At 60.7% G+C, this 54,373-nt stretch carries 61 protein-coding genes, 1 tRNA gene and 1 pseudogene (2 of these 63 only partly in view); 28 read left to right on the forward strand and 35 right to left on the reverse strand.

All coding sequences use genetic code 11. The annotated features are described in order from the left end of the window. Nucleotides 1-1,480 carry the 3' portion of a TonB-dependent receptor domain-containing protein gene (locus LDL32_RS05665; RefSeq protein WP_233065063.1) on the forward strand. It extends 680 nt beyond the left edge of the window, so only the last 1,480 of its 2,160 coding nucleotides appear in the window; its start codon lies beyond the left edge, outside the window; its stop codon occupies nt 1,478-1,480. A 246-nt stretch (nt 1,481-1,726) separates the two neighbouring features. Here LDL32_RS05665 and LDL32_RS05670 read toward each other — a convergent pair whose 3' ends face one another. Beyond that, nucleotides 1,727-3,100, reverse strand: coding sequence for a lipopolysaccharide biosynthesis protein (locus LDL32_RS05670; protein WP_233065065.1), 1,374 nt, complete (start codon nt 3,098-3,100; stop codon nt 1,727-1,729). Nucleotides 3,101-3,297: 197 nt separating this feature from the next. Further along, entirely contained in the window at nt 3,298-4,671 is a 1,374-nt protein-coding gene (locus tag LDL32_RS05675; RefSeq protein WP_233068725.1) for an O-antigen ligase, read from the reverse strand. Between the two features lie 154 nt (nt 4,672-4,825). Between LDL32_RS05675 and LDL32_RS05680 the strand changes: the two genes are divergently transcribed. The 5 genes from LDL32_RS05680 (at nt 4,826) to LDL32_RS05700 (ending at nt 8,377) form a co-directional block, all read left to right on the forward strand. After that, the gene (locus LDL32_RS05680) at nt 4,826-5,983 is read left to right on the forward strand and encodes a lytic transglycosylase domain-containing protein (RefSeq protein ID WP_233065067.1); all 1,158 of its coding nucleotides are present in this window, start codon (nt 4,826-4,828) and stop codon (nt 5,981-5,983) included. Nucleotides 5,984-6,159: 176 nt separating this feature from the next. Beyond that, nucleotides 6,160-6,600, forward strand: a complete 441-nt coding sequence (locus tag LDL32_RS05685; protein ID WP_233065069.1) for a hypothetical protein — start codon at nt 6,160-6,162, stop codon at nt 6,598-6,600. Nucleotides 6,601-6,891: 291 nt separating this feature from the next. Further along, entirely contained in the window at nt 6,892-7,077 is a 186-nt protein-coding gene (locus tag LDL32_RS05690) for a hypothetical protein (protein ID WP_233065071.1), read from the forward strand. Between the two features lie 759 nt (nt 7,078-7,836). Next, entirely contained in the window at nt 7,837-7,998 is a 162-nt protein-coding gene (locus tag LDL32_RS05695) for a hypothetical protein (protein ID WP_233065073.1), read from the forward strand. A 139-nt stretch (nt 7,999-8,137) separates the two neighbouring features. After that, on the forward strand, nt 8,138-8,377 hold the full coding sequence (locus tag LDL32_RS05700) for a hypothetical protein (protein WP_233065075.1): 240 nt from the start codon (nt 8,138-8,140) through the stop codon (nt 8,375-8,377). A gap of 599 nt (nt 8,378-8,976) precedes the next feature. Here LDL32_RS05700 and LDL32_RS05705 read toward each other — a convergent pair. Continuing rightward, on the reverse strand, nt 8,977-9,354 hold the full coding sequence (locus tag LDL32_RS05705; protein WP_233065076.1) for a hypothetical protein: 378 nt from the start codon (nt 9,352-9,354) through the stop codon (nt 8,977-8,979). A 532-nt stretch (nt 9,355-9,886) separates the two neighbouring features. Between LDL32_RS05705 and LDL32_RS05710 the strand changes: the two genes are divergently transcribed. Together LDL32_RS05710 and LDL32_RS05715 are read left to right on the forward strand one after the other, a co-directional pair. Further along, nucleotides 9,887-10,141, forward strand: coding sequence for a type II toxin-antitoxin system HicA family toxin (locus LDL32_RS05710; RefSeq protein ID WP_193732309.1), 255 nt, complete (start codon nt 9,887-9,889; stop codon nt 10,139-10,141). Next, nucleotides 10,138-10,470 (forward strand): type II toxin-antitoxin system HicB family antitoxin, encoded by a 333-nt coding sequence (locus LDL32_RS05715; RefSeq protein ID WP_233065078.1) that lies wholly within the window; start codon nt 10,138-10,140, stop codon nt 10,468-10,470. Before LDL32_RS05710 ends, LDL32_RS05715 begins: the two co-directional genes overlap by 4 nt. 482 nt (nt 10,471-10,952) lie before the next feature. Here the strand turns inward: LDL32_RS05715 and LDL32_RS05720 are convergent, their stop codons facing one another. The 8 genes from LDL32_RS05720 to LDL32_RS05755 all read right to left on the reverse strand — a co-directional run bounded on the left by LDL32_RS05720 (nt 10,953) and on the right by LDL32_RS05755 (nt 13,767). Next, nucleotides 10,953-11,228, reverse strand: a complete 276-nt coding sequence (locus tag LDL32_RS05720) for a hypothetical protein (RefSeq protein ID WP_233065080.1) — start codon at nt 11,226-11,228, stop codon at nt 10,953-10,955. A gap of 278 nt (nt 11,229-11,506) precedes the next feature. Then, complete coding sequence (locus tag LDL32_RS05725; RefSeq protein ID WP_233065082.1) at nt 11,507-11,707, reverse strand: hypothetical protein; 201 nt, start codon at nt 11,705-11,707, stop codon at nt 11,507-11,509. 1 nt (nt 11,708) lies between these two features. Then, nucleotides 11,709-12,071 carry a hypothetical protein gene (locus LDL32_RS05730; RefSeq protein ID WP_233065083.1) on the reverse strand — a complete coding sequence of 121 codons (363 nt, stop codon included), beginning with the start codon at nt 12,069-12,071 and terminating at the stop codon, nt 11,709-11,711. 9 nt (nt 12,072-12,080) lie between these two features. Further along, complete coding sequence (locus LDL32_RS05735; RefSeq protein ID WP_233065085.1) at nt 12,081-12,344, reverse strand: hypothetical protein; 264 nt, start codon at nt 12,342-12,344, stop codon at nt 12,081-12,083. After that, entirely contained in the window at nt 12,331-12,681 is a 351-nt protein-coding gene (locus tag LDL32_RS05740) for a hypothetical protein (protein WP_233065087.1), read from the reverse strand. Before LDL32_RS05740 ends, LDL32_RS05735 begins: the two co-directional genes overlap by 14 nt. Beyond that, on the reverse strand, nt 12,678-13,100 hold the full coding sequence (locus tag LDL32_RS05745) for a cell wall hydrolase (protein ID WP_233065089.1): 423 nt from the start codon (nt 13,098-13,100) through the stop codon (nt 12,678-12,680). Before LDL32_RS05745 ends, LDL32_RS05740 begins: the two co-directional genes overlap by 4 nt. After that, nucleotides 13,100-13,474, reverse strand: a complete 375-nt coding sequence (locus LDL32_RS05750; protein ID WP_233065090.1) for an MICOS complex subunit MIC60 — start codon at nt 13,472-13,474, stop codon at nt 13,100-13,102. The genes LDL32_RS05745 and LDL32_RS05750 overlap by 1 nt, the downstream gene beginning before the upstream one ends. Next, the gene (locus LDL32_RS05755) at nt 13,474-13,767 is read right to left on the reverse strand and encodes a hypothetical protein (RefSeq protein WP_233065092.1); all 294 of its coding nucleotides are present in this window, start codon (nt 13,765-13,767) and stop codon (nt 13,474-13,476) included. Before LDL32_RS05755 ends, LDL32_RS05750 begins: the two co-directional genes overlap by 1 nt. Before the next feature lie 79 nt (nt 13,768-13,846). Here LDL32_RS05755 and LDL32_RS05760 point away from each other — a divergent pair, with 79 nt between their 5' ends. Next, nucleotides 13,847-14,146, forward strand: a complete 300-nt coding sequence (locus tag LDL32_RS05760) for a HigA family addiction module antitoxin (RefSeq protein WP_370636644.1) — start codon at nt 13,847-13,849, stop codon at nt 14,144-14,146. Nucleotides 14,147-14,195: 49 nt separating this feature from the next. Here LDL32_RS05760 and LDL32_RS05765 read toward each other — a convergent pair whose 3' ends face one another. The 3 genes from LDL32_RS05765 to LDL32_RS18000 are packed head-to-tail and all read right to left on the reverse strand — an operon-like array spanning nt 14,196 to nt 15,685. Further along, entirely contained in the window at nt 14,196-14,696 is a 501-nt protein-coding gene (locus LDL32_RS05765; protein ID WP_233065094.1) for a hypothetical protein, read from the reverse strand. Continuing rightward, nucleotides 14,693-15,481: a Rha family transcriptional regulator gene (locus LDL32_RS05770; protein ID WP_233065096.1), complete on the reverse strand. Its 789-nt coding sequence runs from the start codon at nt 15,479-15,481 to the stop codon at nt 14,693-14,695. Before LDL32_RS05770 ends, LDL32_RS05765 begins: the two co-directional genes overlap by 4 nt. A gap of 24 nt (nt 15,482-15,505) precedes the next feature. Continuing rightward, nucleotides 15,506-15,685, reverse strand: a complete 180-nt coding sequence (locus tag LDL32_RS18000; protein ID WP_370636646.1) for an Arc family DNA-binding protein — start codon at nt 15,683-15,685, stop codon at nt 15,506-15,508. 99 nt (nt 15,686-15,784) lie between these two features. On the opposite strand from LDL32_RS18000, the gene LDL32_RS05775 reads away from it, so the two are divergent. Both LDL32_RS05775 and LDL32_RS05780 read left to right on the forward strand, forming a co-directional pair. After that, nucleotides 15,785-16,090 (forward strand): Arc family DNA-binding protein, encoded by a 306-nt coding sequence (locus tag LDL32_RS05775; RefSeq protein WP_193732323.1) that lies wholly within the window; start codon nt 15,785-15,787, stop codon nt 16,088-16,090. A gap of 514 nt (nt 16,091-16,604) precedes the next feature. Then, entirely contained in the window at nt 16,605-17,036 is a 432-nt protein-coding gene (locus tag LDL32_RS05780; protein WP_233065098.1) for an ImmA/IrrE family metallo-endopeptidase, read from the forward strand. On the opposite strand, the gene LDL32_RS05785 is transcribed toward LDL32_RS05780, so the two are convergent. Next, on the reverse strand, nt 17,002-17,838 hold the full coding sequence (locus LDL32_RS05785) for an IS5 family transposase (RefSeq protein ID WP_233065100.1): 837 nt from the start codon (nt 17,836-17,838) through the stop codon (nt 17,002-17,004). The two genes, LDL32_RS05780 and LDL32_RS05785, sit on opposite strands and share 35 nt — an antisense overlap. A gap of 96 nt (nt 17,839-17,934) precedes the next feature. Further along, nucleotides 17,935-18,771 carry an IS5 family transposase gene (locus tag LDL32_RS05790; protein WP_233064459.1) on the reverse strand — a complete coding sequence of 279 codons (837 nt, stop codon included), beginning with the start codon at nt 18,769-18,771 and terminating at the stop codon, nt 17,935-17,937. Nucleotides 18,772-18,800: 29 nt separating this feature from the next. On the opposite strand from LDL32_RS05790, the gene LDL32_RS18005 reads away from it, so the two are divergent. Further along, entirely contained in the window at nt 18,801-19,019 is a 219-nt protein-coding gene (locus LDL32_RS18005; RefSeq protein ID WP_370636753.1) for an ImmA/IrrE family metallo-endopeptidase, read from the forward strand. Between the two features lies 1 nt (nt 19,020). Continuing rightward, the gene (locus LDL32_RS05795; protein WP_233065101.1) at nt 19,021-19,329 is read left to right on the forward strand and encodes a hypothetical protein; all 309 of its coding nucleotides are present in this window, start codon (nt 19,021-19,023) and stop codon (nt 19,327-19,329) included. Here the strand turns inward: LDL32_RS05795 and LDL32_RS05800 are convergent. After that, nucleotides 19,320-20,156 carry an IS5 family transposase gene (locus LDL32_RS05800; protein WP_048856220.1) on the reverse strand — a complete coding sequence of 279 codons (837 nt, stop codon included), beginning with the start codon at nt 20,154-20,156 and terminating at the stop codon, nt 19,320-19,322. The genes LDL32_RS05795 and LDL32_RS05800 overlap by 10 nt on opposite strands. Before the next feature lie 25 nt (nt 20,157-20,181). On the opposite strand from LDL32_RS05800, the gene LDL32_RS05805 reads away from it, so the two are divergent. From LDL32_RS05805 to LDL32_RS05830, 6 genes are all read left to right on the forward strand, one after another. After that, nucleotides 20,182-21,045 carry a hypothetical protein gene (locus LDL32_RS05805; RefSeq protein WP_233065103.1) on the forward strand — a complete coding sequence of 288 codons (864 nt, stop codon included), beginning with the start codon at nt 20,182-20,184 and terminating at the stop codon, nt 21,043-21,045. 71 nt (nt 21,046-21,116) lie between these two features. Continuing rightward, nucleotides 21,117-21,512, forward strand: coding sequence for a type II toxin-antitoxin system HicB family antitoxin (locus LDL32_RS05810; RefSeq protein WP_233065105.1), 396 nt, complete (start codon nt 21,117-21,119; stop codon nt 21,510-21,512). A 15-nt stretch (nt 21,513-21,527) separates the two neighbouring features. Next, entirely contained in the window at nt 21,528-21,911 is a 384-nt protein-coding gene (locus LDL32_RS05815; protein WP_233065107.1) for a type II toxin-antitoxin system HigA family antitoxin, read from the forward strand. Between the two features lie 27 nt (nt 21,912-21,938). Further along, on the forward strand, nt 21,939-22,109 hold the full coding sequence (locus LDL32_RS05820; protein ID WP_233065109.1) for a hypothetical protein: 171 nt from the start codon (nt 21,939-21,941) through the stop codon (nt 22,107-22,109). A gap of 97 nt (nt 22,110-22,206) precedes the next feature. Further along, nucleotides 22,207-22,461 carry a hypothetical protein gene (locus LDL32_RS05825; protein WP_233065111.1) on the forward strand — a complete coding sequence of 85 codons (255 nt, stop codon included), beginning with the start codon at nt 22,207-22,209 and terminating at the stop codon, nt 22,459-22,461. A 358-nt stretch (nt 22,462-22,819) separates the two neighbouring features. Continuing rightward, entirely contained in the window at nt 22,820-23,107 is a 288-nt protein-coding gene (locus LDL32_RS05830; RefSeq protein WP_233065113.1) for a hypothetical protein, read from the forward strand. A 4-nt stretch (nt 23,108-23,111) separates the two neighbouring features. Here the strand turns inward: LDL32_RS05830 and LDL32_RS05835 are convergent, their stop codons facing one another. The 5 genes from LDL32_RS05835 to istA form a co-directional block, all read right to left on the reverse strand. Next, the gene (locus LDL32_RS05835) at nt 23,112-23,333 is read right to left on the reverse strand and encodes a hypothetical protein (RefSeq protein ID WP_233065114.1); all 222 of its coding nucleotides are present in this window, start codon (nt 23,331-23,333) and stop codon (nt 23,112-23,114) included. A gap of 53 nt (nt 23,334-23,386) precedes the next feature. After that, complete coding sequence (locus LDL32_RS05840) at nt 23,387-25,918, reverse strand: hypothetical protein (RefSeq protein ID WP_233065117.1); 2,532 nt, start codon at nt 25,916-25,918, stop codon at nt 23,387-23,389. Beyond that, complete coding sequence (locus tag LDL32_RS05845; RefSeq protein ID WP_233065119.1) at nt 25,911-27,521, reverse strand: hypothetical protein; 1,611 nt, start codon at nt 27,519-27,521, stop codon at nt 25,911-25,913. The genes LDL32_RS05840 and LDL32_RS05845 overlap by 8 nt, the downstream gene beginning before the upstream one ends. 99 nt (nt 27,522-27,620) lie before the next feature. Beyond that, nucleotides 27,621-28,400: an IS21-like element helper ATPase IstB gene (gene istB / locus LDL32_RS05850; RefSeq protein WP_007396536.1), complete on the reverse strand. Its 780-nt coding sequence runs from the start codon at nt 28,398-28,400 to the stop codon at nt 27,621-27,623. Then, the gene (istA, locus tag LDL32_RS05855) at nt 28,390-29,913 is read right to left on the reverse strand and encodes an IS21 family transposase (RefSeq protein WP_233064639.1); all 1,524 of its coding nucleotides are present in this window, start codon (nt 29,911-29,913) and stop codon (nt 28,390-28,392) included. Before istA ends, istB begins: the two co-directional genes overlap by 11 nt. Before the next feature lie 99 nt (nt 29,914-30,012). On the opposite strand from istA, the gene LDL32_RS05860 reads away from it, so the two are divergent. The 6 genes from LDL32_RS05860 (at nt 30,013) to LDL32_RS05885 (ending at nt 33,492) form a co-directional block, all read left to right on the forward strand. After that, nucleotides 30,013-30,396 (forward strand): hypothetical protein, encoded by a 384-nt coding sequence (locus LDL32_RS05860; RefSeq protein WP_233065121.1) that lies wholly within the window; start codon nt 30,013-30,015, stop codon nt 30,394-30,396. Beyond that, complete coding sequence (locus LDL32_RS05865; RefSeq protein WP_233065123.1) at nt 30,393-31,010, forward strand: ORF6N domain-containing protein; 618 nt, start codon at nt 30,393-30,395, stop codon at nt 31,008-31,010. Before LDL32_RS05860 ends, LDL32_RS05865 begins: the two co-directional genes overlap by 4 nt. Before the next feature lie 79 nt (nt 31,011-31,089). Next, entirely contained in the window at nt 31,090-32,535 is a 1,446-nt protein-coding gene (locus LDL32_RS05870; protein ID WP_233065124.1) for a hypothetical protein, read from the forward strand. Then, nucleotides 32,532-32,795, forward strand: coding sequence for a hypothetical protein (locus LDL32_RS05875; RefSeq protein WP_233065127.1), 264 nt, complete (start codon nt 32,532-32,534; stop codon nt 32,793-32,795). The genes LDL32_RS05870 and LDL32_RS05875 overlap by 4 nt, the downstream gene beginning before the upstream one ends. Beyond that, nucleotides 32,795-33,271 carry a hypothetical protein gene (locus tag LDL32_RS05880; RefSeq protein WP_233065129.1) on the forward strand — a complete coding sequence of 159 codons (477 nt, stop codon included), beginning with the start codon at nt 32,795-32,797 and terminating at the stop codon, nt 33,269-33,271. Before LDL32_RS05875 ends, LDL32_RS05880 begins: the two co-directional genes overlap by 1 nt. Then, nucleotides 33,268-33,492 carry a hypothetical protein gene (locus LDL32_RS05885; RefSeq protein WP_233065131.1) on the forward strand — a complete coding sequence of 75 codons (225 nt, stop codon included), beginning with the start codon at nt 33,268-33,270 and terminating at the stop codon, nt 33,490-33,492. The genes LDL32_RS05880 and LDL32_RS05885 overlap by 4 nt, the downstream gene beginning before the upstream one ends. On the opposite strand, the gene LDL32_RS05890 is transcribed toward LDL32_RS05885, so the two are convergent. Next, a complete protein-coding gene (locus LDL32_RS05890; RefSeq protein WP_233065132.1) occupies nt 33,470-33,658 on the reverse strand; it encodes a hypothetical protein in 189 nt (62 codons plus the stop codon). The genes LDL32_RS05885 and LDL32_RS05890 overlap by 23 nt on opposite strands. 29 nt (nt 33,659-33,687) lie before the next feature. On the opposite strand from LDL32_RS05890, the gene LDL32_RS05895 reads away from it, so the two are divergent. Next, nucleotides 33,688-34,746, forward strand: a complete 1,059-nt coding sequence (locus tag LDL32_RS05895) for a tyrosine-type recombinase/integrase (protein WP_233065134.1) — start codon at nt 33,688-33,690, stop codon at nt 34,744-34,746. A gap of 66 nt (nt 34,747-34,812) precedes the next feature. Beyond that, nucleotides 34,813-34,902, forward strand: a tRNA-Ser gene (locus tag LDL32_RS05900). A gap of 396 nt (nt 34,903-35,298) precedes the next feature. Here the strand turns inward: LDL32_RS05900 and bcsA are convergent. Then, nucleotides 35,299-39,522: pseudogene (gene bcsA / locus LDL32_RS05905) on the reverse strand (UDP-forming cellulose synthase catalytic subunit); the annotation flags it as partial. A gap of 57 nt (nt 39,523-39,579) precedes the next feature. Between bcsA and LDL32_RS05910 the strand changes: the two are divergent. Continuing rightward, nucleotides 39,580-40,416 carry an IS5 family transposase gene (locus LDL32_RS05910; protein ID WP_048856220.1) on the forward strand — a complete coding sequence of 279 codons (837 nt, stop codon included), beginning with the start codon at nt 39,580-39,582 and terminating at the stop codon, nt 40,414-40,416. Here LDL32_RS05910 and LDL32_RS05915 read toward each other — a convergent pair. The 11 genes from LDL32_RS05915 to LDL32_RS05965 all read right to left on the reverse strand — a co-directional run. Continuing rightward, nucleotides 40,369-40,803 (reverse strand): hypothetical protein, encoded by a 435-nt coding sequence (locus LDL32_RS05915; protein ID WP_233065137.1) that lies wholly within the window; start codon nt 40,801-40,803, stop codon nt 40,369-40,371. The genes LDL32_RS05910 and LDL32_RS05915 overlap by 48 nt on opposite strands. A 232-nt stretch (nt 40,804-41,035) precedes the next feature. Then, the gene (locus LDL32_RS05920) at nt 41,036-41,263 is read right to left on the reverse strand and encodes a hypothetical protein (RefSeq protein WP_233065139.1); all 228 of its coding nucleotides are present in this window, start codon (nt 41,261-41,263) and stop codon (nt 41,036-41,038) included. A gap of 63 nt (nt 41,264-41,326) precedes the next feature. Beyond that, nucleotides 41,327-42,658 carry a DEAD/DEAH box helicase gene (locus LDL32_RS05925; RefSeq protein ID WP_233065141.1) on the reverse strand — a complete coding sequence of 444 codons (1,332 nt, stop codon included), beginning with the start codon at nt 42,656-42,658 and terminating at the stop codon, nt 41,327-41,329. A 288-nt stretch (nt 42,659-42,946) separates the two neighbouring features. After that, entirely contained in the window at nt 42,947-43,591 is a 645-nt protein-coding gene (metW, locus tag LDL32_RS05930; protein WP_233065143.1) for a methionine biosynthesis protein MetW, read from the reverse strand. A 2-nt stretch (nt 43,592-43,593) separates the two neighbouring features. Next, a complete protein-coding gene (locus tag LDL32_RS05935; protein ID WP_233065145.1) occupies nt 43,594-44,763 on the reverse strand; it encodes a homoserine O-acetyltransferase in 1,170 nt (389 codons plus the stop codon). Nucleotides 44,764-44,876: 113 nt separating this feature from the next. Next, a complete protein-coding gene (gene dnaE, locus LDL32_RS05940) occupies nt 44,877-48,308 on the reverse strand; it encodes a DNA polymerase III subunit alpha (RefSeq protein WP_233065147.1) in 3,432 nt (1,143 codons plus the stop codon). A gap of 159 nt (nt 48,309-48,467) precedes the next feature. Next, nucleotides 48,468-49,172 carry an ABC transporter ATP-binding protein gene (locus tag LDL32_RS05945; protein ID WP_233065149.1) on the reverse strand — a complete coding sequence of 235 codons (705 nt, stop codon included), beginning with the start codon at nt 49,170-49,172 and terminating at the stop codon, nt 48,468-48,470. Next, the gene (locus LDL32_RS05950; RefSeq protein WP_233065151.1) at nt 49,165-50,409 is read right to left on the reverse strand and encodes a lipoprotein-releasing ABC transporter permease subunit; all 1,245 of its coding nucleotides are present in this window, start codon (nt 50,407-50,409) and stop codon (nt 49,165-49,167) included. The genes LDL32_RS05945 and LDL32_RS05950 overlap by 8 nt, the downstream gene beginning before the upstream one ends. After that, complete coding sequence (gene proS, locus LDL32_RS05955) at nt 50,409-51,731, reverse strand: proline--tRNA ligase (protein ID WP_233065154.1); 1,323 nt, start codon at nt 51,729-51,731, stop codon at nt 50,409-50,411. Before proS ends, LDL32_RS05950 begins: the two co-directional genes overlap by 1 nt. Before the next feature lie 311 nt (nt 51,732-52,042). Next, nucleotides 52,043-53,686, reverse strand: a complete 1,644-nt coding sequence (locus tag LDL32_RS05960; RefSeq protein WP_233065157.1) for a ribonuclease J — start codon at nt 53,684-53,686, stop codon at nt 52,043-52,045. Between the two features lie 319 nt (nt 53,687-54,005). After that, nucleotides 54,006-54,373, reverse strand: the 3' portion of a protein-coding gene (locus tag LDL32_RS05965) for a biotin--[acetyl-CoA-carboxylase] ligase (RefSeq protein WP_233065158.1). It continues 430 nt past the right edge of the window; 368 of the gene's 798 nt are visible here — the last part of the coding sequence; its start codon lies beyond the right edge, outside the window; the stop codon is at nt 54,006-54,008.

The following is a 54,373-nucleotide window of genomic DNA, read 5'->3' on the forward strand; positions in this document are numbered from 1 at the left end:
GGTCCGCTCGACCGGTTACCTGACCTACAACCATGCCGTGACATTCGGCGTGCACAAGGACAACCACCTCCTTGCCCTGACCTTCGGCCAGCAGGACACACCGCATGAAGGCTTTGCCAACCAGTACATGGACATGACCAACAACCGTTCCACTTATGTGAACGGCAAGTATCTCGGCACGTTCGACTGGGGTGAACTGGAAGCGCGCGGCTACTGGCAGCGCGAGGACCATGCCATGGACTTCCTGCCAGACCGGCTCAAGACCACCCACATGCCCATGAACACCAATGCCCGCATGGCAGGCTACAGCCTGAAGGCCACGGTGACACTGGCGGAAGGGCAGACCCTGCGGCTGGGCAGTTCGTTCGACCATTCCGGCCTGAATGACTGGTGGCCCCCGGTTGCGGGCAGCATGATGATGGGGCCGGATACCTATCACAGCATCAATAACGGCCACCGTGACCGGCTGGGCCATTTTGTGGAATGGGAAGCGGCATGGACCCCGCGCGTCTCCACCCTGCTGGGCTTCCGCAATGACCTGGTCATGATGAATACGGGGCCGGTATCAGGTTACTCATCCACTCCGTCCATGATGAGCAACGCCAACATTGCCGCAGCCAATGCCTTCAACGCCACCGACCGGGGCCGTACGGACGTGAACTTCGATGTGACGGCCCTGGTGCGCTGGAAGCCCCGGCGTGACCTGTCGATCGAGGGCGGCTACGCACGCAAGACCCGTTCCCCCAACCTGTATGAGCGGTATGCCTGGGGCCAGTCCGCCATGGTCAGCAGCATGATCAACTGGTTTGGCGACGGGAACGGCTACGTGGGCAACCCCGACCTGAAGCCCGAGGTCGCCAATACCGCCTCCATCACCGCTGACTGGCATGACCCTGATGGCGACAGGTGGGACCTGAAGATCCAGCCCTATTACACCTACACCCATAACTACGTGAACGCGCAGCGGCTGGCCGCCGCCAGCAACGGCTTCTACACGCTGGGCTTCGTCAACCATAACGCGCAGAGCTATGGTATAAACGGGTCGGGCAACTACAGGTTGTGGAACACTCCCCATTTCGGCCGGGGCGAGATCGTGGCAAATATAAGCTGGGTGCGCGGGCAGGACCTGACCAATGGCGCGGGGCTGTACCACCAGATGCCCACCAACGGCAGTGTTGCCGTGCATGAGACATGGAAGAACTGGACCGGCCGGGTGGAGATGACCTTCGTAAAGGCCAAGGACACGGTGGACTGGGTGCGCAATGAACCCCGTACCCCCGGCTATGCGCTGCTTGGCCTTGGCGGACAGTACCACTGGCGTTACGTGACGCTGGATGCCAGCATCGACAACGTGCTGAACCAGAAATACGAACTGCCGCTGGGTGGCTGGTCACTGGCGGATGATGCCGCCACCGGCACCCTGCGCGCCCTGCCCGGCATGGGCCGGTCGTTCAATGTCAGCCTGACGGCCAATTTCTAGAGCACTTCCACTGAACTCTGGCTCAGTGGAATTGCTCCAACTCATTGTTTATGGAGCATCTTCACCAGTTTGAATGTACCCATTCAAACTGGATCTGCTCTGGACGACTGCAAAAAAGCGGCCCGCAGGACGGGCCGCAAACCATAAAGGAAGCTTTTTTCAAAAAGTGTCCTGAGACGCCGCCTTTTTGAAAAAAGGCGGCCCCCGGAAACTTTTATCATTTTTCAGGCGGTGGAGAAAAATGGACTACGGCTCCGCACCCGTGGAGCCGGGCACGACCACGGGCGCCGCATCATCATGAACCGGCCTGCGGCCCGGGGCCACGCGCCGGAACCAGGCCACCACCGGCCGCAGGCAGATGCACAGCATGATCAGTGCGGCCACGTCCGCCGCCGCGGCTGCCCCCTCCAGATGCCACGCCATGGTCATACCATAGACCAGCGGCAGGTAGGTCAGGGTGACGATGATGCGCCCCCTGAGCACCTGCGAAACCTGACCGATCACTGTCAGCAGCGGCTCCAGCGGCACGACGCCCAGCCCCAGTATCGCACTGCCCAGCATGAGCATGATCAGGGAACGCCCGCCATGCCAGTGCACGTGCAGCATCCATGTCAGCAGGATGTTGCCCAGCGCCATCGCAACACCCATCAGCACGATGGAGAACCCCCCGATCATGAGGAAGAGCTTGAGCACGACGCGCTTGATGCCATACCAGTCCTGTTTTTCGCGCAGGCGGATCAGTTCGGGGTACAACGCGGGCATCATGAGCTGGGCGGGCTTGGCAATCCCCTCGCCAATCTGGCGGGAAACACGGTAGACGGCGGCATCAGCCGGTCCCAGCACGCCCCCCACCAGCAGCGTGCCAAACTGGTTGAAGACCGAACCCAGAAGGTGGTTGCAACTGGTCGAGAGCGTAAAGCGCCATATGCCCGGCGCATCGCCCGGACGCAGCCGGGCAAACAGGCTGAAACCCGACGTGCCACCAGAACGCCGTACAAGCATGCAGCCCAGTGCGGTACTGCTGATGAACATGACAAGCTGGGTCATGCTCCAGACCAGAAGGTAATAGTCCAGCCCGAAATGGTGAAAAAAACCGATACCCGAACCGACCGTGCGCACCAGCGCGCCCGACAGGTCGGTCAGCATGGTCAGCCAGAAGGAATTGCACAGCCGGAACACCCCGGCCGACCAGCTTGTGTTCATGAACGCGATGGTCAGCATGTACAGCATCGCCGCCCCCTGGTCCGCCGCGGGCCAGCCCATGTAGGTGCCAAACAGCACCACCCCCACCGTGCCGACCAGCCAGCCCACGCCACCGCTCAGGTAATCGGCCCGGATGCAGAACGCCAGCACGCGCGAGAATTCGGCCCGCCTGCCATTGGTGAACGGGTCGGTCCCATAATGCAGCAGCGGCTGCCATGACAGCAGATGCGTGGCGGAAGACACCGCGGCCCCGAACGTGGTGACCAGCATGAGCACGCCGAACTGCTGCAGTCCCAGCGCCCGCACGGCCCATGCCACATACACGAAACTGCAGATCGCATTGGTCGCGCGCCCGGCGATCAGGAAGCCGGTATTGCCAAAGATACGCTTTAGCGCATCCCGTTCATCAGTGGACATGGGCTGTCACACGTACAAAAACCCACGCACAGGCCGGACCCGGACGCGTTTCCTCAAAACAACAGGCGAAAACGATGGCGCAGGCTCCCTTGCTGAAGACGGATGCGGGCCGGACCCGACAGACGCGGCCCACGGCGTCCGGCATCAAGGACGCCGCGCCCCACATGGGTCACTTTAATGCGCTCCGGCTGCCGGGGCTAGTCCCTGCCATGCATGTATTGCAACTGAGATGCAACTGGCGACGCCGCCAGCGCCCAGCCGATGGCCATGAGCATCCACCCCGCCGTCGGCTGGGTGAGCAATGAACTATTGGACTGGACCGGCCAGAAAACCAGCGCCGCCGTCACCCCCAGCATCAGCCGCTGCGGCTCGCGCGCCGCCACCAGCCCCCGCCACACGGGCAACAGGCAGCATGCGGCCAGGGCGGCAAACAGACCCATTGCGGGCAGTCCCCCCATCGTGCCCATAAGCAGGTAGAAGTTGTGCGGATGCAGGTTGCAGCCCACGGCCCCTCCATGCGCTCCCTCGGCAATACCCAGCCATGGCAGGCCATGGAAATAGGCCGGATCGGGGCAGGCATGGCGGAAGCCATCGAACCCCAGCCCGGACCATGGATGGTGCGCGATCATGACCCCCGCGCGGATGAACAGCATGCCGTACGGGCTGTCGGCAAAGTCATGCATATGGGCCATGAAATTCACGACCAGCTTGGCATAGGCCTGCGGGGCCAGCAGCGGGGACAGTGCAACGCATCCTGCCCCCAGCACCCCCACCGCCAGCACGGCGGCACGCAGCCGTGGCACCAGCATGCCGACCACCGCCATGGCGGCCAGCATCTGCAGCAGGGGCATGCGCTGGGCTACCAGCACCATGGTCACCACCAGCCCCAGCAGCATGGAGGCGGCCAGCAGCCGCCCGCGCCCCCCCACGTGGCCGGACAGCGCGACAAACCGGGGGAACAGGCCCGGCAGCGCCGTCATGACCAGCGCGTGCCCCGCGCGCGGGGCCCATAATGGCCCCAGCAGCGCGCCGTCCTCCCACCTGCCATAACCCATGAAATTACGTCCGCACAGATACTGCTGCCAGCACCCTGCAACCAGCCACAGCGCAACCAGGCCATAAGCCCGCGCCAGCGCCAGCCGCACGGCAGGCGACGGCAGGACCCATACCTGCAATGCCGCGACAAACAGGAAATACCGCCCGAAGCCCATCGACTGCAGAAGGGCATGCCCGCCTTGCGCAAGGCCGGAACACAGCATGATGTCACCCCACAGCATGGCCGCCACCGCCACCCATGCCTGCCGGAGCCAGCACCAGTGGCGGCACAGTACGCTATGGGCCATGAACAGGATGGCCACCGCCGTCACCACGATTTCCGCCGGTGCCAGCGCATAGAGCAGCAGCAGCGGCATGGGCAGCACCAGGCCGGTCGCAATCCGTAGCATCCATCGCTCAACGCGCTGCATCAGTCCCGTCTCCCACCCGCGACAGGACGGGTCCGCCACCCGTGCGCGCGGCGCCTGTCCTGCCAGCGATCCTGCCGGGTTGGCAACCCCTGCGCCCCTTTTCATCAAATCTGTATCGCGCTGCTGTATGGGAACGCGAATTCTCTCGGCCTCATCCCGCCGGTCCGCTTATACTGAAGCAGATCGTGACCACCCGGACCGCCGACCTGCGCCCATGGCGCGGGTCCGGCCCCACAGCAGGATGACGGAACGTGCGGCGATGCTAGATCACAGGGCGGGACTAGTGGCCATAGCGGTGCTGGGGCTCGTTCTTACCGCCTGTACGGCTGCACCCACGGCCACCATCCGCGGCCCGACAGTGGCGGGACAGCCACGCATCTACACGGCGCCCGGCACGCCGGATGACCCCTGGGGGCCTTACATACAGGAAGCCGCCACCCGCTTTGCGGTTCCGTCTCCGTGGATCCGTGCGGTCATGCAGCAGGAATCAGGTGGCAGGCAGTATCTGGATGGGCAACTGACAACATCGGACGCCGGTGCAATGGGGCTTATGCAACTGATGCCCGAAACCTATGCCGACATGCAGGCGCAGTACGCGCTGGGAAGCGATGGTTACGAACCGCATGACAATATCATGGCCGGCACCGCCTATATCCGCCAGATGTATGACCGTTTCGGCTCACCGGATTTTCTGGCCGCCTATAATGCCGGCCCCGACCGGGTCCAGGCATGGCGCCTGAACGGTGAACCGCTCCCCGCCGAGACCATCGCATATGTCGCGGCCATTACCCCCGGCCTGGGCGCCGACCAGCCCACAGGGCATGCAGGCCAACCGTCCATGGGGGCCATGATGCTGGCCCGGACGGATGCGACGGAGGGGAATACCGCCTATGTGCCGCCTGCCGTCCCCACGCCCCTGTCCCGTACGGCGGACGGGTGCCTGCGCGATGCCGATGCCGCCTATGATCCGGGTGCACCATGCCTGATGGACCGGGATACGCCCCATGACGGCGCGGGAGACGGTATGCCGCAAACCGCATCCGCAGGCACCGGACCGGGCACGGCACGTGATGCCGTGCTGCCCGACGGGGCCGTGCCTGCCACGGTTGCGGATATGGCGCCCTCCCCTGCCGTTGTCCAGGCCGTGCGGTACACCGTTCCCGATGCCGGGAGCTGGGCATTACAGGTTGGCGCGTTTTCCACCAATGCCGAAGCCCGGCACGCACTGGATACGACACGCGCGCTGCTTGGCGTTGCGCAACAGCCGCTGGCGGCGGTGGTCATGCCGGTTGCAACCGGAACGGGGGTCCTTTACCGCGCGCGCCTGCTCGGCCTTGGCGCGGCTACCGCGTCACAAGCGTGCCAGACCCTGCATGCCCATGCCATGGCCTGCCTTGCCGTACCCGCCCATACCTGACTGTGTGGCGGGATCGCGTGACATGTTTTTTCGCAACCTTCCCACCCTGTTCCCGCTTGTTCCGATGTACCCGTTACAGACCGGAGCGATAAGCATGCAAAAACCCGTACGAATCCTTGCGGCCCTGTCCCTGCTAGCCGGCCTGGCGGCCTGCATGGGGCCGCCGCCGCATGGACATGGCGGACCGGATGGGGGGCCGGGCGGGGGTGGATACGGTGGCGGTCCGGCAGGCGGCGGATATGGTGGCGCAATGGGTGGACCGGGCGGACCCGGTGGCGGTGGCCCAGGCGGCATGGGCGGGCCAGGTGGCCCCTGATTCATGGGGCCGGGATTGTGGCAGCCCCACCTGTGACAATGCCGGGTTCGTGATCGAAAAATGGGTGGGAAATCGCTTTTTTCTTCCTTCCCATCCTGTTGCCTGCCTGCGCCCCTCCCATATCTGGGGGGTCCGGCCGACCTTTCATGCCGGGCAGGAGGTTGCCATGACAACTATGGGAACACGTTATCGCACATCTGGCGGACCTGAGCGGTCTTCAGCCATCAGGGCAATGGATCTTGTCGGAATCGGCATGGTTCTTCTGACCCTGGTGCTCTGGCTGTCTCTGGCCTTCTGGTAAAGGCTGTTCATCCACGCCTGCATGGAGGGTAAAATGTTCATGCACAATACAATGCGACGCCTGAATCTTGCGGGTGCATACCGTGAAGGGCGCCTGGGAAACTGGGATATCACGGGACCTGCCATCATCGCTGCCGCCTTTGCCGCGGCAACCGCGCTTATCTTCCTTCTATGACCACACGGAAGGAAAGCCCGCCCCTGCCGGGCTTTCCTTTTCCGTCCGACATTTGTAGGCTCGGGACCTGATGACCGGACTGATGAGCGGCCCGGTCATTCCTCAATCGAGGACCGCATGCGCCCGTTCCCTGCCCTTTTCCTTGCCCTTGCCATCGTGTTTGGTCTGGATGCCTGTGCCGATCATGATCCGCGCATGGACCGTAATGCGCGCGCGACATACGACCATGGCAACGGCGGCCCGCAGGGCGGCTGGGGCAGCCTGGGTGGCGGATGGGGTGGACCGGGGGACATGGGCTGGTAGCCTGCCCGCTGTTAGTCCCTGCAATTCCTAAATAATTTATCATCCGGCTGACACAAATTGTTAGCTGTCGGACATGTTTCCGATACGCGGCCGTTTTTAATATCGCCTCTCATTCAAAATAGTGGAGGCATGATGAAAAAGATCGTTTTCCTGGGGCTGGCGCTGCTGGCGGCAGTTGTCGTGAGCTATCCCACCATAAGCAACGCCCATCATGCCCTGCGGGAATCGACCATTTTCGACCAGAAATAGCCTTTGGGCAGTCCACGCCATACAGCCTGCAACGTCCGTTGCCTGTGGGCGTGATATTGATATTCAAGGAAGACTGGCCATGCCCAGAACGACCCTGCTCCTGTTTACCTGCATGCTGGGCGCCTTTACCGCCAGCATACCGGCAGGGGCCCGGACACATCGTATGACCGTAACGACACACCCCCATTCCCATACGCACATCAATACAGAAATGGGCCATATAGGCGGCTATACACTCATTATTGACGAAAACAGCAGCGAATATCACAACATAGACGCAAAATGCGCAGCCCAGGGGCTGGGAAACGTTTCCTCGCAATCCGCGACCGTAGGGGTAAGCCAGGGATCACGACGCAATTTTTATGCCCATTGCATGGTCCAGAACGGCGCCTGGCGATAGGGAACAGCCGTTGCAGGAAAGGCCGTTACCGCGAATTTTTCACTCCGGACAGGCATCGCCACAACGCCTGCCTCCGCCCTGCGTTGTGGCTGCACCCACGGGAGGCCCACATGCGATATCCGACCAGACTCTTTGCCGCCACCATGCTGGCCCTGACCATGGCCGGGTGCCATCATACCGACCGGAATCACCCGCTCTACTGGCACGAGCAGGAAAACCGGGATCATAACCCGCAGCAGCACTGGAGCCGTGGCCCCCATATCGATCACTGATACAGCGTGCTGGCAGGGACTGTTCGCATAAAGATGGTATAAAAATATTTATTGTAAGGGTTTTTTCATAAAAATACCTTTTTTGTGAATATCGGCCCGTTCCGGGTCATGCCACGATAGCGCAAAAGGGAGGATACACATGGCCTGCATTGATAAGCGCCATCTGCCACATTACAATGACCTTGCATTGATGGATAATTTACATCCACGCAAGCTTGCGCCTGAATCCGGTATTTACAAATGCCAGACATGTGGCCACGAAACCGTTGCCTTCAAGGGACATCCCCTCCCCCCCGAGCACGCATTCAAGCATGATGACGGCATGCCGACCCTGTGGTGCCTGGTCGCCTCCGCACAACAGGTCCATCCCGATCTGTAATGATTTTCCATCCCGAAATATCAGGAGGCTTTACGCGACAGGCTGCCGCCGTATTTCAAAAGGTGGCAGCCCACAATCCTGTCAATATATTATCGCAAATACGCTCCGGCCCACCACACGGAACCTGCATCGCCCGCCCCCAAGGGCGGATGAGCCAGCACGGATGCTGCAGGGCAACCCGGAATTGCAGAAAATGATACGCGGTATATTATGGGCGGAATACGCAACCGTCCGCCCTTTATGGCCACTTCCGACAAGGAGGCTGGCCTCCCCAGCCAAGGTCGCCCATGCCCTACAGCACAGAAGACGTGGAACGCCTGGCGGAAAAAATATTCAGGCTGCATTATCCGAACAGACCGTGGAGCAGCCGGATTACGGTTATGAAGTGCCCGTCCGGATCAGCCGGCGATGATGCCACGCCTGCCGAGCAAACGCATTTCCGTGCGCTCGCGCGGGAACAGCTGGAAAGACCGCTGTAAACATTACCTTCCTCCATCAAACAATGGGCACCGCAACCAGCATCGTGCCAATGGCAGAAGTATTGGCGCGGCTACTGCATGGTGACAGGCGTCAGAACATGACAGCCTGTTTTCATCCTTTCAGCCGATATGCAGGACTGCATGCGCGATAACCCGGCCAGGACGGGCAACGGGAGTTTCATCCAACATCGCGGGAACATCCTTTTGCTGATTCTCAGGCACATCCTGGCCTGTGAAATCGGAAAATGGGGCATCACAACACGTTACGATAAACCGAAATCTGTTTCCTTCGCTGCCGTTCAATGCGTCGTAACTGCCATCGGGATTGACTGACAACACGACAGACGCTTCTGGCACGGGCACATCAATGATGCCTCTGCCCACGGGGGTGATTAAAGGCCGATGGATCAGGGTCCGGAGGGCCCACCCTTCAATTGCCAGAAGCATCCGCCCACGGGCGGTCCAGGCTGTCACGCCTATAACGCCGATGATCTGCATGTTCCGTGACCCACGCCACAGCGGATTGCACCCCGGTAACGCCAAACGCCACCCAGATCATTTCATCCGCCCCTGCCACCAGCAGTCCTGCGTAAATACGATGGACAGGTAACCCACATGCCACTGCCCGCACCCGGCTCGAAGCCAAAGTGAGCCGGGCGCTGCATATCGGGACAAAAGTCGATACAGAAACCCCGTAAAGACAGCGGTTTTTGTGCGTGGTAACATCTAGACGGCGGCGGAATACCTAGCTAAACAGACCCTATGGAGAGGTGGCCGAGCGGTTGAAGGCAGCGGTCTTGAAAATCTCCGCCACTCTCCAATAAAATTCGAAAATCATTTATTATCAATGCATTGATGTGCGTTCATATTCCGCATGCAACGCCCTATTCCTGCCTTTCCGCACAGCATGTCGGCACAAAAAGCGGCACAGCAATCGATGCTGATCACCTGCCAGATTGCGGGTGGCTCTTGGTCATTGCTTGGCATGTTTTTTGTTGAAAGTGATACCTCATATCAGTATCATTCCTGCATGAAAGCCAAGCACCGCCGTACCCTCGAACTGATCTTCAAACGGCCTGTCTCTGGCAACGTCGCATGGAGCGACATTGAAGCCCTGTTCGTCTCGCTTGGCGCCGAGGTGTCGGAACGCGAAGGCTCGCGCATTGGCGTCGTACTGTTCGGGGAAATCAGGGTCTTTCACCGCCCTCACCCCAAACCGGATACGGACAAGGGTGCGGTGGCATCGGTACGGAAATGGCTGGAGCAGAACGGAGTTACGCCATGAACAACGTTATGGAAATTGGCGGCCACCGGGCCGTCATCCAGTTTGATCCGGAAATCGGCATGTTCCGGGGCGAATTCCTTGGCCTGAATGGCGGGGCGGACTTCTATGCCGACAGCGTGGAGGGACTGCGCAAGGAAGGCGAGACCTCGCTCCGCGTGTTTCTGAAGATGTGCGAGGAAAAGGGAATCGAGCCCACAAAACGCTATTCCGGCAAGTTCCAGGTTCGCCTGTCACCGGATGTCCATGCCCGCGCTGCTGAAATCGCGGCCGCCCGTGGCGTGAGCCTGAACCGGCTTGTCCAGGATGCGCTGGAGCTGGTGGAGCAGTAAGGTTCACCCAGCGATCAGATCATAAATTACTGGTGCTGGTTCGCCAGTGAAGCAAACGGCAGGGCCTTCGGGTTCCTGCCGTTTTGGTTTTTGACACAGAATGTGTGCATCTTGTGTCTAAGATCCCTAATGCACACCATATGTAGTGCTTTGCCCCTTCCAATATTTTGAAGGTACGGCTATTCAGATTTTAGACAAAAAGAAAGGGGCTAGGATTCGCGGTCCTGCCCCTCTCTGCTCCGCAAGCGTTTAGGCCGCCTGCGGAATGCTCTCTTGTGTAGCACGGGTCATATGGCCCGTACAAGAAGTAGGGTCAAGGGCGGCTTATATTAAAACTGGAGGCCCCAATATGGCGGCTCATAAGCCTGCCGGTCGTGGACCGGTTTCCCCCAATACTTCTTCCCGCGTGAAAACAGTTGCCGCAAATGTCCTGAATACAGGGCGCGCAACACCTGCACAGGCCAAGACGCTGGCAGCCTCTGTCATGCGTCACGAACCTGCTCACAAGGGGCCAAAGAAGTAAGCTGCTGTATCGCTGAACGCGGTATATGCATAACGCCATTGGCTTGGGGACGCTCGCTTGTGGCGTCCCCAATGCTGAGAGCAACTACGATACCTGCTGATGTATCATGGATCAGATGGCCTACCGTCTGGCAGACGATTGGGGCAGGCTTGAGAATTTCATCTGCCCATTGCCAAGCGGCCTCAGGCTGCCCGCTATCAAGCCACATCACAACGACTATCGGATAATCGCTCATTTCTGACGCTCTCTCCGTAAACAGAACAGCCGGTGCAGCCAACGCCAGATCATGGCGCTGGCGTCCCAAGGTTATCGCGTACATAGCGCTGGTGGTCGCGGCGCTCTACAAAGTAGATCACCCAGCCCAGCGCGGACTGCGCCCCGATGATGCCGAGCGCCACCCAGATCATTCCATCCGCCCCCGCTGCCAGCAGTCGCGCGCGAACGCGATGAGCAGATAACCCACCGCGCAGGCTGCCCCCAGCACGAAGCCGAGAGCCAATCCGGTGTAGAAGTTCACGATGCCTGGATGGCCGCGTTGTCGGCCTTGCACTTGGCGTAGATCGCCTCGATGTCGGCTACGGTCGGACCAGTGCTGCTTTTGGTCTGTTCGACCGCCTGCACGATGGTGGTCCAGGCCTCGGGCCCGTATTTCTCGATCAGGCCGATGACGGTGGTGGCACCGCTTACGATGGCGCTCAGTTCTGCTGCATCCATGTCAGTTGCTCTCCGTGGTGGTGCCGGTCTGGGCATCGACCAGCGCGGACTGCAGGCCGGCCAGCGCGCTTTCGGCGGTGGAAACGGTGGTGGTTGTCAGGCTGCTGCCTGACGTGACGGCACTGTCCAGCGTGGTGAGCGGGGTCAGAGCGGCCGCGGCGGCCGTCTTGATCTCGGCCTTGATGGTGGCATTCACGTTGCCGCTGGCCAGATAGGCTTCGGCACCGGTGGCCGCCACATGGTAGGCGCTCATGGTGTCGTATGCAGCCTTCTGCAGGTTCACCTGCTTATCGGATGCACAGGCGCCGAGGGAGGCCAGCGAGAAGATGGCAGCACAGGCCGCCAGACGGGATCGTTTGGTCATGTCGGTTCCTTATGGCCAGAGCACAGCTGGCGTGTAGGCGGCCCACGTGTTCTCTGCCGTGCAGACGTAGATGCCGCTGGATGCGAAGATGATGGTGCCGGGCGTACCGGCGGCAGTGGACGATGCAGGTGCCGTACCAATGGTCACGATCAGATTGCCAGCCGTATCCATGCCCGGCGCGCTGGTGGCGATCATGCGCTGGGTGTCCCGTCGCGTCGGATACAGGCCGGGGTCGAACCGGCCCGGCCGCCGGATGGGGTTAGGCGTTCCCATTGGCCGCCAGCTCCGGTTTGCCCTTCTTGTTCAGGACAGGGATGCCTGCTGCCGCCACGGCCTGCTTGGCGGCCGGCTTGTCCGCCACCGGCACGCGCACGCCGGACTGTCCCGGCTTGAAGTGGTTTTCTGCCCAGCCGATGTTCAGGCCGATGGTGGTCATGACCTGATAGGCCACGGCCCACCTGCTGCCCGCGTGCGGCGGCGGGATCATTGCCGTGGCGGCCCCGCAGGCGATGATGAACAGGGCCACGTACAGGTCATACTGAACAGGCACGTATTCCAGCATCATGCCAATGACAGCTCCGAGGCCGCCGAATTTTGCCGCGGTATTCATGCGCCATCTCCATGCAGGCCGATCCGGTAGAAGTCATGATGGCCGATTGTCTTGATAAAAAACCGGGGCAGTGCCCACATCGGGGCCGGGCTGCCGTGTCGGTAATAGCTGTCGGCCCCGTCCGTCAGGTCCACCAGCGTGCGGGCGACCAGTTGCAGAGCCAGTTCGTGCGCCAGCCGGTATTGCGGGTCAGACGGGTTCAGGCTGGCCAGCTTGGCGGCGTTAGGGTCGCCCGCGTTCCAGCAAGAGAACTGCCAGGGTGCCAGGCAGACGGATGTAATATCCGTCCCCCACCAGCCGGGGTGTGCCGCGCGGTTGCCGATTACATTGAGGACCGCCTGCATGCCGCACTGGCCCTCCCCCCTCGCCTCGCCCCATGCGGTGTGGGCGGCGGCATCTATGGCGGTGGCGTCCATCATCAGCCAAACACCCCATGCCAGACGTGGCAGACACCCCGCCACGCGGCATCACCTATCTGCCCCCAGCCCAGCAGGCCGGTAATCAGGACGGCCCAGAACATCATCCGCTTGTCACGGGCCGCTTCCCGTTCCTCGATCCGGCCAAGGCGCGATGACAGATCGTTGTCTCGATTGTCCTGCTTTTCCTGCAGGGCGCTGAAACGATCGTTCATTTCGCGGCGGGTTTCGGCAGCATTGTCGTTGACCGCCTGCATCAGAAGCGCGTTCTGGTGCTTCATATCGTCGCGCAGGTTGTCCTGCACACCTTCGACCCGGGCCACGCGCTCACGCACCACGGCGACTTCCTCGACCGTGGCATATCGGGGATCGGTCATCAGTGAGATACCGCCTCACCGGACACACCAGTCCAGGCGCTGCCGTTCCAGAGCACCAGTACGCCAGCGCTTCCGCTGCCGATCCGGCAGTCAGAACAGAAGGAAGGAACGCCGATCTGTCCCGACGCGGGAAGCATGGCGTATGTGGTGGAAAGCGGAACGCCTATACCCTGAGATCCCGGCGTCTGCGCACCGAAGTCAAACAGGCCGTGGTCCATGGGAGACGCGGGTGCGGCATGCGCCTGCACCGTGACAAGAAGGCTGGCGGCTGCCAGAAGGTGAGAGAAGCGCATGCCGTCCCCGAAACTGAATGATCAGGATTTCGGGGTATGGGTGGTTTGTTAGTACGGTGTGGAGATATGGAGGACTATCATGGCACTTAAGATGCACGCGTCCCTCGCCGTAAACGTAGGCGACTGGATCAGGACCGAACTGGTTGAGCCCCATGGCCTGAAGATCAAGGATCTGGCCGAACACTTCGGGGTGTCCCGGCAGGCGCTGAGCGCCCTGCTGAATGGTCGCGCCCACCTGTCCGCCGATATGGCGATCCGGTTTGAAAAGGCGTTTGGCGTGAAGGCCGATACCCTGATGCGCATGCAGGTGGCATGGGACATGGCGCAGGCCCGCACGCATGAGGCCGACCTGCATGTGCGGCCCCTTGTCGCAGCATAGTAGTCTGGTTGCGTCCCCTCCCCGCACAGGCAGGGAGGGAACGTGGCGCCTACCGGCCTAACTGCCGGGTGCGCTCCTGCTTGATCCGCTGCACGTCATTCCACATTTGCATGATGCCGTGCGCGGCAGCCCGCAGGCTGCGCTCGCAGTTGTCGGTATCGGCCTTGTCTGGGTGGTGGTAGATGCGGGTGCAGACGGCCAGCGCCTTGCCCAGTTCACCGGCGACCTCGGTAGAAGTCAGGGGCTGCGCATCTTCAAAGAAGTCGGGCTTCTGCGGCGCGAGATCGACCGCCTGTCCCACGTCTTCCGTCCGTATATACCGCCCCAGCACCTTCACCCCGATCAGGACCTGCTCCCCAAGCGGGTTGACGGCCCGGACCAGCCCGGTGCGCGAGCGGGCCAGGCGTTCCCATTCCGCCGTGGGTTCCAGCCGGGCCACGACGATTTTGCCCTTTTCGTTGACAATCACGGCCTCGCTGCCCGGCGCAAGGTGGCAGTCATTCGCATCAAACAGGATCAGCTTGCCGCCAAGCTGTATGGCCCCGCTCACGTTGGTGTTGCTCCGGAGCGATGCGCGAAAGGGCGCGGGGTGGCCTTCCGGGCCAGCTCAGCGGGCAGCGTGGTGTCATCGCCCGGCACGTCACCGATGATCGTCCTAATCTTCGCCAGCCCCTTCTGCGTAATCATCGGCTGGCCCACGCCTTCGACATACCCGCTCCGCTTGACCTCGACGTTCTTGGACTCCATCAGACCCGCCTTGATCTTGTCGGCATAGGCGCACTTGCGGCCCGTGACGCTGTGGATATAGAGCCAGCCGAGTTCGATCAGCCGGTTGATGAACTTCCGCTCCGGCCACCCGCACTGCTGGGCCGCGGAACGCAGGTTATGGACGCCTTCGAGGGATGCCAGTTTGTCGAGGGCTGCCACCTTGGGTTCCAGCGCCTTCTTTTCCTCGGCCAGCTTGTCTCGCTCCTGCGCCAGGCGACCGGCTTCGAGAAGGGCTTCGGCGTAGGTCTTGGGGAGTGCCGGGGCCTGCTGGGCTTCAAGTTCCATCCAGCGGCGGACTACCTTCAGGCGAAGATCGGCGCGGTAGCCAAGGATGAGGTTGTAGGTCAGGTCGCGGGGGAGATTGTAGCATTTGCGCTGTTCTCCCTTCGCATCGACATAAACGCCCTCAAATTTGAGGCGGTCGATTTCTACGTCTTTAAGCATTTTTTCGATGTCACGAACCACGTTGTCGTGGCGTTTTCCAGTCAGGTCTGCAATTTCCCGGCTCGACATGGTAATCGCGTTTTCGATGGAAGTGGGGGATAGAGATATGTTAAGAGTGCTCATACGAGTGACTTTCATTGTAGGTGGTCATTCAGAGGCGTCGGATGTGCTGCCAGGCTGATCCGACGCCTTTTCTGTTTCCGCAAGAGTGCGGACGATGCTCAAAAATTCCTTGTTAATGCTCCGATCATTCTTCGCCGCCCGCCCCCGTAGATAGTGCAGAAGCGTTCGCTCCATTCGAAATGTTATGCTTGCTGTTTCTGTCATTTACCCCTCGCGCAACCATATTGGTTTCATCCATCATATGACAGAGCAACCATTTTGGTGTCAATTGAAAAAATGCAACCATTGTGGTTAGTATTTTGCATGACTGATGAGCGCCGCGTGCCCATAACCCTGCGTATGCCGAGGGAACTTTTGGACCGTTTAAAAGCGGCTGCCGACGCGCGCTCGCATTCCATGAACGCAGAGATCATACAACGCCTTGAACAATCCCTGCCCATCAATGGACCACTATCAGAAATCAGTCCGGATAAATTAAGCCAAGACGAATCTTCATTGATCGAACTTTGGCGAAAAATGGATAGCCCCCACCGCGAGGCAGTTCTGCATGTAGTTATTGGATTAACTAGAGTAAGTATTCTGAAAGAAAAGGGAATACTGAAAGAATAATTTTATATTACAATCTGTTTATAGGTGGGGACTGAAAATTGCATGGATAATTCAAAAATTCCTTCATCCCTGTATGGGAGAAAATACCCTCTAAGGGACTAGACTTCCATATCCTGAAGTGCCCCCGTTTCCCACGCGATCAATTTCGCGCTCCATCATCCAGGCATCTTCTTCGCCACAATACCCGCCTCATTTCATGCTATAATCACTTAACGAAGCAAACGATGCGACTGTGGTCTGAAGATGTTTCTAAACGGAGACTGATCTCGCTTTAGTTAAAGCAATACGATGCAGCCTAAACACTATCCAACGTGCATCGGATAGTGCGGCCAAATGGCCGCATTGAGAGGACTAAACCATGAATAAAATAGCAGATTTTAAATTCTAGGGAACATTGCTCCGATTCGATGCATAATACAAATGCACCGCGGCAATACCTAAAATATGATTGTCAAGGGTTTCTACATAAAAATATCATGCTACCACCATCATCGGGTTTGACAGGAGACGATTCATGACGGGAGATCAGGCATTCGATTATGTCTATCCGCGTCCTAGTGGAGCCAGAAAGGCCGCAGTAGAAGCTTTTGCCGAGACTATTGCAAAAGATGCAGGCTTCGAACCGGGGGGAGATATTTTTGGTTTCGTCGCTCAAATGGGCGGGAAAATTCTTGTTGGATCTTCCGGTTATGGCGACAATGAAAGTGGCTCCCTGATTGCCAAATCTTTTTCAGATTTTACGATATACGTATCATCCCTCACATCAATAGAGCGCGATAGGTTTACTATCGCACATGAACTGGGGCATCTCTTCCTCCACTTGCCACTGGTGGTTACAGATGACCCTGATTTTCTGATGCGCGCGACAAGAAATATCGACGAAAGCTCTGAGAGCCCGATCCGAAAGTTTTTCAAGCTTGACAATGCCTTGCTGTCCGTCGTGTGAGCATGCGGATCGAGGCGATCAATGTCCATGCGGTTGAGGAAGCAATGGACTTTTCCCAATCTTTGGCGAGCCGCCTGCACCGTCCCAGCCAGGCGAATGTCCGTTCAACCACCCAGCGGCGCGGCAGGATCTGAAAGCCCTTCGCCGTATCGGACCGCCTGATGATTTCGACCGTCCATTTTCCCATGGAGGCGAGCGCGGATCGCAATTTGTTGCCAGCATAGCCGCCATCAGCAAAGATGTGGCGCAGCCAGGGAAAGCGCCTGCGTATTGCCGCCAGAACATCAACCGCCCCATCACGGTCCTGGATGTCGGCGGCATGAACGAGGAGAAAGATCAGGAAGCCGCAGGTGTCCGTCACGATATGGCGCTTGCGGCCCTTGACCTTCTTACCCGCGTCATAGCCCGAAAGCCCGCCGCTTTCCGTGGTTTTTACCGACTGGCTATCAATCACGCCCGCGCTTGGAGAGGCTTCACGCCCCTCAATCTCGCGCAGGCTCATGACCAGGACCGTATTCATGACTTCGAACAATCCGGCATCACGCCAGGCGTAAAAATAGCGCCTGACGGTTGAGACCGGCGGAAAGCATTTCGGCAGCAAACGCCACGCACACCCGGCCGAGGCTATGTAGAGCATCGCGTTGACCACCTCGCGCATATCCGTCGTGCGGGGGCGACCACCCCGTTTCGCCGGGGGTATAAATGGCATGATCAGAGCCCACTCCTCGTCCGTCGTATCCGATGGATATCGCATTCCTTCCCGGCTATGTTCACGTCGGGCAATACCAGTCCATGTCACCATTCACTCCATCTCTTCGCAAAGACGGATGAATCACAACAGGCTGGTATTGTTCAAAAACTTTCGGATCGGGCTCTTAGAGCCCGATCCGAAAGTTTTTCAACCCTGACAATGCCTTGCTGTCCGTCGTGTGAGCATTCGGATCGAGGCGATCAATGTCCATGCGGTTGAGGAAGCAATGGATTGTTCCCAATCTTTGGCGAGCCGCCTGCACCGTCCCAGCCATGCGAATGTCCGTTCCACCACCCAGCGACGCGGCAGGATCTGAAAGCCCTTCGTCGTATCGGACCGCCTGATGATTTCGAGGGTCCATTTTCCCATGGCGGCGAGCGCGTTTCGCAATTTGTCGCCAGCATAACCGCCATCAGCAAAGATGTGGCGCAGCCAGGGAAAGCGCCTGCGTATCGCTGCCAGGACATCAACGGCCCCATCACGGTCCTGGATGTCGGCGGCATGAACGAGGAGAAAGATCAGGAAGCCGCAGGTATCCGTCACGATATGGCGCTTGCGGCCCTTGACCTTTTTCCCCGCGTCATAGCCTGAAATCCCGCCACTTTCCGTGGTTTTCACCGACTGGCTGTCAATCACGCCTGCGCTCGGAGAGGCGTCACGCCCCTCGATCTCGCGCAGGCTCATGACCAGCACCGTATTCATGGCCTCGAATACTCCGGCATCACGCCAGGCGTAAAAATAGCGCCTGACGGTCGAGACCGGCGGAAAGCATTTCGGCAGCAGACGCCACGCGCACCCGGCCGAGGCTATGTAGAGCATCGCGTTGACCACCTCGCGCATATCCGTCGTGCGCGGACGACCGCCCCGTTTCGCAGGGGGCACAAATGGCATGATCAAAGTCCACTCCCCGTCCGTCATGTCCGATGGATATCGCAAGCCTTCCCGGCTATACTCGCGCCGGGCAATACCAGTCCATGTCACCATTCACTCCATCTCTTCGCAAAGACGGATGAATCACAACAGGCTGGTATTGTTCAAAAACTTTCGGATCGGGCTCTGATGACCAGCGGCGTGCAGAATGGGAAGCCAATTGGTTTGCCGCAGCTTTCCTTATGCCGGAAACCGCATTTCGTCGTGCTTATCACGTCTCTGCCAATCAGGCCAAGGCTATATTTAAAGTTAGTCTGCCAGCCATTGAAGCTCGTGCTCGGTCATTAAAAATAAGAGATTAAAATGAAAGTTCCCGAGTATAGGGTCCGGTTATTTTTATCTGTCGATCTAACCGGATCAACAGCTTTTAAACATAAACAACAAAACACACTTAAATGGATCAAAGCATTCCAAAATTTTTATGGAGAATTCCCGAAACTTCTCCGCAATGAATACTCTAAAGTTTGCAGTGATGGCAGGCAATTAGTTGAAGATGAACGGGAAAACGGCTACCCAAAACTATGGAAAACAGTCGGGGACGAAATTTTATTTTGTTGCCGCTTAAGAAGCGCGATTCACTTAGAGCCCGATCCGAAAGTTTTTCAACCCTGACAATGCCTTGCTGTCCGTCGTGTGAGCATTCGGATTGAGGCGATCAATGTCCATGCGGTTGAGGAAGCAATGGATTGTTCCCAATCTTTGGCGAGCCGCCTGCATCGTCCCAGCCATGCGAATGTCCGTTCCACCACCCAGCGACGCGGCAGGATCTGAAAACCCTTCACCGTATCGGACCGCCTGATGATTTCGAGGGTCCATTTTCCCATGGAGGCGAGCGCGGATCGCAATTTGTCGCCAGCATAGCCGCCATCAGCGAAGATGTGGCGCAGCCAGGGAAAGCGCCTGCGTATCGCTGCCAGAACATCAACGGCCCCATCACGGTCCTGGATATCAGCGGCATGAACGAGGAGAAAGATCAGGAAGCCGCAGGTATCCGTCACGATATGGCGCTTGCGGCCCTTGACCTTCTTCCCCGCGTCATAGCCCGAAATCCCGCCGCTTTCCGTGGTTTTCACCGACTGGCTGTCAATCACGCCCGCGCTCGGAGAGGCGTCACGTCCCTCGATCTCGCGCAGGCTCATGACCAGCACCGTATTCATGACCTCGAACACTCCGGCATCACGCCAGGCGTAAAAATAGCGCCTGATGGTCGAGACCGGCGGAAAGCATTTCGGCAGCAGACGCCACGCACACCCGGCCGAGGCTATGTAGAGCATCGCATTGACCACCTCGCGCATATCCGTCGTGCGCGGACGACCGCCCCGTTTCGCCGGGGGCACAAATGGCATGATCAAAGTCCACTCCCCGTCCGTCATGTCCGATGGATATCGCAATCTTTCCCGGCTATACTCGCGCCGGGCAATACCAGTCCATGTCACCATTCACTCCATCTCTCTGCAAAGACGGATGAATCACAACAGGCTGGTATTGTTCAAAAACTTTCGGATCGGGCTCTTAGGTGCTTGTATCGATTCTTTTATAGAATCTTTGAAAAAATATGGCGAAACAGCTAAAATATATGAGCTAAATACGAAGGGGAACGCATGGGTTTCATCTTTCCCCACTCCAAATTGTAGTATAAAACCAATAGACCCATCTGGAGAAGATGGTGATCCCGATTCATTAAATGGAAAAACGCCCTTACCTACGGAAGAAAATGAATTAACTATAGACGAAGATCCAAGTAAATTCGACTTCCTTGGAAAGGGCATCGATGCGGGATTTAGAATATCTAAAAATTCCGCAGTAAATACTTTAACTATATCTCCAGGCCTTGGAATACTTCTCTGCCAAGCTGCAGCTTCGTCTCGAATTACAAAATTCAATAGAAAAATTCATCTTTCGGAAATGCAAACGTTTAAAGGCGTTGCAAACAATAACCCTTACCCTGTCTTAACTATCGATACCTGCAGAGAAGATAATTATGAAAATGTTTTGGATATGCAAAGACGCCTTTTAGGAAGGCCAGACCATGCTCCGATACACGAACTCGAACTATATTTAACTGCTTATTTAGAATATTATGGTATAGAAATACCAAAAATCAGAGATACACATAATGATAAAACATTTTCTCCTCCAGATTTCTACGAATATTACAAAATAGAATGGGAAAAAGAATTCGAGCAGGTTAAGCAACAAGACAGAATGATAGAAGATTCATCAGACAAAGATAATGAAGAAACTGAAGAATCGGATATATTGGACCCAAGAAAACAGGAGCTATTCAAAAAAATAGCGACGATAACAGGTCAGAAAATTCGGACCTAAGAAAGTCTTTATTTTCTTGCGCAGGCACAGGAGCAGTTGGAAAGGCTGCTGTAACCTGCCACAAGGGACGCATGCGTTATCCAATCGTAATTGAACGTGGGTCTGAGACAACAGCGTATGGCGTGATCGTGCCAGACCTTCCTGGCTGTTTTTCGGCGGGCGACACCTTTGAAGAGGCCATGAACAATGCGCCTGAAGCCATAACCCTGTGGATTGAATGTGCCCTTGATTACGGGGAGAGTATCCCTGCCCCGTCGCCCCTTGATGTCCTGATGAATAACCCGGAGTGGTCAGGGCCTGAATGGGTCTGGGCTTTTGCGCAGGTTGATCCAGCTCTACTTGATGAAACGCCTGAACATATCAGCGTTACGCTGCCCCGCCGGGTTCTGCTGCGCCTGGACGCGCAGGCCGGCACCGCAGGGGAAGCACGGTCGGACTGCATCGCTAGACTGATTCTCAATGCGTAACTGAAAACTGGACAAATGATGGATATCAAGCCGATCAGGAACGATGACGATCTGAAGGCCGCCATCACCGAGGTCGGTCGATTGATGGACCTGCACCCCGAGCGAGGCAGCCCGGATGGTGACCGACTGGAAATAATGGCGGATCTTGTGGCCGCCTATGAGGCCAAGCATTATCCCATTCCGGCTGCCACACCATTGGATATTCTCCGCTTCCATATGGAGCAGAACGGCCTGACACCGGACGATCTCGCGCAGGTCATTGGCTCACGCCCCCAGGCTGATAGCATATTGGTCGGGCGACGCCCCCTCAGTCTGGCTATGATTACAGCCATCAATGACGCGTGGAAAATCCCGGCTGACCTGCTGGTGCCTGCGCTGGCAGATATGACAGCAGAATAAAACATTACAAACGGGAGGCACAGCTTCATGCCGCGCAAACCTGAACGCATCATGCCAACGGATGAGAAAGATGCCCGGATCAACCGCGGCATTACGGCAGGCCCCGACAGTCCCGAACCGACAGCAACGGATTTTCGCAATGCCCGGCCTGTCACGATTGGCTGGGACAAAGTGCGAGGCAGGGCAGATCACGACTGAATTGTAACTTTATGTTGCCAAATGGTCGCCATATTCAGGGTGCCATGCTTTCTTCTCCGGCGCGTATGGCCGGGACAAGGAAAAAAGGAAAGCAACAATGCGCAAGTCTGCTTCAATCCTCGCAGCCCTGACGGCATTTGTCGTTGCCACACCTGCCCTGGCGCAGGGAACGAACGATTTCTGCAAGGCAGTCACCAAGCAACCCAGCGGAGAATGGAAAATCAATTCGGACACCACCGTCATGATCGGGGGCGCCCGGGTGGACCTGAAGCCACAGTCAGTCTATCGCGGCGAAATCAAGATCAATGAAGAAGACCTGCACAACGAGTTCGACAAGAGCTGCAAGAAGTAAAAAGGCTATCAATCATGATCAGGCTGTCTTTCTGCCTGACATCGATCCAGGAAGGATCGCCCCACATTCAGGGGCGGCCTTCTCCATTTCCCCTTCTTTTACTGCACAGCCCATAATGGCATCCTGCTCCTGACGCGCCGTGACACGGTGTAATTCAGCCTGCCGTAGGGCATCCCCTCTGGGGTGTACCGCTTGTGGGGTTCATGGCTGGCCCCACCGGTGCGTCGCTTTCCCCTGAAAATTCCCTGTCCGGTGATCAGCACTGTTGGCTCGGCTTCCCTTTTTGATCAACGGTGAGGTGCGTTGACCCGACTCCTATGAGGGTGATGGTAATTGTATCTCCTGCATGGAGGGGCTGATGCCTTATTACAAAGACAATACCTACTTCACCCAGATAAATCCATTACGTCACCCTGATTTTGATGTCGATTTTCCAGTCGGCAAAAAGACCCCTGTGGCGGGCATATATCGATGCATGACCTGCGGACATGAAATAGGTGTTGCAAAAGATCACGTATTACCGCCAGAGGGAAAAGAGGGACACCCAACACATCCTTACTATCCCGGGCAAACCCTGCTGGGCAGCACGGCACCGACCCAATGGAGATTGGTGGCGCAGGCGCGCCATGCTCATGACACGCCCTGATAAATTACTGACACCGGATTATGCTGACGGGAGTGGCTCTCGACAGGAGCTTTCCTTCCATCTTGGGCTTTTCCCACAGCAGGTGTGAAATATCCGCCACCCACTTGGCTACAAGATGAACCTTTTCGGGATGCACGTTACTTGAGATGAAGTCTGCGACTTTCATCACATCTTCATCAATCTCCGGGCGAAGGACATATTCAATTGCCTGCTGATCTTTCGTCATAATCCTATTTCCCTCATTATATTCCAATAGATCTCTGTTTCCCGATCTTCTCATCAATTCGCCCCCATCGCCCGATAGGGGTTCCAAGTCGGCGACAGCCAGAACTTCTGCCCCTGGTTCTGCTGGATGCCCAGTTCGTAGCGTCTGAGATATCCGGGGTTCATCATCTCCTGCAGGCGATAGAACACTAGGTAATCGAGGGCTGCGCGGGTATAGAACAGGTTGCCGAAGGGCAGTTCCCGCCGGGCTTCCTGCAGCAGGTTCATCTCGAACGTCTTGCCCTTGGGGGCGTCAGCGCTGCCCAGCGCCATGTCGCGGCTGTTGGCGAACATCTTGAACAGGCTGCTGGCATCCGAGAAGGTCGGACCTGCTAGCGTCTCGAGGAACGAATTGCCCATGCGGCTCTGTTCACCGAACAGGAAATCACCGTAGATCCCTGCCCCGCCGCCCTGCTGCATGGCGGCCAGAACCGTGCGCCAGTCGGCCGGATTGCGCGGCTCCTTGCCCACGGCCATCGCTTTCAGGCTCATGGCGACGTAGCCCAACACCGTTGTGGCCACGATCAGATGCGCGATGCCCGCCACGTCCGCGCCATCGCGCGTGACCTCCCTGCCCCATACGCGCCGGATATGCGTGAGCGGGAAGGACTTGAATTGCATGAGCATCCGCATGGCCTGCCCCAGAACCGGGTTCACACGGTCCGCGGCGGCATAGCTGCCCTGCATGAAGGCCTGCGTGCGCGGGTCGATCTCGGTCATGCCCTCGCGCACCTGGTCGATGATGTAGGAGGACAGTTTGGATTGCAGTTCGTTGCGGGCTTCATCGTGGGTGATGGTGTCGCGCAGCAGCGGTTTCAGGTCGTCCTCGGTCAGGTGTTCCAGTCCGGCTGGCAGGATGTGCATGTTACCGTCTGCCGCTTCTTTTGCCGTGCCACGCAGGACGTTCCATTCATCCTCGCCTATGCCGTAGCGCGTCAGGGACTGGCGCAGTTTGGGGTGCAGGGCGTCGAAATCCTTGCCCGCGTTACGCCCAAGGTTGTGGGTCAGCATGGTGCCGAAGCCTTCCTTCATGGCGTCGGTCCAGTATTGCAGGCCGTTCAGGCGGTGGAAGAACTGCACCGTGCGGCCCATCTTGCCCAGCGGCCCGTCCTCGCCATGGAAGCGCGTCATGATCGCGCCCAGCGTGCCATCAATCCCCACGCCCATCATCTGCGCAATCTGGCGCCGGTTCCGCGCGCCTTTGCTGAGCGCGCCAGGCACAACGCTTTTGAGCGCGTTCATGTAGCTTTCCAGCAGCGGAATGCCGTTATGCCGGGCCACCGAGGCCGTGACCGCGATATCCGGCAGCGAGGACAGCACCACGCCACCCAGTTTGGTTATGGCCTGGTAGGAGCGCAGGTAGGCCCCGATGGAAGCGATGGTCTTGTTCTGCGGTGCGGCGGCCCGGCCCGTCACCACATCAACCAGCGCGCCATCCTTCAGCGCGCGCAGTCTATCCACCGTCTTGAAGTCGTTCCGGTCCTTGGCCGCCGTTATGGCCCGGTCCGCCACATGGTCGAACATGGCGCGCGGGTTGGTGCCCAGCGTGCGCATGACGGCGGCGTTACGAGCGCCGCGCTCCATGCCCTGCATCACGCTATCCAGCACGTTGCCCTGCCCGAACTGCTCGTTATAGGCCAGCCAGTCATCGGCAGATTTGAAGATCAGGCTACGTTCCTGGCTGGCGCTCTTGGCAGCATTGGCCGGGCCTTTGAAGCCGGACAGCCAGTCCGACCCGTTGGCGCTTTCATGCACGCCGGATGCCAGCGCCTGCCATGTGGCGCGCAGGTAATGTTCCTCGCTGGTATCGGCATCCAGCCGGTCGAAAGTGCGCGGATCCAGCTTGGACAGGATGCTGTCGCGCCATGCGCGGTAATCTTCTTCGCCGCCGTTGCCCCGGATCTTCCACATGTCATGGCTCTGGCGGGTGACGTAATGTTCCTGCTTGCCGATCCATGCCCCGGCCTCGTTCTGCAGGGCGCGGACCTTTTCCTGATGCCGGTGCAGGATTTCGGCGGCCTGTCGGGCGTGTTCGTTACCGGTGGCTTCGCCCGATGCGGGATCATCCAGCCGCCACATCTCGCGCGCGATGTCGCGGTCGAAGTCGTGGTTGCGGCGCGTCACGGCCTTGAGCAGACCGGCACGGTCAAGGTCGGTCACCAGCGGGCCCATCACGTCCGCCACCAGCGCGTGCGTCGTGGCCGCGACAGACAGGGCGGCGCCCCGCTGCGTATTCTCGCGCCCGGCGATAATGCCTTCCAGCGCCTGCGCTTCCTCGCCTTCGGTCAGCCGGGCCATGATTTCCGACCGGCGGGCAAGGTTGATCTTCTGGTTGCGTTCCTCGATCAGGGAGGCAATGCGGCGCTCCATGCCAAGCTGCCGCCCGGCCTCGCGCGCGGCATCCTGTGGTGACATGCCTTCGCTCATCAGCCGGTCCATGCGGCGCTGGGTGCTGGCGAATACCTCATGCAGCTCATCTTCGGACAGGGCGCGACCCGCTGCGCGCGCGGCGGTCTCGAAACAGTGGCGATAGGATCCGTCAGCCATTCTTCATATTCCCGATCATGCAGCCTGCAGCGGCTTCATACGCGCGGGCATCACCTTCGGCGCGCTGTGTCTGTTCATGGATAGCATCCAGCGCCTTGCGGTCATCGGCCGTCATGCCTTCGGGCATGGTCGCCTGTCCCTCACCATCCGTGGTCATGCCGAGGCGACGGTTGGCGTCATCCACGGCGGCGCGGGCCTGCGCCAGTTCGTCATCAGGCGTGCCGCCCGTAACCTGCGGGGCTGCGGCTTCGGTCTGGTCCACCGAGCGGCGGGAGGATGTGACGTCCGGCGTATCTTCAAGGATCTTGCGGTGGGCGGAGTCGGTGAGTATATTGGCTGCACTCTGGACCCTATCGCTCCCCACCGCTGGCGTACCAGGCATTACGCGCGCAGCGGCTCGCGAGGGGGCTTCCTGTCTGGTCGGAAGTATGTCGGCGCTGCGAACCGACTGCCAGAGCAACTCCCTTTTTTTCAGATAGCGCGTCTTGAATGGCGCGACCGTTCCGATTCGGTAGCTGTTACCTTCTTTCTGAAGGTGCACGATGCCGGAGTCATGTTCTGCGTCTGATGTATTCAGCGGCCCGCGCCGAACAAAGAAGAATGACCCGTTATGGTGGTCACGCCGGATTTCATCGGGGCGCGCCAGAATATCCCGCACATAGCTTTCGGCATCTTGATAACCAAGTGCACGGATCTGGGGAGCATGGCGCGCTTCCACATGCAGGCGACCAACACCACGATCCGTGCTGAAATCGTGCCAGCCTTCCTCCATCTCGATCGGCAATGAGGGATGGCCTTGAATACCTTCGGGGAAGGTGCCCACCTGCACCGGCGCATCAAGCGGCGTGCCCGGCACATCTTCGGGCCGTGTCGGTGGCCATGGCCGGTTGCCTATGTCCTGCGCCTGATCCTGCGCTGGCGTGGGTATCTCCTGCCCTGCCCCTTCGGGATCAATCGCATCCGTCAGTTCCCCCACCACGTTGGGTCGGTCCTGCGCCAGGGCGGCTATGGCTTCATTGGTCGCGACGTTGCGTGCCTCGGGCGACAGGCTTTCCATCCGGTCGGATACCGGGTTGGCCATGTCATCCAGCGTAGGGGCCGTATCCTTGGTGGGCTGCGCCTTTTCCAGTTCACGCGCCGGGAACGCCATGTGCATGCCGCCGCCCAGCAGACCACCAAACGCGACGTTGGTCAGCGCCTGCCCCATGGTCCAGTCGTTATGCTCGTCCTGCGATATGCCGTAATTCAGCGGCTCCAGCGCAGCCTGCCCGGCCATGCCCTGCGTGGCCCCGGCCAGCGCGCGCGTTGCAAGACCGCTCTCCACACCGAAACGGCCCAGGATGGATGCCGCGCGGGCCTCCCCCATGCCGGGCACGAAGGCCGCGGCAATGTTCAGCGGGTCAAGGAACTGCGGCAGCAGGCCGCCCGCTACGCGCGCAGTGCCCCCGATAATGCCGCCTGGGCCACTGGCCATGGTCGCCTGCCGGACGGCCTGCGCGTGCTTCTGTTGGTACAGGTCATTGGCCAGTGCAGCGGATACCGGTGCGCTGAATTTCAGGCCCGGCGCCTGATAGCGACTGTTGGCCTGGTCTGCCGTGAGCATATTGGGGTCAAGGTGTTGATTTTCACTGAGAACTGACCCGGGTTTTTCATCAGGAATTGACCCAGCCAGCTGCTATTTCAGGCATAGTCGGGCGGGCGGTCAAGAAGAGGATCTGTCCTTTCTGTTTTTTGACGCGGCGGTGCTGGCGCGGAACCTGTAGCTGTCATTTCCTGTCTCGAGGATATGACAGTGATGGGTCAGCCGATCGAGGAGCGCCGTTGTCATCTTCGGGTCACCAAAGACGTCTCCCCATTCACTGAAGCTCAGATTGGTTGTGATGATGACACTGGTGCGCTCGTAGAGGCGGCTGAGCAGATGGAACAGCAGGGCGCCCCCAGACGCACTGAAGGGGAGATAACCGAGTTCATCAAGGATCACGAGATCCAGGCGGAGCAGCCTGTCGGCAATCTGCCCGGCCCGGTTGGCGGTCTTTTCCTGTTCGAGCGCATTGACCAGGTCGACCGTTGACCAGAAGCGCGCCTTCTTGCGGTGATGGGTGATCGCCTGGATGGCCAGCGCGGTCGCCAGGTGGGTTTTCCCGGTTCCCGGACCGCCGATCAGCACGACATTTTCAGCACGCTCGATGAAGTCCCCGCCATGGAGCTGGCGGATCATGGGCTCGTTGACCTGCGTATCGGCAAAGGAGAACCCGGACAGGTCTTTATAGGCGGGGAACCGGGCGGTCTTTGTCTGGTAGGCGATGGAGCGCACTTCGCGTTCGGCCAGTTCCGCCTTCAGGAGTTGTGAGAGGATGGGAATAGTCGCCTCGAAGGCAGGTGCGCCCTGCTCGATGAGGTCGGCCGTGGCCTGGGACATGCCATACATCCGCAATCCACGGAGCATGACGACAAGTGAAGCAGCAGCAGGATCATGACGCATGGCGGCTGTCCCTTCGCAGGATGTCATACCGCCCTGTATCGGCGCACGGTTCGTGTTCGAGCACCAGGGCCTGTGGGGCATCGAGCCGGGGAACCACGGTTCTCCTGGCATCGATCAGGCGATGAAGCGTATTGAGAACATGGGTCTTGGTCGCCACGCCGTCTTCAAGTGCCAGTTCAACCGCGCAGAGGACAGCCTGCTCATCATGCTGCAGCACGAGGGCCAGGATTTCAGCCATTTCCCGGTCGCCTCCAGGCCGCCTGAGCAGTTGATCCTGCAGGGTCCGGAAGGCAGCCGGCAATTCGGCAAACGGCGCGCCATTGCGTAGGGCGCCCGGTTTGCGCTGGATGACCGCCAGATAATGCCGCCAGTCATACACCGTGCAGCCTGGCACACCATGCGAACGCGTGATGATCCGGTCATGCACGCACAGAACCTGCCCTTCGGCGATAATGCGCAGCCTGTCGGGATAAACCCGCAGGCTGACCGGACGATTGGCAAAGGAGGCCGGCACGCTGTAGCGGTTGCCTTCGAACTGGATCAGGCAGGTTGGTGAGACGCGTTTGGTCTGTTCGATAAACCCGTCAAAGGGACGCCCCGGCACCATGAGGTGAGGACGCTCGCTGGCATGGACCTCGGCGATGCTCCGGGCCAGTTCGATATGCTGCAGCCGTTCCCAGCAGGCCAGGCAGCGGGCTTCCAGCCAGGCATTCAGCGCCCCCAGATCAGGAAAGGCAGGCAGATCCTGCCAGATCTGGCGTCGGGCATCCTGCACGGTCTTCTCGATCTGCCCTTTCTCCCATCCCGCTGCCGGATTGCAGAAGGTCGCCTCGAACAGATAATGGCTGGCCAGGGCCATGAAGCGCAGATTGACCTGACGTGCCTTGCCAGAGCCAATCCGGTCCACGGCGGTCTTCATGTTGTCAAAAATACCCCGCCGTGGCACGCCACCGAGCACGCGGAAGGCCTCGGCAAGCGCATCAAAAAGCATCTCGTGGGTCTGCAGGGGATAGGCCCTGAGTATGAAGGCCCGGCTGAAGGACAGTTTGGTGTGGGCAACCTGCAGCCTGACGCGACGGCCGGCAATGACCGCCCAGTCCTCACCCCAGTCGAACTGGAAGGCTTCCCCGGGCTGGAAGCTCAGGGGCACGAAAACACCCTGACCCGTTGTCTGGCGTGCCTGGTGCTGTTCGTGTTTCCATTGCCGGATGAAAGCGGCCACCCGTCCGTAGGATCCATCATAACCCAGTGCCACAAGGTCTTCATGCAGTCGTCGCGCCGTGCGCCGGTTCTTGCGGGGGCGGGCGGCTTCCAGGACCAGCCATCCCCTCAGCCTGTCAGCAAACGGGTCCAGTCGGCTGGGACGTTCGGGTAACTGGAACTGCGGTTCAATACTCTGTGCCCGGAGATATTTCCGGATCGTATTGCGTGACAGTCCCGTCCGGCGTTCGATCTCGCGGATCGGAAGATGATCCCGGCAGTGCCACCGACGGATCACACTCAGAAGCTCCATGTCAATCACTCCTCAAACCCCCAGCAGATGCTGCCGGGGAGTGTGAAGGCATGGGTCAAATCTCGATGAAAATTTCCGCCCTACCCGGGTCAGTTCTCAGTGAAAATCAACACCCTTGTGCTCAAGCATGCGTCCGCAAAACGGGCGGATGCTGACATTGGTTCTTCCAATCTGGCGAACCAGACATCCGCTCCCCTGTCCCACGCTGAAATCGATTTTGGCGAAGCCATCCAGCACCTGCCGCGCGAGAAGCTGATTGCGCTGGCCGATGAGCAGTGCAGCAAGCTGTGCCTGATGTGGGAAAACGTGCTGGAACTGCTCGCCCTCAACCTGGACGACCGCCGGGTGTACGAGATCGCGCAGGACATGGCGGAAACGCTGAACGACAATTCCGTGGAACATGAAGTGTTCTATGGTGGCAAGACGCGCGAACGGCTGCTGTCGCAGTTCCCTGGCCTGCGTAGCGAAGGGGGTGCGGCATGAGCAACGTCACGATCAATGGTCGGCCGGTCTCCATTCTGGAATATCTGGGCCAGCGCGTTGTCACGCTGGCTATGATTGACGATCTGCATGGCCGCCCCAAAGACACGGCCCGCAAGCGCTTCAATGAGAACAAGCGCCGCTTTGTTGAAGGGAAAGATTACTTCGTCCGAAATCCGGACGAAGCCAGAGAGCTTGGGTTTACCGCCCCAAATGGCCTGACCCTGCTGACCGAAAGCGGTTACCTGATGCTGGTGAAGTCCTTCACGGATGACCTGGCATGGACGGTTCAGCGCGAACTGGTCACCGGCTACTTCCGCGCACCCCGGCAGCCGGAACTGCCCCGCAATACGCTGGCCACCATGGAACCGACCGAACTGAACGCCCGTATCGGCGCATGCCGGCAGGCTTCGCGCCAGTGGGGCAAGTCAGCCGGTGCATGGGCATGGATGAAGGCGGGACTGCCCCGGCCACTGCGGGAACTGCTCAGCATGGCCGAGAACGCGGTGCTGGATGCCGTGGACGGCAGCAAGCCCACACCGCCGCCGCCGGTCCAGCGCCGGATCATGATTATCGAGGACGTGCAGGGCGGATCGGTCCCTACCCCGTTCCCCTGAACCGTCCACCCTGAACAAATAATCAATCCTGATTGGCTGCCATTACCAGCCTGACACAAGTATCCAAGGAAATCGAAAAATGTCCGAAACCCTCTCACGCCCGAAGTGCGTCCAGATGCCTGCGCCTGCCTTTATTGTGGAGGATCAGATTGACCGGGTTCTGGAGCGGGTTGCGGCCCCGGTTGCCGCCGATCTGCCTGTTTTTGCCACGCCGACACAGGTCGGGCAGCGGTTGGCTGTGGTAAGCGCCACCATTGATGAGCTGGAACAGTCGGCAGACCCCGTCAAGCTGGGCTATAACCTTTATCTCAAAGAATACCATGCCCTGATCGATCGCATCTTTACCATGCAGCCGGACAATCTGCATGATGTTGCGGCCATATTAGGCGCATCAATAGACCGTCTGTTCACGTTGAAGGGCTTCAAACACAGTTCGTCGCATGTGGAAGATTATGCCACCCAGTTCCAGCAGGGTATCTGCGGCATCTTGCGCTTCCTGCTGCGTACCGGGATCGACATTGATGCGCTGGCGCCGCTGGACACTACTCATGAAATCCAACGCATCCTCGGTGCGGAAGCCGAAGCCACGCCATCAGCCCTGCATGATCTGGCCGATACGATGGAGCGGCAGTTTGTCGAGATCAGGGATTTCCCTGCCGACGAATGGCCTGCCGATCACGGCCCGCAGGTCTTTCTGGAATACTGGGCCAATGTGGACGCCACGCAAGCCCAGACCATCCAGACGGCAGAAGATGTGGTCAATCTGGCACGGATCACGCGCACGCTTGAGGATTCCATTGCCAAAGGCGACGAGTGCCCTGCCCTTGAAAACATCCGCCGCATGCTGGTTTCGGCCATTCTTGACGGACACATGCCCTCCCTGGCTGGTCGGGATGCGTCGGTCATGGCGAAGGCAACGGCTGCTACGGCGTTCGGGCGGCATATCGATGATGTGGCCCACCGTATTCCCGGCGATGATGCCGGCGACGCAGCCATGGCACGGCTGGTGAACAGGCGGGAGGACATGCTGGATGACCTCGTGCGCTGCAAGCCGACCTCGCTTCAGGGCTTTGCCGCCATGGCGCAGGCCATCGTGGAGTCCGATCCCGGCGTGAAGGAAGGTGGTGAGCCGATATCCGACTCCAGGCATTTGGCAGAATTCGCCCGCCATCTGGCCTCCGTTGCCCCGCAATCAGGCGTGAGCCTGGACGTTGCCCTGATCAATGACTGCAATCGCGCCTGTGCGATTGTCGCGCAGCAAAACAGGCGGATTGAAGCTGCTCATACCACTGCCGAAGAAGCCGCCGCCGAAGCAGCAAACGAACTGTTTGAGGGCGAGCGCTGCGCGCTGATGGAGCGGATCACGGCACAGAAGGCTCATACGCTGGCGGGCAATGTCGCCCGGGCCCGTGCCATCCAGCTTTTTGCGGATGAACTTGTCATCCCGTGCGAACACAAGGACCACGCCAGAAACATGCTGGCCGCCCTCGCCCGCGACACGCTGGCCATGGGAGCCGCGGCATGAGCGACGATCTCGACAATATCTCGATCATGCCCCGTGGCATGGGTGCCCTGATTGCGGAACTGGGAGCGGCGGATAACGAAGCTGCATTCTGCCTGCGCCTGCAGGGCCACCTGTTAAGCATGGTCCGCAGCTACACGCAGCAGGGCTATTCGGATGAAGAAATCGTCGGGTTCATGCAGCAGGTCGCCGATGGCGCCGCCTTCCGCCGCAATGAGCTGCGGTCGATCGCCAACATCCATCATACGCCGGGACATGCGTAATGGCTGCCCGCAAGATCGACCGGCGCTACACCCCGCAGGACGATGCCCTGATCCGTTCCATGCGGACCAAAGGCCGGACCTGGACGGATATCGGCAGGGTGTTCGGAGTGCATGGTACCTCCATCCGCCAGCGCCTGATCCGCGTACTGCAGGAAGACGACCCGCACCCCGATGCCGAGTCCTTGCGCGCGGCAGCACGCCGCAAACAGGCAGCACAGCAGGAAGCCATCCCGGCCCGGCAGCCCCTCACCCTCCGCACGCGTGATGGCGCATTTAGCATCGCGGCGCTGCAGATGCTCCATCACCAGCAGGCGGCAACCACTGGCCATATCCGCGCCACCATGCAGGACATTACGGCATGGGCCCGCACCAACAGGCTGCCGGCCCCCTGTCGGGACACACTGACCCATATCAACGCATGGCGCACGCGCGAAGGCCTGCCACCCTTCGTGCTGCAAAAGGAGAAAACATCGTGACCGACCTCAGCATGGGCGATGAAGTCCCCCGCCGCCCCCGATTCAACCCTGAGCCGCATGCCTATGACTGCAAGGTGCGCCGCATATCCATGACCGAACCAACAATCTCGCGATCGCTCTGTATGCTGGCCCGGACCTGGGCCGTGCTGAACCCGAACGCCACCATCGAGGAACGGCAATATCTCGCAGCACTCATCGCTACGGAAATCGCAGGGCGATAGCAGCATGGACACCATCCCCCAGATCACGCAGCGGGTGCGTCTGGCCGATGTCGCCCGGGTCACCACCCTTTCCATCCGCCAGATCCAGAAGCTGGCCGCAGCCGGGCAGATACCGGGGGCGGCCAAGTTCGGCCGGATCTGGACATTCGATCCCAGCAAGATCCACGCATGGATCAATAATCAGGAGGCCCAGGTTTGTCAGGCCGCGCCAACGCCAACATCTACCTTCGGGGCAAAACATATTGGGGCCGGGTCCAGATTGCCAGCCGCGAGCATAGAAGCAGCCTACGCACGACTGACGCGCGGGAAGCCCGGCGCAGGCTCCGGCAGTGGAAAACGGAACTCGAGCACGAGGCCGTAACCGGCGACAGCGACCAGCTTTTTGAGGAAGCCGTCATCCGCTGGATCACCGAAGTGCTGGAAACCTCGGTCAAGCCCCAGACCATGCGGCGCTACACCATCTCTATCCGCAGCCTGGAGAGCACATTCAAGGGCGTCCGGGTGCGCGATATTACCACGCGCCTGATTTCCAATTTCGTGTCAGGCCGGTCGGGCAGCGTGACCAATGCCACCATCCGCCGTGACCTGACGGCCCTGTCCCGCCTGCTGTCGGCCTGTGTCGCGTGGGGCTGGATCACCAGCAACCCGGCCCTGTCCTTTGACCGCACGATCATCCGCGAGCGGCGTGACCCGATCACACAGCCCTGCCCGGATTCGGTGGCGCGGGTCAAAGCCGCCTGTCCGCCTGGCATGGCCGCGATTCTCGGTATGCTGGAGCAGACAGGCATGCGGGAAAACGAGGCAGTCAGCCTGATGGCCGACGACGTGGACCACGAACGCCAGCAGATCCGGCTGCTCCGCACCAAGACAAGCCGACCCCGCACGATCGCATGGGTCACGCCCGGCGGGAACGCCACGGCATTGCTTGAGCAGGCACCACGTACCGGCTGCCTGTTCCCGAACCGGTATGGAGAGCCCTACCGCAACGCTGCCTCAAACTACGGGCAGGTCATGCGCCGGGTTGCGGCTCGGTGCGAAGCTGAAGGCGTTCCCTTCACCCGCTTCCGTATCCATGACCTCCGCCACGCCTTCGCCATCCGGTGGCTCAAGGCCGGTGGCGACATCTATCGACTGAGCCGCCATCTCGGCCACACATCGGTCAAGACGACCGAGATCTATCTGTCCGCCCTGACGGCGGATGAACTGGACCATATGCTGCATGTCGGCACAAAAGTCGGCACACAGCCCCCGTGAAGACAGCGGTTTTTGTGCGTGGTAACATCTAGACGGCGGCGGAATACCTAGCTAAACAGACCCTATGGAGAGGTGGCCGAGCGGTTGAAGGCAGCGGTCTTGAAAACCGCCGTGCGTGTGAGCGTACCGTGGGTTCGAATCCCACCCTCTCCGCCAGACTGCCCCCCCCCGATCTGCCCCAATCTGTTTCAGAAGGCTTGGTTTTTAGCCCTTCTGCCGGCATTCTCCATTCCTATCGTTCCCAGTTTGTTTCAGGCTGTTCCAGCCCATTGCGGGTATGAAGCGGGTATGAAACATATGCGTTCGGGTATTATCCTGACGGACAATGGTCTCGAAATGCCGTTGCCCGGTCATGATCCATGACCTGGAGATGATTTCAAGACAATCCATTGATAAGTGATAATAAAGAATTGTGATGCTGTCTTCCTGATCAGGAAGACAGCATCATCCGAAGCTTTTTTTAAAAAACCTTACCAAAAATGTTCCTGCCCTTTACCAGATGCCTTCGGGGCGGGCTTACCGGGCAGTATCCGGCCCGGAAGGGAAAACGCCTCAGTGCCCTTCCCCCCGCAGCGTTTTCTCATCCTCCAGTTCCTGCGCCTTTACCCGGCGCCGTGCACGTGCACGCAGCCATAGCCATGCACCAGTACCCAGCATGACCGCACCCGTCACACCACAGACATACATCACTACCGGATGCCGCGACAGGAACCAGTCCACCCACATCCACCACGGCAGGTGACCCACGGTATAGGTGGGCGAGGTACGATAGGTGGTGAAATGATCACCATTCTTGAGCACGAGATCGCCCTGTATGGTGGGCAGCACCTTGGTATCATGCAGGCTGGTCACCAGTTCATGGATACGCGCGCCATTATCCCCCAGCAGCGCCAGCACCGAACGGTGACTGGCATAGGGGGACTGGGTTCCGATCATTATCGCGGCGTTATGCACCGGCACATTCAGATTGGCGGTCACACCATTGCGCAGGCCGCTCTCATCACGGTCCTGGAACATGTACCAGATCCCCTGCAGCCCCATTTCCTGGCCGACATGGATATGGCCCCCGTCAACCCGGTAGGCCGAGCGGGACAACAGTTCCGTCGCCGCCCCCATCTGCCCGACCGGCGCCAGCACGATCACATCGCCCTTGGGGGCGGTCCGTGCCATTTCCTCCGTCGTGATAATGTGCACACCCGAGACCGGATACCACGTGACCGAACCGAAAAAGCCCATCAGATCAAGATAGGCCCCGATCGTATCGGTATCCGGTGCGGGGGGCAGCACCACTGTCGTCTCCCCCAGATCCGCCATGCGGGAGAATGGAAAGCCGATTTCCGCGAAATAGGACAGGTTCGGTAACATGGCGAAATGAACCCCGCGCCGGAAGTCCAGCACGGAATCGGAATCAATTCCCAGTCGCAGGTCATTGGGGGTGCGGCGACAGGCCCCGCGGTCAACCGGCCGGGTATCGAATTTGAACTGGAGTTCATTCTGCCCGAACAGCAGCCAGGGCGGGATGGCGGTGACATGTCCGACGGCCCCGGCATGCTGGGTCACCATCCGTTCGGACCAGATGCGCCACAGGCTGTTTCCCAGCAGCGAATAGCTCTGAATGTAATTGTTATTGACGCTCACATCCAGACGCGAGGCCGCGATATCCACGACCGGATTGGCTGGCGCACGGATCCACAGGTCCATAAGGTAGGGCAGCTTGTGCCAGGTGTAGAGATCCGGCGGCAGATGGAAAGGCAGGTGCAGGGTATCGGGCGCAAAACCGCCAGCCTGCAGGTCTCCCGCCGTAACAAGTTCACCGAAACGGACCGGCCGGTCGGTGGGAATGAAGGATGGCGCGTCATAAGGCACGCGCGGGCGCAGGGTTACGTCTTCCACCACAGAAGAAGGGAGGTCACCCAGCGTATCAGGCGAGAAAACCAGCGTGCGGGCCGCCACCTCGACTTCGGCCGGGGTACGGCCGGTCACGACCAGGATGGTGCCCCATTTGTCACGCGGGTTCGCGATCTCGAACAGGGTCGGGCCGGAAGGGGGCGTGCCATGGTCGTCAACTGCGATGCTGGTCCCGATCTCGATGGCATTGCCGGTATCGGGAAGCGTGCGTGAGACAGGAAAGGAAAGCTGGCGCGAATCAGCCATCTTGCCAAACCATGACGCCACCAGCCCCCCTGCATGCATGATTTCGGGCACCATCGCGCTGCCGGGCAGGACAACGGGCACACGCATCGCAACCTTGAGGTTCGGATCGAAAAATGGTGTCGGCAGCCGGCTCAGGCTGCGTACGGGTTCAATGCGCGCGGTGGTCAGGGTGATGGTGGACTGGTCGGATATCTGCGCCCACAGAACATCATTGTACAGATCGTTGCAGTCGCGCCTGTATTCACCCGCAAAGCGGAAGTTGAGCTTGCTGTCGCCAGTAAAATAAAGCGGGTCTATGGTGAATTCGAGCGGCCCGAAGTTCGGATGCGCGGGGTCGATGCGGATGGTGCCGACATACTGCTCGTTCAGGGTAACGGTAATGGCCGTGGCTTCGGGCAGGAGCGAGGGAGAAATCGCACCCGACAGGTTCAGCGTGGCACGGGTTACAACCCGGTTGGCGGGCACCACCACATCCACCCCCTGCAGGGGGGAGAACCCGCGCAGGGTCAGCGGGCCGGGAAAGTGGCTGAGGTCATGGAACGCGATGGTGCGCGTGATTTCGGTATCGGCCACCCGGTCGGCCAGCGTCTGGTCCAGAGTGTCGGTGGGCGGCGGGATGTCGCCACTATTGGTATCACCCAGCGGGGTCAGGCGCGAAACGCCGGTATGGCTGTACGCTGGCGGCATTTCCGCCCGGGCTGGAACCGCCGCCAGCATGGCCCCCACCACCAGCATGACCAGGCCGGTGCCGACACGGCGGGGCACCGGCGGTATCACCAGACTTTTCTTTTCCAGCGTTTCTTCCTTCTGCACGCTTTCGCCACTTTCTTCCTGCCCCTTTGACGGGAGGCTCCACAGATAAGGCGGCGCAAACAGGCCGCCTATACTTTTTATGACCTGATATATGCTGTTCAACGGCCGGTCATCCTTGAAATCGGCCCAGTTATGCCACGCATCGCTGCGCCCGAATACAAGGCTGACAACCTGCCGTTCCTCTTCCAGGGTATCGAGCTTCCATTGCAGGTGCAGCCACGAACCGCGCTGCTGGCCAAGGATGCGCGCCGGCACCGCCACATCAATCCCGTCATCGGGCTTGCTGTAGCGCAGCACGATATCCACCGGCGTCTCGATCTGTTCGGGCAGGTGCAGGGTGACACCCGCGCCACCAAGGGAGATATCGGTCGTATGCGCATGGAACGCCCGGCCATCCTCGAAGCATACTTCCACCGGCAATTTGACGCGCACCCGGGGCTTGTGACGGATCTGACGCGTCTCCCGCCCCACCGCGATGGAGGCCAGCACCACGATCAGGCTTACGGTAATCCACAGCGTGTTCAGCGCGAATGACTGGAACGCCAGCTTCTGGTGGTACTGGAAGATCATGCCCCAGATGCCCCGGATCATGCCGATGAACAGGATGATGGCCATGATCGCGTTGGGATAGACCGCACTGAAATCGAAATAGCCCCGCGCCAGCAGCCCCCCCTTGTCCGTCACATTGAACTTGCCCTTATGCGGCTGGAGCAGGGTCACGATGGTAATCCGGATTAGGAACAGCGCCAGCGAGGTCTCGTAAATTTCGCTCCAGAAGGAATAGCGCCAGCGCCCTTCGATACGCGACAGGGTCATGATGGAATGAAAGATGTGCGGCAGCGCATAGACCATGATGGCAAAGGGGGAAGTCGCAATGATGTTCTGCCCGAAAAACAGGAAGCCAAGCGGCGAGACCAGGAACGTCACGCGCGGGATGGCAAACAGGAAATGCGACATGGCGGACAGGTAGCAAAGCCGCTGCTCCCACCGCAGCCCGCGCCCGAGCATCGGGTTGTCCAGCCGCATGATCTGAAGCATGCCACGTGCCCAGCGCACGCGCTGGCCGATATGCAGGATCAGCCGTTCGGTCGCAAGGCCGGCCGCCAGCGGCTGGCACAGATAGGCAGTCCCCCAGCCCTTGCGCTGCATCTTGAGCGCGGTATGCGCATCTTCCGTAACCGTCTCGGTCGCGAACCCGCCCACGCTGAGCAGGGCGGACCGGCGGATGGCGGCGCAGGAACCGCAGAAGAATGTCGCATCCCAGAAATCATTGCCGTCCTGCACCAGGCCATAGAACATGTTGCCTTCGGGCGGCACTTCATAACCTGCGGCCAGGTTACGCTGGAACGGGTCGGGGGAATAGAAGTGATGGGGTGTCTGCAGCAGGGCCAGTTTGGGGTCGGCAACCATCCAGCCTATGGTCTTGAGCAGGAAGGAGCGCGTGGGCACGTGGTCGCAGTCAAAGATGACCACGAACTCCCCCCCGGTAATCTGCATGGCGTGGTTGAGGTTGCCTGCCTTGGCGTGGTTGTTCTCGGAGCGGATGATGTAGCCTGCACCGGATTCCAGCGCAAAATCATGGAATGCCTTCCGCCGTCCGTCATCCAGGATATAGACATTCAGCTTGTCGGCCGGCCAGTGCAGGTCCATCGCCCCCAACACGGTGGAGCGGACAAGTTCCAGATCCTCGTTGTATGATGGCACATAGACATCGACCACCGGCCAGTCATCGGTATTGTCAGGCAGGCGGTGCGGCTTGCGGTCCAGCGGCCACGACATCTGGAAATAACTCAGAGCCCGATCCGAAAGTTTTTGAACAATACCAGCCTGTTGTGATTCATCCGTCTTTGCAGAGAGATGGAGTGAATGGTGACATGGACTGGTATTGCCCGGCGCGAGTATAGCCGGGAAAGATTGCGATATCCATCGGACATGACGGACGGGGAGTGGACTTTGATCATGCCATTTGTGCCCCCGGCGAAACGGGGCGGTCGTCCGCGCACGACGGATATGCGCGAGGTGGTCAATGCGATGCTCTACATAGCCTCGGCCGGGTGTGCGTGGCGTCTGCTGCCGAAATGCTTTCCGCCGGTCTCGACCATCAGGCGCTATTTTTACGCCTGGCGTGATGCCGGAGTGTTCGAGGTCATGAATACGGTGCTGGTCATGAGCCTGCGCGAGATCGAGGGACGTGACGCCTCTCCGAGCGCGGGCGTGATTGACAGCCAGTCGGTGAAAACCACGGAAAGCGGCGGGATTTCGGGCTATGACGCGGGGAAGAAGGTCAAGGGCCGCAAGCGCCATATCGTGACGGATACCTGCGGCTTCCTGATCTTTCTCCTCGTTCATGCCGCTGATATCCAGGACCGTGATGGGGCCGTTGATGTTCTGGCAGCGATACGCAGGCGCTTTCCCTGGCTGCGCCACATCTTCGCTGATGGCGGCTATGCTGGCGACAAATTGCGATCCGCGCTCGCCTCCATGGGAAAATGGACCCTCGAAATCATCAGGCGGTCCGATACGGTGAAGGGTTTTCAGATCCTGCCGCGTCGCTGGGTGGTGGAACGGACATTCGCATGGCTGGGACGATGCAGGCGGCTCGCCAAAGATTGGGAACAATCCATTGCTTCCTCAACCGCATGGACATTGATCGCCTCAATCCGAATGCTCACACGACGGACAGCAAGGCATTGTCAGGGTTGAAAAACTTTCGGATCGGGCTCTCAGGCACAGGGTGGACAGCGCGTATCCTTCCGCCGCAAGCAGGGCGAGCGACATGACCACCTGCACCGGCCCGCGGAATTCCACCGTGCTGCCAAGCCGCCATATCAGGTAGCGGAAGGAGACGAAGAGCGACAGCATCATGAGGATGCAGGTGATATGCCGCCCCGGCCTGCGGTTCAGGATGAAGAACAGCGTGATCGTGCCAAGCGAGATATAGGCCTGCTGCGTCGGGGCCAGGGTGATGCCGCCCACCGACAGGACAAGCATCGCCCCCCCGACCATAAGCAGCGCGACAAGCCAGCCCTGCCGCCGCGGCGTGGTTACAGGCGTCTGTCCGCCCCACTTCAGCCACAATTCCCTGAGCATTTTCCACAACCAGACTGACCTGAATAAAAACCCGTCAATACGTACAGGCATAGCGGCATGCACACCAGCACCTTTGCACCACGGGTGCCCTGCGGCAGCGATGGATTTTCGTTCCCCATCACGAACGGTATTGCCGAAAGCCCTTTCCCCCCAAGCCTTTTCCGACCGGATGCCGACACTAAATGAGCCGGCAGGCTGATCGCAAGGCATTATCGGATAACGGTCTTTATTTTCAGGTATACGGCTGCCAGAAGGCGCATACTGTATTCCACAAATCATCCGGCGGGATGAAATCAATCAGGAACATATGAAATAAACCTGCCGGCTGTATTTGCCCCCATGCGCAAAACCCTTTTCCATCAGCCCATGCCTGTGCACCATCCGCAACAATGACCGGACACCCCGCAGGGCGCTGCGCCCCGCCACTATTGGCGGCAAAATAAAAAGGCACCCGGACCATGCTGGTCGGGTGCCTTCCTGTACGCCGGTTCCAGCCTGCCGCAACAGGCTGGTGCCGTGGGGATCAGACCGCGCGGCGCCCTGCGCCACCCGGGCGGCCACCACCGGGGCGGCCACCACGGCCACCACCAGGCGGGCGACCACCGCCAGCCGGACGGCCACCACCGGGCCTGCCGCCACCGGGCCTGCCACCGCCGCCACCACGGCCCCGGCCACCGCCGCCCAGCACGGGCGGGCGCATGGTGGAGTTTTCCGCCGCTTCGGAATGGTACGGGTGCTCGGACACCACGGGGATGGCCTTGCCGATGTTCTTCTCGATATCACGAAGCCATGCGCGCTGCTCCGCATCGCACAGCGACACGGCCCAGCCTTCACGCCCCGCGCGCGCGGTGCGACCGATACGGTGCACGTAGCTTTCGGGGACGTTGGGCAGGTCGTAGTTGAACACGTGGGTCACGTCATCGACATCAATGCCACGGGCCGCGATATCGGTCGCCACCAGCACCTTCACATTGCCCGAACGGAAGCCGGACATGGCGCGCTCACGCGCACCCTGTGACTTGTTGCCGTGAATCGCCTCGGCGGTAATGCCGTGCTCTCCGAGGAAGGCGGCAACCTTGTTGGCTTCATGCTTCATCAGCGTGAACACCACGGCGCGCTCGACCTTGGGTGAGTCCACCAGCAGTTTCAGGGCCTCACGCTTGTTGGCGGTATCAACAAACATCACCGCCTGGCGGATCCGGTCCACCGTGCTGGACGGCGGCGTGACCTGCACGGTCGCGGGATCACGCAGCAGGCCATGCGCCAGGTCGGAAATGCTCTTGGGCATGGTGGCGGAGAACAGCAGCGTCTGCCGGTCGGTGGGCAGGGCTGCGACAATCTTGCGGATATCGCGCACGAATCCCATGTCGAGCATGCGGTCGGCTTCATCCAGCACCAGCACCTCAAGCCCGGACAGGTCGACATGCCCCTGCCCCATCAGGTCCAGCAGGCGGCCGGGGGCCGCGACCAGCACGTCCACGCCACGGCGCAGGGCCTCGATCTGGCGCCCCTGCCCCACGCCGCCAAACACGACGGCGTGGCTGAAGCGCATGTGGCGGGCATAGGATGCGAAGCTTTCCCCGATCTGGGAAGCCAGTTCACGCGTGGGGGCCAGCACCAGGGCGCGCGCGCCCTTGGGGTGGGCGCGGCCCTTTTCACGGAAAAGACGGTCAAGGATGGGCAGCGCAAAGGCCGCGGTCTTGCCGGTGCCGGTCTGTGCCAGGCCCAGCAGGTCACGCCCTTCCAGCAGGTAGGGAATGGCGCCAGCCTGAATGGGGGTGGGCTGGGTGTAGCCTTCCTCGTCCAGTGCGCGCAGCAGCGGCTCTGCAAGATGAAGATCGGCAAACGTTGTCATGAATGGCGCCTCCTGGCGCGAAAAAACAGGGCCGCGGGGCATGCATCACGCTGCATGCCCGAATGGCGAACCGACAGACATACCCGACACCGGCCCTTGTATGCACGGGGGCACTCGTTTCTGTCGTCGCAAGGATTTAATGCTGAGGTATTTAAAGGCCGGTCAGTCTGCTTTCAGTCGTGTCCCCCGCGTCAAGGACACGTGCAATCGAACCAGCACGAAAGGAACAGGCGCGGTCCGTTCCCGAGCGCGATGCTCTATCGTGTTATACAGTGGCGTGCAAGCCTTTTAATGCAGGCCCGCCCCGGGGCCGCGTGTCTGCTGGCGGGCCGGGTCCCTGCGGCGCAGCAGGAACAGCGCCTGTTCGCCAAACAGGTTGGCAAGCCGGATCGAACGCCGCCACGGCGCACGCTCCCCGTCCTCATCCACGGCCATCCACTGTTCGACCACATACCCCTCGTCGCGGCACAGGGTCAGGAAGTCGAGTATGGTGCAGGGATGGATGTTGGGCGTGTCATACCACGGGGTGTTCCACACGCTGGTCATGGGCATGCGCCCGCGCAGGAGCATCTGCAGCCGCAGCCGCCAGTGGCCGAAATTGGGAAAGGACACGATGGCGTAGCGCCCGATGCGCAGCATCTGGCGCAGCACCTCACGCGGGCGTTCGACCGCCTGCAGCGTGCGCTGGAGCACCACGTAGTCAAAGGCATTGTCGGGGTAGTGCACCAGGTCATGGTCCGCATCGCCATGCATTACCGGCAGGCCGTGGGCGACGGAGCGGGTGACCTCGCGCATGTCGATCTCGATGCCACGGGCATCGCAGCCACTGTTGCGAAACAGATGGTCCAGCAGCGCACCGTCCCCGCTGCCGACATCGAGCACACGGGTGCGGGGGCGGATCATCCCGGCAATCAGACGCTGGTCAAGGCGCATGGTCAGGCAATCCCGGCATGTTCGGCGGCACCACACAGGAAGCCACGGATGGTGCGGTCAAAATCCGGCTCATCGAGCAGGAAGGCGTCATGGCCCTTGTCACTGTCGATCTCGACAAAGGAGACATTGGCCGCCACCCGGTTGAGCGCGCGCGCCAGCAGGCGGGCCTGCGATGTGGGGAAAAGCCAGTCCGACGAGAACGAGACAATGCAGAACCGCGTACGCGTACCCGCGAACGGGCGGGACATGTCGCCATCATGCTCGGCGCCGAGGTCGAAATAGTCCATGGCACGGGTAATGGTCAGGTAGGAATTGGCGTCAAAGCGCCGCACGAAGGTCGATCCCTGGTGGCGCAGGTAACTTTCCACCTCGAACATCTCGCCAAACAGCGAGCCCGGCTCCCCCGCCCCCGCGCGCCCCGGCGCATGGCGCACGCGGCGGCCGAACTTGCGGGTGAGTGCTGCTTCGGACAGATAGGTGATGTGCGCCATCATGCGCGCCACCGCCAGGCCGCGGGCCGGGATCTCGTTACATTCCCAGTACCGCCCGCCATGCCATTGCGGGTCGGCGAAAATGGCCTGCCGGCTGACTTCATTGAACGCGATGTTCTGCGCGGAATGAAAGGGCGATGTCGCGATCGGCATGGCCGCGAACACGCATTCGGGATAGGTCGCGGTCCATTCCAGCACCTGCATGCCCCCCATGGAGCCACCAACCACCGCCAGCAGGCGACTGATGCCCATATGCTCCACCAGCAGCTTCTGTGTGCGGACCATGTCGCGGATGGTGACGGGGGGGAAATCGGTACCCCACGGTTCGGTCGTGCCGTCATCACGCATGCGCAGGCTGCGTGGGCCGGTCGTGCCCATGCAGCCGCCCAGCACGTTCATGCAGATGACGAAAAAACGGTCGGTATCGATCGGCAGGCCGGGGCCGACCATGCGGCTCCACCATCCGGGCTTTCCGGTCAGCGGATGGGTGTCAGCCACATACTGGTCGCCTGTCAGCGCATGGCACACCACGATGGCGTTGTCACAGGCAGGCGAAAGCGTGCCGTAGGTACGATAGGCCACATCCACCGGGGCCAGATGGAAGCCGCAATCCAGACGTAATCCGTCCGGAAAGGTGACAGTCTGGTGCGACAGGCTGGTATCTGGCGTGATCTGGTCCATTCTGTATCCGGCATGGCGTCGACAGGGACAATGAAGAAAAATGACAGGCCCTGCGTATGGCACTCCCGCCACGCTGTTGCAAGTTTCATGCCCCCGTCACCGCTTTTGCGGTTTCAGAACTGCTCCACCTTTCCCACGCCCTCTATCGCCTTGATCATCTGGGCCACGCGCGGCGTCACGCGGTAGCGCTCGGCCAGGGTCAGTTCCACATCCCGCGTCTCCGCAACCGATGGCAGCAGGATCACCCGCCCCCGTCCCGCGCCATAACCGTGCAGCACGTCACGGATGGGCTCCAGCGCGTCCGCCCGGTCGAACCAGATGCGCATCTCGGCCGCGGCCTCCGCCGCCGCCTGCTCCAGTTCCATCACGTCGGATGCGGTAATGCGCAGGGCCTCGCCTTCCAGCTTCAGGTCCGCCGTCACAACCACGGCATTTCCCGCCACCAGTATTTCACGCGCGCGTGACAGCACTTCGGAGAAAAACGTGATCTCGCACCCGCCCGAAGCATCGGACAGGCGCACCCATGCCATCTTGTTGCCCGTGCGCGTGGGGCGTTCCTTGCGGTCCACCACGCAGCCCGCGATCTTGACGCGCACGATCCCCGCCTGGGCCGCTGCCTCCAGCCCCGTGGCGCGCACCGCGCCCAGCCTGCGCATGAGCGGACCGTAGGAATCCAGCGGGTGGCCGGTCAGATGGAAGCCTATGGCATCGGCCTCCATGTTCAGGCGTTCGAATTCCGGCCAGTCGGCCATGCGCGGCATGCGTAGCGGTTCACGCGCGGCGGGGCCATCGCCGCCGCCAAACAGGCCGATCTGGCCGCTGGCCGCCTGCTGCGCATTGGCCTGCGCGCGGCGCATCACGGTTTCCGCCGCCGCGCAGGCCTGCGCGCGGTTGGGCAGGATGGTGTCAAATGCGCCCGCGCGGGCCAGGTTCTCAAGCTGCATCTTGTTGACCTGCCGGGGATCAAGCCGTGCGGCCAGGTCCTCCATGTCCACGAAGGGCCTGTCGCCCCGCACCGCCACCAGCGACTGCATGGCCCCCAGCCCCACCTTCTTTACCGCGGCCAGGGCGTAGCGGATGCCATAGGTCTCGCCATCGGCCAGCTTTTCCACCGTGAAGTCCGCGCCGGATGCATTGATGTCGGGCGGCAGCAGGGCAATGCCCAGCCGGTCGGCCTCCTGCCGCAGGCCCGCCAGCTTGTCGGTCTTTTCCCGTGCAAGTGACATGCACGCGGCAATGAAGGCCACCGGGTGGTTCGCCTTCATCCACGCCGTCTGGTACGAGACCAGCGCGTAGGCGGCGGCATGGGATTTGTTGAACCCGTAATCGGCGAACTTGGCCATGAGGTCGAATACCTCGGCGGCCTTTTCGCGCCCGATCCCGCGCTTCATCGCCCCTTCGGTAAAGATTTCGCGCTGGCGGTCCATCTCGGCACGGATCTTCTTGCCCATGGCACGCCGCAGCAGGTCGGCCCCGCCCAGGCTGTAGCCCGCCATCTTCTGGGCAATCTGCATGACCTGTTCCTGATAGACCATGATGCCGTAGGTCTCTTCCAGGATATCGCGGATTTCCTCGTGCGGGGGCTCCCATGCCTCGCCATGTTTGCGGCGGCAGTAGTCGGGTATGTTGGCCATGGGGCCGGGGCGGTACAGCGCCACGGCGGCAATCAGGTCTTCCAGCCGGGTCGGGCGCATCTGCTTGAGCACGTCGCGCATGCCCGCCCCTTCGAACTGGAACACGCCGCCGGTATCACCGCGCGCCAGCATCTCATAGGTCAGCGGGTCATCCAGCGGCAGGGCCGACAGGTCCACCTCGATCCCCATGCCGTGCAGGAACTGCACCGCGCGCTGGAGAATGGTGAGTGTTGTCAGGCCAAGGAAGTCGAACTTGACCAGCCCCGCCTGCTCCACGAATTTCATGTTGTACTGCGTGACCAGCATGTCGCTCTTGGGGTCACGGTACAGCGGCACCAGTTCCACCAATTCGCGGTCCCCGATCACCACGCCCGCGGCATGCGTACTGGCATGGCGGAACAGGCCCTCAAGCTGCTGGCCTATTTCCAGCAGGCGGCGGATGGCCTCGTCCTCGTCGCGCATTTCCTGCAGGCGCGGTTCACCCTCGATCGCCTGTCCGAGCGTGACCGGCTGGGCGGGGTTGTTGGGAATCAGTTCCGCCACGCGGTTGACCATGCCGAATGGCAGGCCAAGCACGCGCCCCACATCACGCACCGCCGCACGCGCCTGCAGCTTGCCGAACGTGATGATCTGGGCCACGCGGTCGGCGCCATATTCGTTACGGACGTAACGGATCACCTCATCACGCCGGTCCTGACAGAAATCGATATCGAAATCCGGCATCGACACGCGTTCGGGGTTGAGGAAGCGCTCGAACAGCAGGTTGAAGGGAATGGGGTCGATATCGGTAATGGTCAGCGCCCACGCGGCCAGCGAACCGGCACCCGAACCACGGCCCGGCCCTACCGGAATGTCGTGCTCCTTGGCCCACTGGATGAAGTCGGCCACGATCATGAAATAGCCGGGAAAGCCCATGTTCGCGATGATGTCGAGCTCGAAGGCCAGCCGTTCCTCGTATTTCCGGCGCGTCTCATCATCTATCGTCATGCGCGACAGGCGGTGGGCCAGACCGGTCCGTGCCATGCTGCGCAGGGTTTCATCCTCGGTCTTGCCCGGCTGCACCTTTGGGCACATGGGCAGCAGCGGCTTGCAGGTCTCGACCTGTATGGCGCACAGGCGCGCGATCTCCAGCGTATTGTCACAGGCTTCGGGCAGGTCGGCAAACAGTTCGCGCATGACCTCGGCCGGCTTGAACCAGTGCTCCGGCGTGACCCGCCAGCGGTCGCGCTCGGCCATGGTGCGGCCCTGGGCTATGCACAGCAGCGCGTCATGCGCCTCGTACATGTCCGGTTTCGGGAAAAAGCATTCATTGGTGGCCACCAGTGGCAGGCCCATGCGGTCGGCCATGGCGATCATGCCCGGCTCCACCGCGCGTTCCGCCGCCTGCCCGTGGCGGTGCAGTTCAACGGCCATGTAGCGGCCATAGGCTTCATGCAGCCGCTCCATGAAGCGGGTGGCTTCCTTTTCCTGCCCTTCAGCCAGCATATGGAACAGCGGACCACGGCTGCCGCCGGTCAGCAAAAACAGGCCACCCGCGCGCTCACACAACAGGTCCAGTGTTACGGTCGGCTCATCGGTCACGTTCTGCAGGAACCCTGCCGAGGACAGGAACTGCAGGTTGGCCAGCCCCTCCGCATTCCGTGCCAGCAGTACCACGTGCTCGGCGGGCATGCCGGGCTTGTCGCTGCGCGCGGGCAGGCCAAGCTGGCAGCCGATGATGGGCTGCACGCCCTTCTTGCCGCAATATTGCGAGAATTCCAGTGCGCCGAACATGTTGCCGGTATCGGTTATGGCAACGGCAGGCATGCGCATGTCGTGCGCCAGCGCCACCAGTTCGGGCACGCGGATGGCCCCCTGGCTCAGGGAATAGGCGGAATGGACCCGAAGGTGGACAAAATCGGCATGGGACATGCCTCTATCCTACCCCATACCGCATCTGATTCGCACGTCCCTGCACCGGCCCGGCCATACCTGAAAAATAATAAAAGTCCCTGCATGCCACCATTTTTCAAAAAGGCGGCATTCTTGAAGCTTTTTGAAAAGAGCTTCACCAAAAAACTTCTTACGCTCTCAGGCAGCGGGAGCCAGTGGAACAACCAGCCCGTCGCGCAATGTGACGATGCGATCCATACGGCGGGCCAGGTCCATGTTGTGGGTGGCAATCAGCGCCGCCACGCCATGGGCGCGCACGGTTTCCAGCAGGGCGTCGAACACCGCGTCCGATGTATGCACGTCCAGGTTGCCCGTCGGCTCATCCGCCAGCAGGACATGCGGCCGGTTGGCCAGCGCGCGCGCAATGGCCACGCGCTGCTTCTCCCCACCCGAAAGCTTGCCCGGCAGATGGTCCAGCCGGTGCGCAAGACCAAAGGCCCCCAGCAGTTCATCCGCCCGTGTGCGCGCGGCCCCACGGGCAACGCCTGCGATCATCTGCGGCAGCATGACGTTCTCGCGCGCCGTGAATTCGGCCAGCAGGTGATGGAACTGGTAGACAAAGCCGATCCGGTCACGCCGCAACTGCGTACGCTGGGCATCGGCCAGCGCGCCTGCATCCTGACCCGCCAGCATGACACAACCCGCATCCGGCTTTTCCAGCAGCCCCGCCAGATGCAGCAGCGTGGACTTGCCCGTGCCGGACGGGGCCACAAGGGCCACGATCTCACCGGGGTTCAGCGTCAGGTCCGCGCCGCGCAGCACATCCAGCGTTTCCTCGCCGCTTATGTAGCGCCGCGCCACGCCATCCATGCGCAGCGGCGGTGCATGCAGGGGCTCATTCATGGCGCAGGGCCTCCACCGGGTCGGTCTTCGCCGCCCGCCATGAGGGGTAAAGTGTTGCCAGCAGCGACAGCACCAGCGCCATCACGATCACCTCGATCACCTGTGACCAGATCAGTTTGGCGGGCAGGTGCTCCAGGTAATACACCTCGGCATTGAACAGGTCGGTGCCGGTGATGCGCTGGAGCAGCTGACGGATATGCTCGATGTTCAGGCAGAACACGATGCCCAGCCCGGTGCCCACGAACGTGCCGGTAACACCCACCGATGCCCCGCACATGAGGAAGATGCGCATGATCGCCCCACGTGTCGCCCCCAGCGTGCGCAGCACGGCGATATCGGCGCCCTTGTCCTTGACCATCATGATCAGCGACGAGATCACGTTGAAGGCCGCCACAAGGATGATGAGCGTCAGGATAAGGAACATGACATTCTGTTCCACCTGCACCGCGCCAAAGAAGGCGTTGTTGCTCTGGGTCCAGTCCATCACCCGGACCCCGCCGTCCATGGCCTTCTCGATTGCCGCGCGGACCGAGGCCACGTTTTCCGCATCGCGGGTCATGACCTGCACCTGGGTTACCTGCCCCGGCAGCTGGAAATAGACCTGGGCCGCATGCAGCGGCAGGAATACGTAGCTGGCGTTATAGTCATTCACGCCCGCATCAAAAATCGCCACCACGCGATAGGCCCGCACCCGTGGCATGGTGCCAAATGCCGTAGCCGCCCCCTGTGGCGAGACAAGGGTCAGCCTGCCGCCTACGGTCAGCCCCGCGCGTTCGGCCAGCGTGGTGCCAACGACTATGGTGTCATCCGCGCCGAAATCATCCATGGACCCGGCCACAAGGTTGTCGCTGACCTCATGCAGGCCGATCAGGTCGGTGCGCGTCATGCCGCGCACAAGCCCGCCGGCGTTATAGGTCCCGGAATTGAGCAGCACCTGCGATTCCACCAGCGGTGCCGCCGAGACCACGCCCGGCACCCTGCGCACCCGGCCTGCCACATCATCATAATCCGTGATGGTGCGGGTCAGGCCGTATACGCTCAGGTCGCCATTCAGGCCAAGGATGCGCCCCAGCAGGTCGGCCTTGAACCCGTTCATGACCGACATGACAATGATCAGCGTCGCAACCCCCAGCGCGATCCCTACAAGCGAGAAGATCGCGATGACGGAAACAAAGCGCTCCCCGCGCCGGGCATGCAGGTAGCGCCCGGCGACCATCCGCTCGAAGGGACCGAACATCAGCGTCCTGTTTTCGCGATAAGGGCCAGGGCTTCGTCCACCGTCATTTCGCTGCGCTCACCCGTCCGGCGGTTCTTGACCTCGACCTTGCCTTCCTTCGCCCCGCGCGGACCGACAATCAGCTGCCAGGGGTGGCCCAGCAGGTCGGCATCGGCAAACTTCGCACCCGCGCGCTCGGCACGGTCATCATACAGCAGGTGCTCGGGAGCCGAGGCATACAGCTTCTCGCAGATGGCATCACACTGTGCATCACCGTTTTTCAGGTTGATGATGACGGCGCGGAAGGGTGCGACGGATTCCGGCCAGATGATGCCGTTTTCATCATGGCTGGCCTCGATGATAGCCGCGACAAGGCGGGATACGCCAATGCCATACGACCCCATCTCCGGATGCAGCGGCGCGCCGTCTGGGCCGCTTACGGCGATATCCATCGATTCGGTATACTTGCGCCCGAAGTTGAAGATGTGGCCGACCTCGATGCCCCTGCCCTCACGCCTGCGTTCGGCGGGTACTGCCGCCCATGCCGCATCATCATGCATTTCGTCAGTCGCTGCATAGAAGGACGTAAGGCTGGTAAAGAACGCACCCAGCGCATCGCGGTCATTGATGTCGATGTTCTCGCCCACCCAGTCCTGTTCCTCCAGCGCGCCGTCAAAGAACACGCCGCTTTCCCCCGTGGGGGCCAGGATCAGGAATTCGTGGCTCAGTTCCCCCCCGATCGGCCCGGTATCGGCGCGCATGGGAATCGCGCGCACGCCCAGGCGCTGGAAGGTGCGCAGGTAGGACAGCATGATGCGGCGATAGGTATCGACCGCCGCCGCATGGTCGATATCGAAGCTGTAGCCATCCTTCATGTAGAACTCGCGCCCGCGCATCACGCCAAAGCGGGGGCGGACCTCGTCACGGAACTTCCACTGGATGTGGTAGAGCACCTGCGGCAGTTCCTTGTAGGACCTGATCGCCTGGCCGAACAGGTCGGTCACCATTTCCTCATTGGTGGGGCCGAACAGCATGTCGCGCTCGTGGCGGTCGCGTATGCGCAGCATTTCGGGGCCATAGGCGTCATACCGGCCCGAGCGCTTCCACAGATCGGCCGACTGTATGGTGGGCATGAGCATTTCCTGCGCGCCAATGGCGTCCTGCTCCTGGCGGACAATGTTGGCGATGTTGCGCAGGACCCGCAGCCCCGTGGGCAGCCAGGCGTAAATTCCCGCCGATGTCTGCCGGATCATGCCCGCGCGCAGCATGAGCCTGTGCGAGGTGATCTGGGCTTCGTTCGGATTTTCCTTGAGAGTCGGGATAAAGCTGCGGGACAGACGCATGGCCGTATGAACCTTGAGTATATGGGAACCGATAATCCGGACGGACCCTAGACCAATCGCAACGCCCGTGGAATGGGGCATGTTGACCCCCAGTCCCCATGCCACACCGAAGCGTGATGCGCGAAGCCCCGGAACCTGTAAACATCCACGTGAGGGGCCATGGCGCCACCCGCATGCCGGGCGTATGGTGCGCGGGCAGATCTGGTTGCACAAATGACGCCGGGTTTAGGGAAAACGTACCAAAAAAAATGGCAGGAAACGGATCAACCGTTCCCTGCCATAATCATTTACGGCGCAGTAATCCGGTAAATTTACACCCGCAGCAGGTGCACATCCACCAGCGGGCGCTTCTGCAGCTTGCGACCGAGGGCACGGCGCAGGGCAGTCTTCGCCGCCTCGCGGAAGGTTGCGTCATTCGCGCGCAGTTCATCAGGAATTTCGTCCAGCGCGTTGCCGAACTCCTCCGTCACGCGCTGGGTCTCGGGGTCTTCCATATCCAGCAGGCCCGGCGCGCTGACCTTGGGGTCCCCGATCAGGTAGCCTTCATCATCCACCGCGAAGCTGCCCAGCACCATGCCGTTGAACAGCATGCGCCGCCGCGCGGACAGCACGCCACCATTCATGGGCAGGATCCGCCCGCCATCCAGCACCAGCCGCCCGGTGGGTGCGGTATCGCCAATTTCCACGCCATCGGCACGGATGTCGAGGATATCGCCATCTTCCAGCAGCACCGGCTCGATATCGAGTTCCTGCGCAATGGCGGCATTCGCGGTCAGGTGGCGCCATTCGCCATGCACCGGTATCAGGAAGCGCGGGCGCACCAGGTCATACAGCCTGCGCACGTCACCGCCCGTGGCATGGCCCGATACATGCACGAGGTGGTCCTTGTCGGTAATCACGTGCACGCCACGACGGGTCAGGTTGTCCTGCACCTGGATCACGGCCTGCTCGTTACCGGGGATCATGCGGCTGCTGTAGATGACCGTATCACCTTCCCCCAGCGAGATGTTGGGGTGGGTGTCCGACGCGATGCGCGACAGGGCCGAGCGCGGCTCCCCCTGGCTGCCGGTCACGATGAGCAGGATCTGGCCATCGGGGACAGAGTTCGCATCCTGTTCGGACAGGAACTGCGGCACATCGGACAGGTAACCGCATTCACGCGCCGCGACCTCCAGATTACGCAGGCTGCGGCCCACCACGGCCACGCGGCGACCGGCCGCCTGTGCCGCCTTGGCCAGCGTTTCCACGCGGGCGACGTTACTGGCGAAGCAGGTTACCGCAATCCGTCCCTCCAGCGATGCGATCAGGCGGGTCATCTCGCGCCGTACATCGGCTTCGGATGCGGAGGGGCCTTCGGTGCGGACGTTGGTACTGTCACACACCATGGCCAGCACGCCCTCGCGCCCGAGCTGGGCAAAGGTCTCGAGATCGGTCGGGGGGCCGACCTGCGGGTCGGGGTCGATCTTCCAGTCACCGGTGTGGATGATGACGCCCTGCGGCGTACGCAGCACCAGCGACTGCGATTCCGGCACGGAATGGGTGACGGAAATGAAGCGCAGGTCGAACGGTCCGACCGTAAAGGCACCGCCGGGGGGCACGACATGGATGGGCACCTGCTGCAGCAGCCCGGCCTCCCCCAGCTTGCGGCGCAGCACGGCGGCGGCAAACGGGGTGACATAGACCGGGCAGCCAAGCTGCGGCCACAGATGGGCGATCGCGCCCAGATGGTCCTCATGCGCGTGGGTGACCACCAGACCCGCCAGCGCCTTGCGGCGTTCGGCAATGAAGACCGGGTCGGGCAGGATGATTTCGGCCTCCGGCGTGTCATTGCCGCTGAAGCCGATGCCGCAATCCACCGCAAGCCATGTCTCGCCCTGCCGGTACAGGTTAAGGTTCATGCCAATTTCGCCAGTTCCGCCCAGCGGCAGGAATGAAACGCCTGTTACATCATTCATCAATAAATCCTGTTTTCCGTTACCAAGGTTTGAATGCGTTTGAAAAAAGGGCCCGGAACGCCTGTCCCGTGCCGGTTCGTCTGCATGGATGCCAGCCCGGTCGGGGCCAAAATGCCGTATTCTTCCAGCCTGCCGCTGGCATGCGGGACCCGTCCGCCCGGTGGAGCGCTGCCTTCCCCGCCACCATTCCCGCAGAGGAGGAATGGAGTGGAAATGCCGCTCGACACCGGCACGGGCGTCAGGCCACGCGCTATGAATTCCTGCTAGGGATTATCATGTAATCCGCTTGACTTAAATCTCTTTCCTTGACCGGGCCGGATTATTCTCGGCCCGTGCGGGCCAGCAGCACCTCTCCCGTCACGACGTGGCGGGTGCCGTTGGGGGTGTGCAGCAGCAGGGTTCCATCATCCGCCAGGCCTGCAAACGTGCCGGTAAACTGCTGGTTTCCGGCCTTTACGTTCACGCCCGTGCCAACGGGGTGCCCGCGTTCCAGCCAGGCGTCACGCACCGCGCCAAACCCCATTGCGGCATGGCATGCCAGCCAGTGGTCCAGATGGTGCAGTACGCCCCGCGCCACCGTCACGGCATCGGGTACACGGGCTGTCGCATCGGCAAGACAGGCCAGTTCCCGCCCTTCGATGGCCGGGGCATGGCGCAGGTTGGCCCCCATGCCGATCACCTGCCACC

Origin of the sequence: Komagataeibacter sp. FNDCF1, from assembly GCF_021295335.1 — a bacterium.
Taxonomy (GTDB): domain Bacteria; phylum Pseudomonadota; class Alphaproteobacteria; order Acetobacterales; family Acetobacteraceae; genus Komagataeibacter.

Excerpts from the sequence above, each read along its gene's own strand:
- LDL32_RS05810 (WP_233065105.1), top strand. The coding sequence starts at position 21,117 with ATGCGTTATCCAATCGTAATTGAACGTGGGTCTGAGACAACAGCGTAT.
- LDL32_RS05925 (WP_233065141.1), bottom strand. The coding sequence starts at position 42,658 with ATGACAACGTTTGCCGATCTTCATCTTGCAGAGCCGCTGCTGCGCGCA.
- LDL32_RS05805 (WP_233065103.1), top strand. The coding sequence starts at position 20,182 with ATGAATCACAACAGGCTGGTATTGTTCAAAAACTTTCGGATCGGGCTC.
- LDL32_RS05915 (WP_233065137.1), bottom strand. The coding sequence starts at position 40,803 with ATGCTCAGGGAATTGTGGCTGAAGTGGGGCGGACAGACGCCTGTAACC.
- LDL32_RS05705 (WP_233065076.1), bottom strand. The coding sequence starts at position 9,354 with ATGCAGATCATCGGCGTTATAGGCGTGACAGCCTGGACCGCCCGTGGG.
- proS (WP_233065154.1), bottom strand. The coding sequence starts at position 51,731 with ATGCGTCTGTCCCGCAGCTTTATCCCGACTCTCAAGGAAAATCCGAAC.
- LDL32_RS05870 (WP_233065124.1), top strand. The coding sequence starts at position 31,090 with ATGTCCGAAACCCTCTCACGCCCGAAGTGCGTCCAGATGCCTGCGCCT.
- LDL32_RS05725 (WP_233065082.1), bottom strand. The coding sequence starts at position 11,707 with ATGGATGCAGCAGAACTGAGCGCCATCGTAAGCGGTGCCACCACCGTC.
- LDL32_RS05685 (WP_233065069.1), top strand. The coding sequence starts at position 6,160 with ATGGCGGACCGGATGGGGGGCCGGGCGGGGGTGGATACGGTGGCGGTC.
- LDL32_RS05835 (WP_233065114.1), bottom strand. The coding sequence starts at position 23,333 with ATGACGAAAGATCAGCAGGCAATTGAATATGTCCTTCGCCCGGAGATT.
- LDL32_RS18000 (WP_370636646.1), bottom strand. The coding sequence starts at position 15,685 with ATGACAGAAACAGCAAGCATAACATTTCGAATGGAGCGAACGCTTCTG.
- LDL32_RS05735 (WP_233065085.1), bottom strand. The coding sequence starts at position 12,344 with ATGGGAACGCCTAACCCCATCCGGCGGCCGGGCCGGTTCGACCCCGGC.
- LDL32_RS05815 (WP_233065107.1), top strand. The coding sequence starts at position 21,528 with ATGATGGATATCAAGCCGATCAGGAACGATGACGATCTGAAGGCCGCC.
- LDL32_RS05680 (WP_233065067.1), top strand. The coding sequence starts at position 4,826 with ATGCTAGATCACAGGGCGGGACTAGTGGCCATAGCGGTGCTGGGGCTC.
- LDL32_RS05690 (WP_233065071.1), top strand. The coding sequence starts at position 6,892 with ATGCGCCCGTTCCCTGCCCTTTTCCTTGCCCTTGCCATCGTGTTTGGT.
- LDL32_RS05710 (WP_193732309.1), top strand. The coding sequence starts at position 9,887 with ATGAAAGCCAAGCACCGCCGTACCCTCGAACTGATCTTCAAACGGCCT.
- LDL32_RS05845 (WP_233065119.1), bottom strand. The coding sequence starts at position 27,521 with ATGCTCACGGCAGACCAGGCCAACAGTCGCTATCAGGCGCCGGGCCTG.
- LDL32_RS05760 (WP_370636644.1), top strand. The coding sequence starts at position 13,847 with ATGGCACTTAAGATGCACGCGTCCCTCGCCGTAAACGTAGGCGACTGG.
- LDL32_RS05700 (WP_233065075.1), top strand. The coding sequence starts at position 8,138 with ATGGCCTGCATTGATAAGCGCCATCTGCCACATTACAATGACCTTGCA.
- LDL32_RS05785 (WP_233065100.1), bottom strand. The coding sequence starts at position 17,838 with ATGGTGACATGGACTGGTATTGCCCGACGTGAACATAGCCGGGAAGGA.
- LDL32_RS05675 (WP_233068725.1), bottom strand. The coding sequence starts at position 4,671 with ATGAAAAGGGGCGCAGGGGTTGCCAACCCGGCAGGATCGCTGGCAGGA.
- LDL32_RS05730 (WP_233065083.1), bottom strand. The coding sequence starts at position 12,071 with ATGACCAAACGATCCCGTCTGGCGGCCTGTGCTGCCATCTTCTCGCTG.
- LDL32_RS05910 (WP_048856220.1), top strand. The coding sequence starts at position 39,580 with ATGGTGACATGGACTGGTATTGCCCGGCGCGAGTATAGCCGGGAAAGA.
- LDL32_RS05790 (WP_233064459.1), bottom strand. The coding sequence starts at position 18,771 with ATGGTGACATGGACTGGTATTGCCCGGCGCGAGTATAGCCGGGAAGGC.
- LDL32_RS05960 (WP_233065157.1), bottom strand. The coding sequence starts at position 53,686 with ATGAATGATGTAACAGGCGTTTCATTCCTGCCGCTGGGCGGAACTGGC.
- LDL32_RS05695 (WP_233065073.1), top strand. The coding sequence starts at position 7,837 with ATGCGATATCCGACCAGACTCTTTGCCGCCACCATGCTGGCCCTGACC.
- dnaE (WP_233065147.1), bottom strand. The coding sequence starts at position 48,308 with ATGTCCCATGCCGATTTTGTCCACCTTCGGGTCCATTCCGCCTATTCC.
- LDL32_RS05715 (WP_233065078.1), top strand. The coding sequence starts at position 10,138 with ATGAACAACGTTATGGAAATTGGCGGCCACCGGGCCGTCATCCAGTTT.
- LDL32_RS05775 (WP_193732323.1), top strand. The coding sequence starts at position 15,785 with ATGACTGATGAGCGCCGCGTGCCCATAACCCTGCGTATGCCGAGGGAA.
- LDL32_RS05825 (WP_233065111.1), top strand. The coding sequence starts at position 22,207 with ATGCGCAAGTCTGCTTCAATCCTCGCAGCCCTGACGGCATTTGTCGTT.
- LDL32_RS05740 (WP_233065087.1), bottom strand. The coding sequence starts at position 12,681 with ATGAATACCGCGGCAAAATTCGGCGGCCTCGGAGCTGTCATTGGCATG.
- LDL32_RS05795 (WP_233065101.1), top strand. The coding sequence starts at position 19,021 with ATGAAAGTTCCCGAGTATAGGGTCCGGTTATTTTTATCTGTCGATCTA.
- LDL32_RS05920 (WP_233065139.1), bottom strand. The coding sequence starts at position 41,263 with ATGGTCCGGGTGCCTTTTTATTTTGCCGCCAATAGTGGCGGGGCGCAG.
- LDL32_RS05670 (WP_233065065.1), bottom strand. The coding sequence starts at position 3,100 with ATGTCCACTGATGAACGGGATGCGCTAAAGCGTATCTTTGGCAATACC.
- istB (WP_007396536.1), bottom strand. The coding sequence starts at position 28,400 with ATGCGTCATGATCCTGCTGCTGCTTCACTTGTCGTCATGCTCCGTGGA.
- LDL32_RS05755 (WP_233065092.1), bottom strand. The coding sequence starts at position 13,767 with ATGCGCTTCTCTCACCTTCTGGCAGCCGCCAGCCTTCTTGTCACGGTG.
- LDL32_RS05840 (WP_233065117.1), bottom strand. The coding sequence starts at position 25,918 with ATGGCTGACGGATCCTATCGCCACTGTTTCGAGACCGCCGCGCGCGCA.
- LDL32_RS05830 (WP_233065113.1), top strand. The coding sequence starts at position 22,820 with ATGCCTTATTACAAAGACAATACCTACTTCACCCAGATAAATCCATTA.
- LDL32_RS05880 (WP_233065129.1), top strand. The coding sequence starts at position 32,795 with ATGGCTGCCCGCAAGATCGACCGGCGCTACACCCCGCAGGACGATGCC.
- LDL32_RS05750 (WP_233065090.1), bottom strand. The coding sequence starts at position 13,474 with ATGACCGATCCCCGATATGCCACGGTCGAGGAAGTCGCCGTGGTGCGT.
- LDL32_RS05820 (WP_233065109.1), top strand. The coding sequence starts at position 21,939 with ATGCCGCGCAAACCTGAACGCATCATGCCAACGGATGAGAAAGATGCC.
- LDL32_RS05780 (WP_233065098.1), top strand. The coding sequence starts at position 16,605 with ATGACGGGAGATCAGGCATTCGATTATGTCTATCCGCGTCCTAGTGGA.
- LDL32_RS05945 (WP_233065149.1), bottom strand. The coding sequence starts at position 49,172 with ATGAATGAGCCCCTGCATGCACCGCCGCTGCGCATGGATGGCGTGGCG.
- LDL32_RS05875 (WP_233065127.1), top strand. The coding sequence starts at position 32,532 with ATGAGCGACGATCTCGACAATATCTCGATCATGCCCCGTGGCATGGGT.
- LDL32_RS05950 (WP_233065151.1), bottom strand. The coding sequence starts at position 50,409 with ATGTTCGGTCCCTTCGAGCGGATGGTCGCCGGGCGCTACCTGCATGCC.
- LDL32_RS05770 (WP_233065096.1), bottom strand. The coding sequence starts at position 15,481 with ATGAGCACTCTTAACATATCTCTATCCCCCACTTCCATCGAAAACGCG.
- LDL32_RS05935 (WP_233065145.1), bottom strand. The coding sequence starts at position 44,763 with ATGGACCAGATCACGCCAGATACCAGCCTGTCGCACCAGACTGTCACC.
- LDL32_RS05800 (WP_048856220.1), bottom strand. The coding sequence starts at position 20,156 with ATGGTGACATGGACTGGTATTGCCCGGCGCGAGTATAGCCGGGAAAGA.
- LDL32_RS05745 (WP_233065089.1), bottom strand. The coding sequence starts at position 13,100 with ATGATGGACGCCACCGCCATAGATGCCGCCGCCCACACCGCATGGGGC.
- istA (WP_233064639.1), bottom strand. The coding sequence starts at position 29,913 with ATGGAGCTTCTGAGTGTGATCCGTCGGTGGCACTGCCGGGATCATCTT.
- LDL32_RS05720 (WP_233065080.1), bottom strand. The coding sequence starts at position 11,228 with ATGAGCGATTATCCGATAGTCGTTGTGATGTGGCTTGATAGCGGGCAG.
- metW (WP_233065143.1), bottom strand. The coding sequence starts at position 43,591 with ATGCGCCTTGACCAGCGTCTGATTGCCGGGATGATCCGCCCCCGCACC.
- LDL32_RS05865 (WP_233065123.1), top strand. The coding sequence starts at position 30,393 with ATGAGCAACGTCACGATCAATGGTCGGCCGGTCTCCATTCTGGAATAT.